Annotated in this window: 56 protein-coding genes and 1 pseudogene (1 of these 57 only partly in view); 41 read left to right on the top strand and 16 right to left on the bottom strand. The window is 74.4% G+C overall.

Annotated features, from left to right (window positions below):
- The 13 genes from dacB to ABD358_RS24505 form a co-directional block, all read left to right on the top strand.
- On the top strand, positions 1-153 hold the 3' end of the coding sequence (dacB, locus tag ABD358_RS24565; RefSeq protein WP_344633312.1) for a D-alanyl-D-alanine carboxypeptidase/D-alanyl-D-alanine endopeptidase. The gene continues 1,290 nt to the left of window position 1, outside the view; only the last 153 of its 1,443 coding nucleotides appear in the window; its start codon lies beyond the left edge, outside the window; the stop codon is at positions 151-153.
- A gap of 122 nt (positions 154-275) precedes the next feature.
- Complete coding sequence (locus ABD358_RS24560; RefSeq protein WP_344633311.1) at positions 276-1,409, top strand: zinc-dependent metalloprotease; 1,134 nt, start codon at positions 276-278, stop codon at positions 1,407-1,409.
- Positions 1,410-1,561: 152 nt separating this feature from the next.
- Positions 1,562-2,647: a tRNA lysidine(34) synthetase TilS gene (gene tilS, locus ABD358_RS24555; RefSeq protein ID WP_344633310.1), complete on the top strand. Its 1,086-nt coding sequence runs from the start codon at positions 1,562-1,564 to the stop codon at positions 2,645-2,647.
- Positions 2,648-2,683: 36 nt separating this feature from the next.
- Positions 2,684-3,223: a hypoxanthine phosphoribosyltransferase gene (gene hpt, locus ABD358_RS24550; protein WP_344633335.1), complete on the top strand. Its 540-nt coding sequence runs from the start codon at positions 2,684-2,686 to the stop codon at positions 3,221-3,223.
- A 282-nt stretch (positions 3,224-3,505) separates the two neighbouring features.
- A complete protein-coding gene (gene ftsH / locus ABD358_RS24545) occupies positions 3,506-5,545 on the top strand; it encodes an ATP-dependent zinc metalloprotease FtsH (protein ID WP_344633334.1) in 2,040 nt (679 codons plus the stop codon).
- 124 nt (positions 5,546-5,669) lie between these two features.
- A complete protein-coding gene (gene folE, locus ABD358_RS24540) occupies positions 5,670-6,275 on the top strand; it encodes a GTP cyclohydrolase I FolE (RefSeq protein ID WP_344633309.1) in 606 nt (201 codons plus the stop codon).
- 91 nt (positions 6,276-6,366) lie between these two features.
- Positions 6,367-7,263: a dihydropteroate synthase gene (folP, locus tag ABD358_RS24535; protein ID WP_344633308.1), complete on the top strand. Its 897-nt coding sequence runs from the start codon at positions 6,367-6,369 to the stop codon at positions 7,261-7,263.
- Positions 7,260-7,763: a nuclear transport factor 2 family protein gene (locus ABD358_RS24530; protein WP_344633307.1), complete on the top strand. Its 504-nt coding sequence runs from the start codon at positions 7,260-7,262 to the stop codon at positions 7,761-7,763. The genes folP and ABD358_RS24530 overlap by 4 nt, the downstream gene beginning before the upstream one ends.
- Before the next feature lie 97 nt (positions 7,764-7,860).
- Positions 7,861-8,220, top strand: a complete 360-nt coding sequence (gene folB / locus ABD358_RS24525; RefSeq protein WP_344633306.1) for a dihydroneopterin aldolase — start codon at positions 7,861-7,863, stop codon at positions 8,218-8,220.
- Entirely contained in the window at positions 8,217-8,813 is a 597-nt protein-coding gene (gene folK / locus ABD358_RS24520; RefSeq protein ID WP_344633305.1) for a 2-amino-4-hydroxy-6-hydroxymethyldihydropteridine diphosphokinase, read from the top strand. The genes folB and folK overlap by 4 nt, the downstream gene beginning before the upstream one ends.
- Before the next feature lie 135 nt (positions 8,814-8,948).
- Entirely contained in the window at positions 8,949-9,434 is a 486-nt protein-coding gene (locus tag ABD358_RS24515; RefSeq protein WP_344633304.1) for a DUF3180 domain-containing protein, read from the top strand.
- Positions 9,435-9,509: 75 nt separating this feature from the next.
- On the top strand, positions 9,510-10,124 hold the full coding sequence (locus ABD358_RS24510) for a class I SAM-dependent methyltransferase (protein ID WP_344633303.1): 615 nt from the start codon (positions 9,510-9,512) through the stop codon (positions 10,122-10,124).
- Between the two features lie 90 nt (positions 10,125-10,214).
- Complete coding sequence (locus tag ABD358_RS24505) at positions 10,215-11,357, top strand: hypothetical protein (protein ID WP_344633302.1); 1,143 nt, start codon at positions 10,215-10,217, stop codon at positions 11,355-11,357.
- A 91-nt stretch (positions 11,358-11,448) separates the two neighbouring features.
- Here ABD358_RS24505 and ABD358_RS24500 read toward each other — a convergent pair whose 3' ends face one another.
- Positions 11,449-11,979, bottom strand: coding sequence for an HD domain-containing protein (locus tag ABD358_RS24500; RefSeq protein WP_344633301.1), 531 nt, complete (start codon positions 11,977-11,979; stop codon positions 11,449-11,451).
- A gap of 181 nt (positions 11,980-12,160) precedes the next feature.
- On the opposite strand from ABD358_RS24500, the gene ABD358_RS24495 reads away from it, so the two are divergent.
- Positions 12,161-13,357, top strand: a complete 1,197-nt coding sequence (locus tag ABD358_RS24495; protein WP_344633300.1) for an amidase — start codon at positions 12,161-12,163, stop codon at positions 13,355-13,357.
- A gap of 132 nt (positions 13,358-13,489) precedes the next feature.
- A complete protein-coding gene (locus ABD358_RS24490) occupies positions 13,490-14,551 on the top strand; it encodes a hypothetical protein (RefSeq protein WP_344633299.1) in 1,062 nt (353 codons plus the stop codon).
- A 37-nt stretch (positions 14,552-14,588) separates the two neighbouring features.
- On the opposite strand, the gene ABD358_RS24485 is transcribed toward ABD358_RS24490, so the two are convergent.
- Positions 14,589-15,905: a PH domain-containing protein gene (locus ABD358_RS24485; RefSeq protein ID WP_344633298.1), complete on the bottom strand. Its 1,317-nt coding sequence runs from the start codon at positions 15,903-15,905 to the stop codon at positions 14,589-14,591.
- The gene (locus ABD358_RS24480) at positions 15,905-16,501 is read right to left on the bottom strand and encodes a PH domain-containing protein (RefSeq protein WP_344633297.1); all 597 of its coding nucleotides are present in this window, start codon (positions 16,499-16,501) and stop codon (positions 15,905-15,907) included. The genes ABD358_RS24485 and ABD358_RS24480 overlap by 1 nt, the downstream gene beginning before the upstream one ends.
- 121 nt (positions 16,502-16,622) lie before the next feature.
- Here ABD358_RS24480 and ABD358_RS24475 point away from each other — a divergent pair, with 121 nt between their 5' ends.
- The 4 genes from ABD358_RS24475 (at position 16,623) to ABD358_RS24460 (ending at position 20,905) form a co-directional block, all read left to right on the top strand.
- Entirely contained in the window at positions 16,623-17,792 is a 1,170-nt protein-coding gene (locus ABD358_RS24475; RefSeq protein ID WP_344633296.1) for an NADH-quinone oxidoreductase subunit D, read from the top strand.
- 22 nt (positions 17,793-17,814) lie between these two features.
- Complete coding sequence (locus ABD358_RS24470; RefSeq protein ID WP_344633295.1) at positions 17,815-18,858, top strand: SAM-dependent methyltransferase; 1,044 nt, start codon at positions 17,815-17,817, stop codon at positions 18,856-18,858.
- A gap of 36 nt (positions 18,859-18,894) precedes the next feature.
- Positions 18,895-20,121 (top strand): sensor histidine kinase, encoded by a 1,227-nt coding sequence (locus tag ABD358_RS24465; RefSeq protein ID WP_344633294.1) that lies wholly within the window; start codon positions 18,895-18,897, stop codon positions 20,119-20,121.
- Positions 20,122-20,224: 103 nt separating this feature from the next.
- Positions 20,225-20,905 (top strand): response regulator, encoded by a 681-nt coding sequence (locus tag ABD358_RS24460; protein WP_344633293.1) that lies wholly within the window; start codon positions 20,225-20,227, stop codon positions 20,903-20,905.
- A gap of 38 nt (positions 20,906-20,943) precedes the next feature.
- Here the strand turns inward: ABD358_RS24460 and ABD358_RS24455 are convergent, their stop codons facing one another.
- Positions 20,944-22,125, bottom strand: coding sequence for a threonine aldolase family protein (locus ABD358_RS24455; RefSeq protein WP_344633292.1), 1,182 nt, complete (start codon positions 22,123-22,125; stop codon positions 20,944-20,946).
- Between the two features lie 49 nt (positions 22,126-22,174).
- Entirely contained in the window at positions 22,175-23,284 is a 1,110-nt protein-coding gene (locus tag ABD358_RS24450) for a DUF5937 family protein (protein WP_344633291.1), read from the bottom strand.
- 99 nt (positions 23,285-23,383) lie between these two features.
- Between ABD358_RS24450 and ABD358_RS24445 the strand changes: the two genes are divergently transcribed.
- The 12 genes from ABD358_RS24445 to ABD358_RS24390 all read left to right on the top strand — a co-directional run bounded on the left by ABD358_RS24445 (position 23,384) and on the right by ABD358_RS24390 (position 33,640).
- On the top strand, positions 23,384-23,614 hold the full coding sequence (locus ABD358_RS24445) for a hypothetical protein (protein ID WP_344633290.1): 231 nt from the start codon (positions 23,384-23,386) through the stop codon (positions 23,612-23,614).
- Positions 23,615-23,792: 178 nt separating this feature from the next.
- A complete protein-coding gene (locus tag ABD358_RS24440; RefSeq protein ID WP_344633289.1) occupies positions 23,793-24,704 on the top strand; it encodes a Rossmann-like and DUF2520 domain-containing protein in 912 nt (303 codons plus the stop codon).
- 113 nt (positions 24,705-24,817) lie between these two features.
- Complete coding sequence (panC, locus tag ABD358_RS24435) at positions 24,818-25,717, top strand: pantoate--beta-alanine ligase (protein ID WP_344633288.1); 900 nt, start codon at positions 24,818-24,820, stop codon at positions 25,715-25,717.
- Positions 25,714-27,441 (top strand): L-aspartate oxidase, encoded by a 1,728-nt coding sequence (locus ABD358_RS24430; protein WP_344633287.1) that lies wholly within the window; start codon positions 25,714-25,716, stop codon positions 27,439-27,441. The genes panC and ABD358_RS24430 overlap by 4 nt, the downstream gene beginning before the upstream one ends.
- A gap of 8 nt (positions 27,442-27,449) precedes the next feature.
- Positions 27,450-28,517, top strand: coding sequence for a carboxylating nicotinate-nucleotide diphosphorylase (nadC, locus tag ABD358_RS24425; protein WP_344633333.1), 1,068 nt, complete (start codon positions 27,450-27,452; stop codon positions 28,515-28,517).
- Positions 28,517-29,314 carry a type III pantothenate kinase gene (locus ABD358_RS24420; RefSeq protein ID WP_344633286.1) on the top strand — a complete coding sequence of 266 codons (798 nt, stop codon included), beginning with the start codon at positions 28,517-28,519 and terminating at the stop codon, positions 29,312-29,314. Before nadC ends, ABD358_RS24420 begins: the two co-directional genes overlap by 1 nt.
- Positions 29,315-29,443: 129 nt before the next feature.
- Positions 29,444-31,108, top strand: coding sequence for a COG1361 family protein (locus tag ABD358_RS24415; RefSeq protein WP_344633285.1), 1,665 nt, complete (start codon positions 29,444-29,446; stop codon positions 31,106-31,108).
- 129 nt (positions 31,109-31,237) lie between these two features.
- Complete coding sequence (locus ABD358_RS24410) at positions 31,238-31,750, top strand: hypothetical protein (RefSeq protein ID WP_344633284.1); 513 nt, start codon at positions 31,238-31,240, stop codon at positions 31,748-31,750.
- Between the two features lie 83 nt (positions 31,751-31,833).
- Positions 31,834-32,022, top strand: a complete 189-nt coding sequence (locus ABD358_RS24405) for a hypothetical protein (protein ID WP_344633283.1) — start codon at positions 31,834-31,836, stop codon at positions 32,020-32,022.
- Positions 32,023-32,185: 163 nt separating this feature from the next.
- On the top strand, positions 32,186-32,596 hold the full coding sequence (locus ABD358_RS24400; RefSeq protein WP_344633282.1) for a BlaI/MecI/CopY family transcriptional regulator: 411 nt from the start codon (positions 32,186-32,188) through the stop codon (positions 32,594-32,596).
- 9 nt (positions 32,597-32,605) lie between these two features.
- Positions 32,606-33,133, top strand: a complete 528-nt coding sequence (locus ABD358_RS24395) for an amino-acid N-acetyltransferase (RefSeq protein WP_344633281.1) — start codon at positions 32,606-32,608, stop codon at positions 33,131-33,133.
- Between the two features lie 171 nt (positions 33,134-33,304).
- Entirely contained in the window at positions 33,305-33,640 is a 336-nt protein-coding gene (locus tag ABD358_RS24390) for a histone-like nucleoid-structuring protein Lsr2 (RefSeq protein WP_344633280.1), read from the top strand.
- Here the strand turns inward: ABD358_RS24390 and ABD358_RS24385 are convergent.
- A complete protein-coding gene (locus ABD358_RS24385; protein ID WP_425576410.1) occupies positions 33,619-33,948 on the bottom strand; it encodes a hypothetical protein in 330 nt (109 codons plus the stop codon). The two genes, ABD358_RS24390 and ABD358_RS24385, sit on opposite strands and share 22 nt — an antisense overlap.
- 648 nt (positions 33,949-34,596) lie before the next feature.
- On the opposite strand from ABD358_RS24385, the gene ABD358_RS24380 reads away from it, so the two are divergent.
- Positions 34,597-37,122: an ATP-dependent Clp protease ATP-binding subunit gene (locus ABD358_RS24380; protein ID WP_344633279.1), complete on the top strand. Its 2,526-nt coding sequence runs from the start codon at positions 34,597-34,599 to the stop codon at positions 37,120-37,122.
- A 233-nt stretch (positions 37,123-37,355) separates the two neighbouring features.
- Positions 37,356-37,805, top strand: a complete 450-nt coding sequence (locus ABD358_RS24375) for a VOC family protein (RefSeq protein WP_344633332.1) — start codon at positions 37,356-37,358, stop codon at positions 37,803-37,805.
- Positions 37,806-37,859: 54 nt separating this feature from the next.
- Here the strand turns inward: ABD358_RS24375 and ABD358_RS24370 are convergent, their stop codons facing one another.
- The 6 genes from ABD358_RS24370 to ABD358_RS24345 form a co-directional block, all read right to left on the bottom strand.
- Positions 37,860-39,128, bottom strand: coding sequence for a sensor histidine kinase (locus ABD358_RS24370; protein WP_344633278.1), 1,269 nt, complete (start codon positions 39,126-39,128; stop codon positions 37,860-37,862).
- Between the two features lie 7 nt (positions 39,129-39,135).
- Positions 39,136-39,828 (bottom strand): two-component system response regulator CseB, encoded by a 693-nt coding sequence (cseB, locus tag ABD358_RS24365; RefSeq protein WP_344633277.1) that lies wholly within the window; start codon positions 39,826-39,828, stop codon positions 39,136-39,138.
- 7 nt (positions 39,829-39,835) lie between these two features.
- The gene (locus ABD358_RS24360) at positions 39,836-40,564 is read right to left on the bottom strand and encodes a hypothetical protein (protein ID WP_344633276.1); all 729 of its coding nucleotides are present in this window, start codon (positions 40,562-40,564) and stop codon (positions 39,836-39,838) included.
- Positions 40,555-41,109 carry a SigE family RNA polymerase sigma factor gene (locus ABD358_RS24355; RefSeq protein WP_344633275.1) on the bottom strand — a complete coding sequence of 185 codons (555 nt, stop codon included), beginning with the start codon at positions 41,107-41,109 and terminating at the stop codon, positions 40,555-40,557. Before ABD358_RS24355 ends, ABD358_RS24360 begins: the two co-directional genes overlap by 10 nt.
- A gap of 218 nt (positions 41,110-41,327) precedes the next feature.
- Entirely contained in the window at positions 41,328-42,290 is a 963-nt protein-coding gene (locus tag ABD358_RS24350) for an HhH-GPD family protein (RefSeq protein WP_344633274.1), read from the bottom strand.
- 255 nt (positions 42,291-42,545) lie between these two features.
- Positions 42,546-43,175, bottom strand: a complete 630-nt coding sequence (locus ABD358_RS24345) for a phosphatase PAP2 family protein (protein ID WP_344633273.1) — start codon at positions 43,173-43,175, stop codon at positions 42,546-42,548.
- Between the two features lie 232 nt (positions 43,176-43,407).
- Between ABD358_RS24345 and ABD358_RS24340 the strand changes: the two genes are divergently transcribed.
- Entirely contained in the window at positions 43,408-44,199 is a 792-nt protein-coding gene (locus tag ABD358_RS24340; RefSeq protein ID WP_344633272.1) for a hypothetical protein, read from the top strand.
- Positions 44,200-44,480: 281 nt separating this feature from the next.
- Here ABD358_RS24340 and disA read toward each other — a convergent pair whose 3' ends face one another.
- The 3 genes from disA to ABD358_RS24325 all read right to left on the bottom strand — a co-directional run bounded on the left by disA (position 44,481) and on the right by ABD358_RS24325 (position 47,965).
- Positions 44,481-45,539 carry a DNA integrity scanning diadenylate cyclase DisA gene (gene disA, locus ABD358_RS24335; RefSeq protein WP_344633331.1) on the bottom strand — a complete coding sequence of 353 codons (1,059 nt, stop codon included), beginning with the start codon at positions 45,537-45,539 and terminating at the stop codon, positions 44,481-44,483.
- A 90-nt stretch (positions 45,540-45,629) separates the two neighbouring features.
- On the bottom strand, positions 45,630-47,042 hold the full coding sequence (gene radA / locus ABD358_RS24330; RefSeq protein ID WP_344633271.1) for a DNA repair protein RadA: 1,413 nt from the start codon (positions 47,040-47,042) through the stop codon (positions 45,630-45,632).
- Positions 47,043-47,242: 200 nt separating this feature from the next.
- Entirely contained in the window at positions 47,243-47,965 is a 723-nt protein-coding gene (locus ABD358_RS24325) for a hypothetical protein (protein WP_344633270.1), read from the bottom strand.
- 132 nt (positions 47,966-48,097) lie between these two features.
- Here ABD358_RS24325 and ABD358_RS24320 point away from each other — a divergent pair.
- A pseudogene (locus ABD358_RS24320) lies at positions 48,098-48,661 on the top strand (BACON domain-containing protein); the annotation flags it as partial.
- Positions 48,662-48,928: 267 nt separating this feature from the next.
- On the opposite strand, the gene ABD358_RS24315 reads toward ABD358_RS24320, so the two are convergent.
- Entirely contained in the window at positions 48,929-49,714 is a 786-nt protein-coding gene (locus ABD358_RS24315) for a DUF3109 family protein (protein ID WP_344633330.1), read from the bottom strand.
- Between the two features lie 164 nt (positions 49,715-49,878).
- On the opposite strand from ABD358_RS24315, the gene ABD358_RS24310 reads away from it, so the two are divergent.
- From ABD358_RS24310 to proC, 6 genes are all read left to right on the top strand, one after another.
- A complete protein-coding gene (locus ABD358_RS24310; RefSeq protein ID WP_344633269.1) occupies positions 49,879-50,820 on the top strand; it encodes a Ppx/GppA family phosphatase in 942 nt (313 codons plus the stop codon).
- Positions 50,821-50,904: 84 nt separating this feature from the next.
- Positions 50,905-51,741 (top strand): sugar phosphate isomerase/epimerase family protein, encoded by an 837-nt coding sequence (locus tag ABD358_RS24305; RefSeq protein WP_344633268.1) that lies wholly within the window; start codon positions 50,905-50,907, stop codon positions 51,739-51,741.
- 174 nt (positions 51,742-51,915) lie between these two features.
- Entirely contained in the window at positions 51,916-53,766 is a 1,851-nt protein-coding gene (gene ilvD / locus ABD358_RS24300; RefSeq protein ID WP_344633267.1) for a dihydroxy-acid dehydratase, read from the top strand.
- A 55-nt stretch (positions 53,767-53,821) separates the two neighbouring features.
- Entirely contained in the window at positions 53,822-54,331 is a 510-nt protein-coding gene (locus ABD358_RS24295) for a hypothetical protein (RefSeq protein WP_344633266.1), read from the top strand.
- A gap of 67 nt (positions 54,332-54,398) precedes the next feature.
- Positions 54,399-54,983 carry a GNAT family N-acetyltransferase gene (locus ABD358_RS24290; RefSeq protein ID WP_344633265.1) on the top strand — a complete coding sequence of 195 codons (585 nt, stop codon included), beginning with the start codon at positions 54,399-54,401 and terminating at the stop codon, positions 54,981-54,983.
- Between the two features lie 201 nt (positions 54,984-55,184).
- Positions 55,185-55,997: a pyrroline-5-carboxylate reductase gene (proC, locus tag ABD358_RS24285; RefSeq protein ID WP_344633264.1), complete on the top strand. Its 813-nt coding sequence runs from the start codon at positions 55,185-55,187 to the stop codon at positions 55,995-55,997.
- Positions 55,998-56,268: the final 271 nt, after the last annotated feature.

The raw sequence follows: 56,268 nt of genomic DNA, 5'->3' as shown, positions 1-56,268 counted from the left end.
ACCGGGATCAACGCCCTGGCCGGCACGGTCGTGGACGCCGACGGCAGGCTCCTGGCCTTCGCCTTCACGGCCTCCGGCACCACGGACCGCCAGGGCGCCCACGCCGCGCTGGACCGCCTCGCCTCGGCCGTCGCCAACTGCGGCTGCCGCTGAGCGCTCCCCGGCGCCGGCCCGCGGGGCTTTACGGACCGGCTCCGGCGGGCACCCGGAACCGGACGCCCGGTCCGTCCGGCGGTCTCCTCCCGCTCGGCGGCATCGGCACGTACGGTGAAGTCATGACGAGCCTCGGTGGTGTGGAGATGGTCGACTGGAAGCTCGCGGCGGCGACCGCGACCCGGCTCGTGAAGCCGGGGCCGGAAGTGAGCCGGGACGAAGCGCGCGAGGCCGTCGCGGAACTGCGCCGGCACGCGGTGGCGTCGGAGGAGCACGTGCGCTCCTTCACCCGGATGGAGCCGTCCGGCGGGTCCGGGGACACCCCCGTCCTCGTCGTGGACCGGCCCGGGTGGATCCGGGCCAACGTGGCCGGTTTCCGCGAACTGCTCTCCCCCCTGCTGGACAGGATGCAGGCGAGGCGCGGCGGCGGCCCGGGCGGCGCGGTGCTCGGCGTGGTCGGCGGCAAGGTGACCGGCGTCGAGGTCGGGATGCTGCTGTCGTTCATGGCCGCGCGCGTCCTGGGCCAGTACGAGACCTTCGCCCCGCCCGCCCCCGACCTGCCGGGCGCCCCGGGCGAGGGCGGCGGGCGGCTGCTGCTGGTCGCGCCGAACATCGTGCACGTGGAGCGCGAGCTGGACGTGGACCCGCACGACTTCCGGCTGTGGGTGTGCCTCCACGAGGAGACGCACCGCACCCAGTTCTCCGCCGTGCCGTGGCTGCGCGACCACATCAGGGGGGAGATCCACTCCTTCCTCGGGGAGACCGACATCGACCCCTCCACCCTGCTGGAGCGGCTGCGCGAGGCCGTCCAGTCGCTGGCCGGAGGCGGCAGGCCGTGGTCCGAGGGGGAGGACGGCGAGGGGCGCAGTTTCGTGGAGCTGGTGCAGACGCCCGCCCAGCGCGAGATCCTCGGCCGCCTCACCGCCGTGATGTCGCTGCTGGAGGGGCACGCGGACTACGTGATGGACGGCGTCGGCCCCGCGGTGGTGCCCTCCGTCGCCGAGATCCGGGAGAAGTTCCAGAAGCGCCGTGCCGCCGGAGCCGGCCGCCTCGACCAGGCGCTGCGCAAACTGCTGGGGCTGGACGCCAAGCTGCGCCAGTACCGCGACGGCGAGCGGTTCGTCCGCGCCGTCGTGGACGAGGTCGGCATGGAGGGCTTCAACAAGGTGTGGACGTCGCCCAACACGCTGCCCACCAAGGCGGAGATCGCCAAACCGGCGGACTGGGTCGCGAGGGTGCACCGGAAAACGGACTGATGAGCCCCGAATGCCCGCACAATCACTCTTCCGAGGGACCGTGAGGGACGAGCGCGCGTGCGATGCTCAGGAAGGCAACTCTTCTCTGTCACCATTGCCGCACTCTGCGTAGTCGCCGTAGTCGGCGCCCTCTCTCAAGGAAGTGAACGGACATGGGTCCCCACCCCGCGGTAGCAGCGATACGCCTGGCGGTCCGCCGCACGCTCCAGGAGGTCCTCCGCGACGCCGGCGCCTCCGGGCACGGCCGCCCCGAGGACGGCCGGCCCCCGCTCGTGCTCGTCGCCTGCTCCGGCGGCGCCGACTCGATGGCGCTCGCCTCCGCCCTCGCCTTCGAAGCCCCCCGCCTCGGCCTGCGGGCCGGAGGCGTCACCGTCGACCACGGCCTGCAGGCCGGCTCCGGTGACCGGGCCCGCGAGGTCGTCTCCCGTCTCGAAGCCCTCTCCCTCGCGCCGGCCGAGGCCGTCGCCGTGACCGTCGGCCGCGCCGGAGGCCCCGAGGCCGCCGCCCGCACCGCTCGCTACGCCGCCCTGGACGAGGCCGCCGAGCGCCACGGCGCGGCCGCGGTCCTCCTCGGCCACACCCGCGACGACCAGGCCGAGACGGTGCTGCTCGGGCTCGCGCGGGGCTCCGGCACCCGCTCGCTGTCCGGCATGGCCGCCGTCTCCGGCTCGCCGGCCGGCCGCTCCGGCGCCGGGCACCGCTACCGCCGGCCGTTCCTCGCGGTGGACCGGCAGACCACCCGCAAGGCGTGCATGGTCCAGTCGCTGCCCGTCTGGGACGACCCGCACAACACCGATCCGGCCTTCACCCGCTCCCGGGTCCGCCACGACGCCCTGCCGGCTCTGGAGAAGGCCCTCGGGAAGGGCGTGGTAGAGGCCCTGGCCCGCACCGCCCAGCTCTCGCGCGACGACGCCGACGCCCTCGACGCCTGGGCGGCCGACGCCGAGAGCTCGGTCCGCGCGGACGGCTCCGCGGCGGGGAGTGTCGCGGATGTCACGGACGACTCCGGGGCGGTGCTCGACGTCGCCCGGCTCCACGCCCTGCCGTCCGCCGTCCGCCGCCGGGTGCTGCGCCGGGTGACGGTCGCGGCGGGCTCCCCGGCGGGCTCCCTGTTCGCCCGCCACATCGAGGAGATCGACCGGCTGGTCACCGACTGGCACGGCCAGCGGGCCATCAACCTGCCCGGTCGCGTGGCCGCCCGGAGGCAGGGTGGCACACTGGTCATCCGGCAAGTGTGAACCACGACCGAGAGCAGCAGGGTGGACGAAAAGGACATGGGCGCCGACCTCAAGTCGGTGCTCATCACCAAGGAAGAGATCGACGCGAAGCTGGCCGAACTGGCGGCGAAGATCGATGAGGAGTACGCCGGCAGGGAACTGCTCCTGGTCGGGGTGCTCAAGGGCGCGGTGATGGTCATGGCCGACCTCGCCCGGGCCCTGTCGTCGCCGGTCACCATGGACTGGATGGCGGTGTCCTCGTACGGCGCGGGCACCCAGTCCTCCGGGGTGGTCCGCATCCTCAAGGACCTGGACACCGACATCCAGGGGAAGCACGTCCTGATCGTCGAGGACATCATCGACTCCGGCCTGACGCTGTCCTGGCTGCTGTCGAACCTCGGCTCCCGCGGACCGGCCTCGCTGAACGTCTGCACCCTCCTGCGCAAGCCGGATGCGGCGAAGGTGGCCATCGACGTCAAGTGGGTCGGCTTCGACATCCCCAACGAGTTCGTCGTCGGCTACGGGCTGGACTACGCGGAGAAGTACCGCAACCTGCCGTTCGTGGGGACGCTCGCGCCGCACGTCTACGGCGGCTGACGGATCCGGCCGAGCGGGCCCGGCGGACCGGGGCTCCCGTCCGGGAACGTTGGACGGGAGCCCGGCGTTGAAGGGAGCGGGGCGGGAATGTTTACCGTCCCGGTGTCGTCGTACGACAGTGCTTCGGACGGCGATGCTGGGGTACCGTCCGAAGGCCGGTCTGTTGAGGCAGTCTGTTCGTAGGCCGAGCAAGCCGAGTAAAACACCGTACGCACAGCGGCTCCCCAGGGGCCGCGGTGCCTCACTGTGGCAGGAGGGACGGGGCGCGCGCGCCCCGTGTGGATGGACGTGAAGCGCTACTTCCGTGGTCCCGTCATGTGGATCGTGCTGGCTGCCCTCGCCGTGGTCGTGTTGATGAACGTCGTCGGCTCGTCCGGCGGCTACAAGACGGTGGACACCGGCCAGGTCGTACAGGCGATCAACCAGAACAAGGTGCAGTCCGCCAAGCTGACGACCGGCGACGAGCAGACCGTCCAGGTCCAGCTCAAGGACGGCGTCAAGATCAAGGGCAGCGACAAGATCAAGGCGAGCTACATCGACGAGCAGGGCGTCGATCTGGCCAAGCAGCTGCAGTCCAAGTACCAGGACGGGCAGATCAAGGGCGGTTACACCGTCTCGCCGCAGAAGCAGAACCCGTTCCTCGGGATGCTGCTCTCCCTGCTGCCGTTCGTGCTGATCGTGATCGTCTTCCTGTTCCTGATGAACCAGATGCAGGGCGGCGGCTCCCGGGTGATGAACTTCGGGAAGTCGAAGGCGAAACTGATCACCAAGGACACCCCCAAGACGACTTTCTCCGACGTCGCGGGAGCGGACGAGGCGGTCGAGGAACTCCAGGAGATCAAGGAGTTCCTCCAGGAGCCCGCCAAGTTCCAGGCCGTCGGCGCGAAGATCCCCAAGGGCGTGCTGCTGTACGGCCCGCCCGGTACCGGCAAGACGCTGCTGGCGCGTGCCGTCGCGGGCGAGGCCGGGGTGCCGTTCTACTCGATCTCCGGCTCCGACTTCGTGGAGATGTTCGTCGGTGTCGGCGCCTCCCGGGTCCGCGACCTGTTCGAGCAGGCCAAGGCGAACGCCCCGGCGATCGTCTTCGTCGACGAGATCGACGCCGTCGGCCGCCACCGCGGCGCCGGCATGGGCGGCGGCCACGACGAGCGCGAGCAGACGCTGAACCAGCTCCTGGTCGAGATGGACGGCTTCGACGTCAAGGGCGGCGTCATCCTGATCGCCGCCACCAACCGGCCGGACATCCTGGACCCGGCGCTGCTGCGCCCGGGCCGCTTCGACCGGCAGATCGCGGTGGACCGCCCCGACATGCAGGGCCGTCTGGAGATCCTCAAGGTGCACGCCAAGGGCAAGCCGATGGAGCCCGACGTGGACCTGTCCGCGGTGGCCCGCCGCACCCCCGGCTTCACGGGCGCGGACCTCTCCAACGTGCTCAACGAGGCGGCGCTGCTCACCGCGCGCAGCGACAAGAAGCTGATCGACAACAAGTTCCTGGACGAGGCGATCGACCGCGTCGTGGCCGGACCGCAGAAGCGGACCCGGATCATGAGCGACAAGGAGAAGAAGATCACCGCGTACCACGAGGGCGGTCACGCCCTGGTCGCGGCGGCCCTGCCGAACTCCGACCCCGTCCACAAGATCACGATCCTGTCGCGCGGCCGGGCGCTGGGCTACACGATGGTGCTGCCGGACGAGGACAAGTACTCCACGACGCGCAACGAGATGCTCGACCAGCTCGCGTACATGCTGGGCGGACGCGCGGCCGAGGAGCTGGTCTTCCACGACCCCACCACGGGCGCCGCCAACGACATCGAGAAGGCGACCGCCACGGCCCGCGCCATGGTCACGCAGTACGGCATGACCGAGCGGCTGGGCGCGATCAAGTTCGGCTCCGACCACTCCGAGCCCTTCCTGGGCAAGGAGATGGGCCACCAGCGCGACTACTCCGAGGAGGTCGCCGGGCTGGTGGACGAGGAGGTCAAGAAGCTGATCGAGGCCGCCCACAACGAGGCGTGGGAGATCCTCGTCGAGAACCGGGACGTGCTGGACAACCTGGTGCTCGCCCTGCTGGAGAAGGAGACCCTCGGCAAGGAGGAGATCGCCGAGATCTTCCGCCCGGTCGTCAAGCGTCCCCCGCGTCCGGCCTGGACGGGCTCCTCGCGCCGGATGCCCTCGACCCGTCCGCCGGTGTCCACTCCCAAGGAGCTGGCCCTGGCCAACGGCTCGCAGGCCGGCCCGGAGAAGGGCAAGGAGATCGGCCCGACCGACACCGCGCTCTCCAAGGAGACCGGGCTGCCGGACGAGCCCCGCACGGACGGCTGACCCGGGGCTCCGCCCCGGGGTTGCCCAGGCCACACCGGCCCCAGGAATGGCCGCCGCGCCCCTCCGGTTCCCCTACCGGAGGGGCGCGGCTCTTTGCTGCACACACTCGAGAAGCGAGGGACACATGATCGACCCGGTGACGCTGGACGGCGAGGGCCCCGTCGGCGAGTTCGACGAGAAGCGCGCCGAGAACGCCATACGGGAGCTGCTGCTGGCGGTCGGCGAGGATCCCGACCGCGAGGGGCTGCGCGACACCCCGGCACGGGTGGCGCGGGCGTACAAGGAGATCTTCGCCGGGCTGCGGCAGCGGCCGGAGGACGTCCTGACCACCACCTTCGACCTCGGCCACGACGAGATGGTGCTGGTGAAGGACATCGAGGTGCTCTCGTCCTGCGAGCACCACCTGCTGCCCTTCCACGGCGTGGCGCACGTCGGCTACATCCCGTCCGAGTCGGGGAAGATCACCGGGCTGTCGAAGCTCGCCCGGCTGGTGGAGGTCTTCGCCCGCCGCCCCCAGGTCCAGGAGCGTCTGACCACCCAGGTCGCGGACTCGCTGATGAGGATCCTCGAACCGCGCGGCGTGATCGTCGTGATCGAGTGCGAGCACATGTGCATGACGGTCCGCGGCGTCCGCAAGCCCGGCGCCAAGACCATCACCTCGGCCGTCCGCGGCCAGCTCCGCGACGCCACCACCCGCGCCGAGGCGATGAGCCTGATCATGGCCCGCTGACGGCCGTCAGCGGCTCCCCGCGGCCCGGCGGCGGGCCCGCCTCCCCGGACGGGGTCCGGGGGGCGCGCGGGGAGCGCCTACGCTGGACCACATGAACAGTTTGCGCGCCCTCCGCGGAGAAGTTGCCGGACTGCCCTTCTGGGACCGGTGTGCCGTCATGGGCGTGGTGAACGTCACGCCGGACTCCTTCTCCGACGGAGGACGCTGGTTCGACACCGAGGCCGCCGTCAAACACGGGCTGGACCTGGTCGCCGAGGGCGCCGATCTGGTCGACGTGGGCGGCGAGTCCACCCGGCCCGGCGCGACCCGCGTGGACGAGGCCGAGGAACTGCGCCGGGTGATCCCGGTCGTCCGGGGCCTGGCCCGGGAGGGCGTCGTCGTCAGTGTGGACACCATGCGGGCCTCCGTCGCCGAACAGGCGGTGGCGGCCGGCGCCCGCCTGGTCAACGACGTCAGCGGCGGACGCGCGGACGCGCGGATGGTGCCCGCGGTGGCCGGCGCCGGGGTGCCCTTCGTGGTGATGCACTGGAGGGGCCAGAGCATCGACATGAACGACCGCGCGGTCTACTCCGACACCGTCACCGAGGTGATCGGCGAGTTGCGCGCCACCATGGACCGGGCCGTGGCCGGCGGCATCGCGCCGGAGCGGATCGTCGTCGACCCGGGGCTGGGCTTCGCCAAGCAGGCCCCGCACGACCTGGCGCTGGTGGACGCCACGGCCCGGCTGGCCCGGGAACTGGGCCGTCCGGTCCTGGTGGCGGCCTCCCGGAAGCGTTTCCTGGGCCGTGTGCTGGCCGGCGACGGCGACACCGTGCCGCCCGCCCGGGAGAGGGACGCGGCCACGGCGGCGGTCTCGGCGATCGCGGCGCGCGAGGGCGCCTGGGCCGTGCGGGTGCACGAGGTGCGCGCGAGCGCGGATGCGGTGCGGGTGGCGCGGGCACTGGAGGGTACGGACAGGGAAACGGACCCCGCGGAAGGAAGCCGGTGACCGGAGAGGCCCGCACGGACGTCGAGGCCGTCGAGGCGGCGAACACCGCGCTGTACGAGGCGGTGGAGCGCGGCGACCTCGACGCCCTGAACGACCAGTGGCTGCACGAGGACGTCAGCGTCGTCCACCCCGGCTGGCCGGTGCTCACCGGCCGCGACGAGGTGCTGCGCTCCTACGCGCTGATCATGGCGAACACCGAGTACGTCCAGTTCTTCCTCACCGACGTCGAGGTCTCCGTGCTGGGCGACACCGCCGTGGTGACCTGCACCGAGAACATCCTCAGCGGCGGGCCCGCCGAGGAGGACGGCTCGACCGGTCCGCTGATCGGCGGGCTGGTGGTCGCCACGAACGTCTTCCGCAGGTCGGAGGACGGACGGTGGAGGATCTGGGCGCACCACGGCTCCCCGGTCCTCGTCGAGGAGGAGGACGAGGACGAGGGCGTGGACAACTTCGACGACTTCGACGACGGCATCGGCGGAGAGGGCGGCACCATCCTCTGAGGACCGGTCTGAGAGAGTGGCCCGGGCGGTGCGCCCGGTACGCCGCGCGTCCCTGTCCGCCGCCGGCCGCCGTCCGAGACGAGGGGAGTGAACGCGCGTGGACCGTGTCGCACTGCGCGGACTCAGGGTCCGCGGGCATCACGGAGTGTTCGCCAGGGAACGCGAAGAGGGACAGACCTTTGTCGTGGACCTGGTGCTGGGCCTGGACACCCGGCCCGCGGCGGCCGACGACGACCTCACCAAGACGGTCCACTACGGCATCGTGGCGGAAGAGGTCGCCGCGATCGTCGCGGGCGAGCCGGTCGACCTGATCGAGACCCTCGCCCAGCGGATCGCCGACCAGTGCCTGACGCACGAGGCGGTGCGGGAGGTGGAGGTGGTGGTCCACAAGCCGGAGGCCCCGATCACCATCCCGTTCGACGATGTGACCATCACCATCAAGCGGAGCCGCGTATGACGCCGAACAGCGACCCGACCGTCCAGCCGGTACCCGCCTCCGTGGTGCACCAGGTCGACGCCGCCGACGTGACCCTGCACAACCCCAAACGCGCCGTCCTCTCCCTCGGAAGCAACCTGGGCAACCGCCGGGAGACCCTGCAGGGGGCGATCGACGCGCTGGAGGAGACCCCGGGGGTGCGGGTCAAGGCGGTCTCGCCGGTGTACGAGACCGAGCCGTGGGGGGTGGAGCCGGGCAGCCAGCCCTCGTACCTCAACGCCGTCGTCCTGGTGAAGACGACGCTGCCGCCCGGTTCGCTGCTGGAACGCGCCCACGCCGTCGAGGAGGCCTTCGCGCGGACGCGCGACGAGCGCTGGGGACCGCGGACGATCGACGTGGACATCATCGCGTACCAGGGCGTCGTCTCCGACGACCCCGTGCTGACGCTGCCCCACCCGCGCGCCCACGAGCGCGCCTTCGTCCTGGCGCCGTGGCACGATGTGGACCCGGACGCCGAGATCCCGGGCCACGGCCCGGTGGCGGAACTGCTCGAGGCCGTCGGCCGGGAGGGCGTGGTGCCCCGGGAGGACCTGGAACTGCGCCTGCCGGAGTGACCGCCCCGGCAGCACGGCCCGGCCGCCCGCGGGCGTCGGCCCCGGGCCGCCCGGCCGGCACACCCGACACAGCCCGAAGATCGCTGTCCGAACGACACCGCCCCGAAGCGGTGCCCGAGTGACGTGGGGAGCCCCGTGAGGGAACTACGCATCAGGACGCTGGCCGGTCTCTTCGCCCTCGCGCTGGTGCTGTCCTGGGCGGTGGCACGGATGTGGGACGCACTGGGCACACTGCCCGCCGTGCCCGTGGCGGCCCCGGTTGTGCTCGCGCTGATCGCCGCCGTCCTGGCCGCCACCGCCCTGTCGATCCGCTCCCGTCTGCGCGCCCAGCGCGAGCGGCGGCCCGGCGCCAAGGGAGTGGAGCCGATCATGGCGGCCCGCGCCGTCGTCTTCGGCCAGGCCAGTGCGCTGGTGGCCTCCCTGGCGGCGGGCGCCTACGGCGGCACCGGCGTCTACCTGCTCCTCACCGCCATGGACGTGGCGGCCCGCCGGGACCAGGCCGTCTACGCCGGCCTGTCGGTGCTGGCGGGCGCCGCGGTGGTCGCCGCGGCCGTCTTCCTGCAGAAGGTGTGCAGGCTGCCGGAGGACGACGACAACCCGCCGGCGGCGGCCGCCGCCTGAGGGGCGCGTACGGCACGGCCCGCCCGTCGGGTGCCGCCTGCCGGCCCCGGCGCGCCCGCCGATATCGTCGCCGCCATGGAGGAGAACCCGCAGCCACCGGACCTGAAGGCCGACGACCACCCCAGCCGCCGCTACCAGGAGCGCCTGCTGCGGGACCCCGGGGACCACGAGGCGTGGCAGGGCCTGCGCCGGTCCTACGACCGGATGGCCGAGGACTGGCGGGAGTGGACCGAGGACCAGCACGGATACGACCTCGCCGTGTGCGAGGGGCTGCGGCGCGTCCGGCCCGCCGAGTGGGCCGTGGAGATCTGCTGCGGCACCGGCGAGGCGACGGCCGCGATCGCGGGGGCCGTGCCGGCGGTGGTCGCCTGCGACCTGAGCCTGGAGATGCTGCGGCGCCGTGTGGACGTGCCCGGGGTGCGCTGGGTGGCGGCCGACGTGCGGTCACTACCCCTGGGAACGGGGCGTGTTCCCTTGGTAGTGTCGCTCAACGGGGTGTTCCACCCCACCGAGATCGTGCGGGTGATCAGGCCCGGGGGGCAGCTCCTGTGGTGCACGTCGTTCCGCTCCGGGACGCCGCTGTACGTCCCGCCGGAACGCATGCACCGGCTGCTCGGCGAGGGGTGGACGGCCGAGGGCGGCCACGCCGGGCACGGTGAGTGGACGCTGTTCACCGCTCCGGGAGCCTGAGCACCCGGCGGCCGTGCGGCCCGGCGGCCCGGGCGGCGGCCTCCAGCGGTCCGGCCGCTGATCGGGGCCGCAGAGGGGGGCTGGTTCACCGTGCAGGTCGTACTCATCGCACCGTTCCTCATGCGCTTCCGGCTGTGCGCGAACACCTTCGGGGGCGCGGTCGGCCGGGCGCTGCGGGAGGCCGTCGCCGAGACCGTGCCGGGGTTCTCGCCCCAGGCCGGCGAGCCGGACTCCCCGCTGCTGTTCGACTACCACATGTCCACCGGCGGCTCCCGGCTCAGCGGCAAGAAGACCGTCGGCACGGTCGACGTGGCGGACGCCGGGCTGCTGTGGTGCCGTTTCGAACCCAGCGGCTACTGCTACGTCATGCAGACGATCGAGGTGCCGGACAAGGAGACGATGCACCGTCGCGAACGCGCACTGGTGGAGCGGATCAACCCGCACATCGCGCGGTGGACGGACGGCGTCTCGGAGCGGATGCTCGCCACCGGCCTGGTCGACCCGGCGGACGAGGCGGCGATGGACCCCGGACGGCTGCTGTGGTGGCACCGGGTGCTGATGGACCCGCCGCAGGGCCAGGAGCCGGGCGCGACCCGGGTCTACGGAGTGGAGCGCAAGATCCACGACGACGCCTGCCTGCGCTTCGGGGACGGCTTCACCACCCTCGTCCGGCTGCCGCGGCACCGGATCAGCGAGGTGCTGGAGGGCGTGATGGCGGCCACCAGCGAATGGATCGCGGTGGACGAGGCCAACCGGCTGGTGTCGGCCCGGATGCTCCGGCTCAACGACGCCCGCTGGGACCGGGTGACGGATGTGGACCGGCAGTTCACCGCCTCCCTCAAGCTCAGCAAGGACCTGGCCCTGCGCGAGATGGTGCGGCTGGAGGAGAGCCGCTACACCGTCAACGCCGGCGCGGTGGTGATGGACGCGGCGATGGAACGGTGGGCGATGGAGCGCGAGCGCGGGGTGCTGGAGGTCCAGCTCCAGTCGCTGCGCGACATCCTGGAGTTCCACCGCACCATGACGCAGTACCGGCGCGACGAGCGCCGCAACCGGCTGCTCTTCGTCTTCACGGCCATCGCCCTCTTCCAGTCCGTCCTGGTCTGGTACGACTTCGCCCATGAGGCCAACAACACCCTCGCCCCGGCGACGCGACTGGCCGTGGTCAGCGTCATCGCCGCGCTCACCGTGGTCGTCGTGGTGTCGTCCCTGGTGACCCGGCGCCGGGAGTGAGGTCCTTCGCCGCCGCCCGCCGCTTCTTCCGGCGGAGCCCGGGCGGGTACGGCACGGCCGCCACCACGGGGTCCCGGTTCGGGGCGTGTGCTCAGGAGCCGCTTCCGCGACCGTGTGCGAGGCGGTCGCGGAGTTCGGGCAGGAGCGACGGGTTGACGACGGCGAGGATCGTCTCGATCCCGGCCGGGTCCGCCGCGGCCCACAGGACGTCGCGGGCCGCGCGGTACTTGGCGGCCAGCCGCTCGCGCCTGTCCCCGGGGAGCCGCGCCGAGCGGTCCGGGCGGCTGTTGTGCGCGTTGTCGGCGATCTTGACGAGGGTGGCCTCGCGGTCGCCGGCGATGCGGCGGATCTTCTCCTCGTAGGGGATCCCGGGCCGGTTGGTGACGGTCTCGACGATGTCGACGACGCGGTCGGGGACGCCGGCCTCGCGGAGCCGTCCGCCGGTCCAGTGGGTGTCCTCGATGACGTCGTGGAGCAGCCCGGCCATGTAGAGGTCGTCGCCGAAGGGGGCCAGCCCCGCGGCGACCGCGCGGACGTGCTCGACGTACGGCACCCCGATCTTGTCGTACTGCCCGGCGTGCGCCTCGTGGACGAGCGCCTCGACCTCGGCGGAAGTGATCACGAATCCCCCGGCTGTGAGTGATCGGCGTCGGCGGCGGTGCGGTCATCATCCCAGAATCCGGCCGGGGACGGCCTTCGTTCCGGTGGGGACACCGGGCCGGTGGGGCCGTCCGCGGGACTGCCGGCCGGAACGCCGGCCCGCCGTACGGTGACGGCGTTGACGGAACAGGGGGAGGCCTGCGATGGACGAGAAGACGTACGCGGGGCTGTCGGCGGTGGCGGTCGCCGGGGCCGTGGCGCGGCGCGAGACGGCCGCGGCCGAGGTGGTGGAGGCGGCGCTGGGCCGGATCGCCCGGCTGGAGCCGTCGCTGCGGGCGTTCCGCGAGGTGTGGGCGGACGAGGCGCGGGCGCGGGCACGGGAGGTGGACCGCCGGGTCGCGGCGGGCGAGCGGCTGCCGCTGGCCGGGGTGCCGATCGGGGTGAAGGGGGTCTCCGGCATCCGGTCGGAGCCGGCCCGGCGGCTGCTGGCGGCCGGATGCGTGGCGGTCGGGGCGACCTCCGTCCCCGGACCCGGCACCGAGTGGCAGACCTGGGGTCTGGGAGCCGGCGGCCGCACGGCCAACCCGTGGCGTCCGGACCGGTCGCCGGGCGGCTCGTCCGCCGGCTCCGCGGTGGCGGTCGCGGCCGGGACGGTGCCGGTGGCCACGGGCACCGACGGCGCCGGATCGGTGCGGATCCCGGCCGCCTGGTGCGGGGTGCTGGGACTGAAGCTCACCAACGGCGCGCTGCCCACGGCCGACCGCTCGGGCCTGGCCGCCCCCGGAGTCCTCGCCCGGTGCGCCGCCGACCTCGCGGCGTACCTGGAGTGCGTCCTCGGCGTGCCCGCGCGGGAGCCCGCCCCGGGGGGACCCGGGGAGCCGGTGGCGGCGGTGTGGTCGCCGGATCTGGGCTTCGCGGAGAGCGAGCCGGAGGTCGTACGGGTGGCGCGGGCGGCGGTGGACCGGCTGGCGGCGGCGGGCGTCCTGCGGCCGGCGCCCTCCGGGACGGGGGGCGGGCTCCTGGACCCCGGGCCGGCCTGGCTCGCCCTGCGCTCGCCCGGGGCCGCCCGGGAGGCCGCCGAGCGGACGCGGGCGGAGAACGACGGGCGCCTCGGCTCCCTCTTCGCCGGGGCGGAACTGCTGGCGACCCCGGCGACCCCCAACCGCCCCCACGGCCACGACGGGCCGGGCGACCGGTACAGCACCGCCCTCACCTGGGCCTTCAACCTCAGCGGCCACCCCGCCCTCAGCCTCCCCGCGGGATTCACCGCCGACGGGTGCCCGGTGGGGCTCCAACTGGTGGCCGGCAGGGGAGAGGAGGCCCTCCTGGTGAGGGTGGCGCGGGCCGCGGAGGACGTCGGCCGGGCGGTCCCGGTGTGGGAGGAACGCCGGGGACGGTGAGCCGCTCCGGAACGCCCCCGGACGGCCGGAAGGGGACCGTCCGCACGGGGCGGGCGTCCGGACGGTAACCACCGGAGAACAGTTCGGTCGGCTCCGTGTCGGCGGCTCCGCCCGCAGGGTAAATTCCAGGCCATGCCCCGAGGACGCCACCGCCACGCACCGCCCCTGCACCGGCTGCTCGCGCCGTCCGCCGTGGCGGCCGTGGCGCTCCTCTGCGCGGGCGGGGCCTGGCTGGTCGGCGAGATCGGCGATCCGGCGGCGCTGCTGCTGCGCGCCCTCACCGCCGTGGCGGCGCTGGCCGCCGTGGCCGGGGCCGTGCTGCTGCGCCGGTGGGACCGGGAAGCCGGCAGGCGGGTCGGCGAGGTGAGGGCGGCCAAGGCCACGGCCGAGTGGCGGGCCGAGGAACGCCAGGCGGAGCTGGAGACCGAACTGGAGGAGGCGGCCGAACTCCGCAGGAGGACGGAGGCCGAGCTCCGGAAGAAGCGCGACGAACTGGAGAGGCTCCGCACCGAGCACGCCGCGCTGCTGCGCCGGTACGCCACCGCCGAGACCGAGCGGGCCAGCGCCCTGGAGGGACGGCGGCTGCTGGCCCTGGAGGCCGCCGGGCCGGCCAGGGAACTCACCACCGGGGCGGCCGACCACCGGCAGGCCTCGGGCGCGCCCACGCCGCTCACCTACCTCCAGGCGGACGAGGCCCTCAGGAGGCTGCGGACGAACGCCGCGCGCCAGCGCGCGCGGGAAGAGCTGGACCGCCGGGAGCGGGAGAGGAAGGAACAGGAGGAGCGGCAGGAGGCCGAACGCGCCGCCGCCGAGGAGCCCGAGCGGGCCGCGGCGCGGAAGCCGTCCCCGGCCCCGCCGTCCGGGGGCCCGGCCCGGGACGGCGCGGGGGAGCCGTACGGACGGGGGGACGCGGCCCCCCGGCGCGGCGGCTTCGACTTCTTCGGCACCCGGGGCGCCCAGCGCCGCCGGGCGGCCGGCGGACCGCACACCTCCGCCGGGACGCCGTCCGATCAGGACGAGGAGGGGCACCGGGCCGCCTCCGCCCCCGGACCCGCCGCCCCCGGACCGCGTCCCGCGCCGCGCGCCGCCGTGGGCAAGGTGATCGATCTGAGGGCGCCCCGCGCCGAGGACCGGGAAGGCCCGGCGGACACCGGCGCCCCCGGCGCCCGGAGGACGCGCCGGAACCGCGGCTGAGAGCCGCGGCCGGCCCGGGGCGCCGGAACCGGCGCCGTCAGGTCAGCCAGCGTTCCGGACGCGCCAGGCGGCGGCCGGTGCGGGAGCGCTCCGCCTGGGCCGCGACCACCGCGCGGGCCTCCTCCGCGTCGCGGAGCCGGGCCGCCACCGTGCCGTTCGCGCCGTGGTCGACGTGGACGTCCGCCAGTCCGCGGGCCCTGGCCCAGGGGCCCTGGGTCAGGCGGACGCTCTGCACCTTCGCGTGCGGCACCAGCGACAGCGTGCGGCACAGCAGCCCGCGGCGGCTCGCGAACACCGACTCCGTCACCCCGTGGCCGTGCCCCCGCCACCACAGGGGGAGCACCCACCGGGCCCGGCGCGGCACCGGCGTCAGGGACGCCTCCGCCCGGGCCGGGTCCACGCCGGGCAGGATCCGGCCCAGCACGCCGAGGGCCGCCTCCCGGCCGGCGACCGGCAGCAGCACCCCGCTCTCGTTGCCGCCGGCCGCGACCTCCAGCTCCACCCGGACCCAGCCGCGCCGCCGCCACAGCCACGGCTCGACGATCCGCACCGCCTGGACGCGGCCCGGGGGGACCGTGGAGTGCGCGCGGTCCAGCAGACCGTGGTCGATCCGCACCCCGTCCGGGGACTCGGCCACCACCCAGTCGAACTCGGTCAGGAAGCGCCCCAGGCCGTTCCGCCAGACACCGCCGAGCAGCGGCACCGCGGCCGCCAGGGCGGGCCAGGGGCTGCCGCTGGCCCACCAGACCAGCACGGGGACGACGGCCGCCGGCACCAGCAGGCCCCAGGTGGTGCCGAGCAGCAGCAGGGAGACGGCCAGCGTCCGCGTGTCCACCCGGAGCAGCTCCCGGGCCGGCGCCTCGCCCGCCTCCGGGGCCGCCTCGGGCGCCATCCCCGCCGCCCGCGCCAGCAGCTCGGCGCGGAGCGCCACCGCCTCGCGCTCGGAGAGGAACGCCAGCTCGTCCTTCTTGTCGGTGCCGACCACGTCCAGTTTGAGCTTGGCGACCCCCACGAGCCGGGCCAGGAGGGGCCGGCCCACGTCGATCGCCTGGAGGCGGTCCAGCCGGATGTGCGCCACCCGCCGGAACAGCAGGCCGGTGCGGACGCGCAGTTCGGTGTCGGTGACCAGGTAGCTCGTCATCCACCACGACAGGAAGCCGTACGCGGCGGCCGCCGGGAGCAGCACCGCCAGACCGGCCAGCAGCCATCCGGGAGACAGGGACTCCGCCCCCTCCCGGGCCCGGTCCGGGTTCTGCACGGCGAAGGCCAGCAGCGCGGCCACCGGCGCCCACGCCCGCCGCCACGGGGTGACCGGGTGCAGCCTCCTGCCCTCCGGGCGCTTCGGCAGCGCCATCACAGCCCCGCCGACCGGGCCTCGCCCAGCTCGGTGAGCCGGTCCCGCAGCCGCTCGGCCTCCTCGGGCGCCAGGCCGGGGATGTGCGCGTCCGTCGTCGCCGCGGCGGTGTGCAGCTGCACGCGGGCCAGTCCGAAGCGGCGCTCCAGCGGTCCGGAGGTCACCTCGACCAGCTGCATCCGGCCGTAGGGGACGACGGTCAGCCCGCGCCAGACCACCCCGCGGGCGATCAGCAGGTCGTCGGCGCGTTCGGCGTACCGCCAGGAGGCCCAGTTGAGGGCGATCGCCCGCCAGCCCCAGACCGCGACCGCCAGCGGCACGGCGGCGAGCGCGGCCCACGCGGGACCGGCCGCCGTGCCCAGGACCAGGGCCGCCGCCAGGGCGAGCGGGACCAGCACGGCGACCAGCAGCGTCCTGCGCATCCGCAGCAGCCCCCGCTCCACACCGCGCCACCGCTCGGCGGTGACGGCGGTCCCCGCGGCGCCCTCCGCGGGACTCCCGGCGGCGGTCCCCGCCGCGGCCTCCGCGGGAATCCCCGCGGAGTTCCCGGCCCCCGGGCGCTCCCCGGGGGTCCCTCCCCCTGCCGGTCGACTCATGGGACAAGCGTATGCGGGGACGGTGACGGTGCGTGTCCGCCGTGGGGAGGAGCCGGGGAGCGGGCCGGTGGGCCCCGGGGAGGAGGCGGGCGGGCGTCCCGCTGCTGCCAGACTGGGAACCATGACCGATCCCGGCACGACCACCGAGACCACCGAGACAGTCGTCGGCGTCGGCGGCGCGGCGGAGAGCACCGACATGGTGCTCAACATCGGGCCGCAGCACCCCTCCACCCACGGGGTGCTGCGGCTGCGGCTCGTCCTGGACGGCGAGCGGATCACCGCCGCCGAGCCGGTGATCGGCTACATGCACCGGGGTGCGGAGAAGCTGTTCGAGGCGCGCGACTACCGGCAGATCATCGTCCTCGCCAACCGCCACGACTGGCTGTCGGCCTTCTCCAACGAACTCGGCGTCGTCCTGGCCGTCGAGCGGATGCTGGGCATGGAGGTCCCGCCGCGGGCGGTGTGGGGGCGGACGCTGCTGGCGGAGCTGAACCGGGTCCTCAACCACCTGATGTTCCTCGGCTCCTACCCGCTGGAGCTGGGCGCCATCACGCCCATGTTCCACGCCTTCACCGAGCGCGAGGAGCTCCAGCGGGCGATGGAGGAGGTCTCCGGCGGACGCATCCACTACATGTTCAACCGGGTCGGCGGCCTCAAGGAGGACTTCCCGGCGGGCTGGCTGGGGCGGGCGCGCCACGCCGTCGCCGCGGTCCGCGCCAAGATGGACACCTACGACCGGCTCGTCCTGGGCAACGAGATCTTCCGCGGCCGCACCCGCGGCGTCGGCGTCCTCACCCCGGACGCCGTCCACGCCTACGGCGTCAGCGGGCCGGTCGCCCGCGCCTCCGGCGTGGACTTCGACCTGCGCCGCGACGAGCCGTACCTGGCGTACGGCGAGCTGGCGGACGTGCTGGAGGTCGTCACCCGCGACGAGGGCGACTGCCTGGCCCGCTTCGAGGTGCTGCTGGAGCAGACCCGCAACTCCCTGGACCTCGCCGACGCCTGCCTGGACCGCCTCGCGGACCTGCCGCCCGGACCGGTCAACCAGCGGCTGCCCAAGGTCCTCAAGGCCCCCGAGGGAGCCACCTACGTCTGGACCGAGAACCCCCTCGGCCTCAACGGCTACTACCTGGTCTCCCGGGGGGACAAGACGCCCCACCGCCTCAAGCTCCGCTCGGCCTCGTTCAACAACGTCCAGGTGCTGACCGAGCTGCTGCCCGGCACGCTGGTCGCCGACATGGTGGCCATCCTCGGCTCGATGTTCTTCGTCGTCGGCGACATCGACAAGTGAACCGGTGGGGGACGGACGCCGGGTGACGGACGGGACGCGGGGGCCGCGGCGCTGGCGCCGGGCCGCCGAGGAGGCGCTCTACGGGCCGGAGGGGTTCTTCGTGCGGCAGGCGCCCGCCGCGCACTTCCGCACCTCCGTGCACGTCTCCCCGCTGTTCGCGGAGGCGGTGGCGGAGCTGCTGCAGCGCGTGGACGCGGTGCTCGGGCACCCCGGCGAACTGGCGCTGGTCGACTACGGGGCCGGCCGCGGCGAGCTGCTGGCCGGCGTCCTGGCCGCGCTGCCGGGGGAGACCGCGGCTCGGGTCCGCGCCCACGCCGTCGAGGTCGCCCCCCGGCCGGACGGGCTGGACCCGGCGATCCGCTGGTCCGGCGCCCCGCCGCGCGGCGCGGCCGGGCTGCTGTTCGCCAACGAGTGGCTGGACAACGTGCCCGTGGACATAGCCGAGACCGACTCCGGCGGCGTCCCGCGCTACGTCCTGGTGGACGACGACGGCACCGAGCACCTGGGCGAGCCGGTGACCGGGGAGGACGCCGACTGGCTGGCCCGCTGGTGGCCGCTGCCGCCCGAGCCCGGCCTGCGCGCCGAGATCGGCCGCCCCCGCGACGCCGCCTGGGCGGGCGCCGTGGCCTGCCTGGACCGGGGCCTGGCCGTCGCCGCGGACTACGCCCACACCCGCGGTGACCGTCCGCCGCTGGGCACCCTCACCGGCTACCGCGACGGCCGCGAGGTGCGGCCCGTCCCCGACGGGGAGCGCGACCTGACCTGCCACGTGGCCCTCGACGCGTGCGCGGCGGCAGCGGCGGACGGCGGGAGCGGGCCCGGCCTGCTGACCACCCAGCGCGAGGCGCTGCACGCCCTGGGCGTCAGCGGCGCCCGCCCGCCGCTGTCCCTGGCCTCCCGGGACCCGGCCGCCTACCTGCGGCGGCTGGGCGGCGCGGGCGAGGCGGCCGAGCTGACCGACCCCGGGGGCCTGGGCGCCTTCACCTGGCTGCTCCAGCCCCGCCGGGCGCCCCTGCCTCCACCCTGGGGAGTAGGAGCGGCGGCCGGGGATCGCCCGTCCGGTTGACTCCCGCACGTACCGGCCCTGCCTACGCTGGGTAGTGTGCACCGGCTGTACGAGTTCATACGCAGACACCCCGCCCTGGTCGACGGGCTGTGGGCCCTCGTCCTGTTCGGGCTGTCCGCCACGTGGCTCCTCACGCTGATGTCGCACCCGCCGTCGGCCAGGAGCCTGGGCCAGGGGGAGGTTCAGCAGGCGGCCTCCGTGCCGGTCATCCTGGCCCTGTGCACCGTGGTGGCCCTGCGGCGCCGGGCGCCGGAGAAGATGCTGGTCCTGGCGGTCGGCACGGGACTGGCCGAGGTGGTGACGGGCGCCTTCCCGGTGCCGGCCAACTTCGCCCTGCTGGTGATCGTCTTCACCAACGCCTCCCGCAACGTCCGCTGGGCCTCCCGCCTCGCGCTGGCCGGCGCCCTGATCGCGCCCGTCGTCCACACGCTGCGCTGGCCCAACAAGGGCCAGGACGTCGCCGGGGCGGTACTGGGCACGGTCTTCATGACCGTCACCTTCGTCCTCGCCTGGGTGCTGGGCGACTCGCTGCGCACCCGGCGCGCCTACTACGCGCAGCTGGAGGAGCGCGCCGCCCGGCTGGAGAAGGAGCGCGAGGCGCAGGCCAAGGTCGCGGTCGCCGCCGAACGCGCCCGGATCGCACGCGAGCTCCACGACGTCGTCGCGCACAACGTGTCGGTGATGGTCGTCCAGGCCGACGGCGCCGCCTACGTCCTCGACACCGCGCCCGAGCAGGCCCGGAAGGCCCTGGAGACCATCTCCGGCACCGGCCGCCAGGCGCTGTCGGAGATGCGGCGGCTGCTGGGCGTGCTGCGCACCGGGGAGCAGGGCGAGGGCGGCGAGTACGTGCCGCAGCCCGGCGTCGAGCAGCTCGCCGACCTCGTCGAGCAGGTGCGGAACACGGGGCTGCCGGTGGACTTCCGCATCGAGGGCACCCCGCGCCCCCTGCCCAGCAGCGTCGAGCTGACCGCGTACCGCATCGTGCAGGAGGCGCTGACCAACACCCGCAAGCACGGCGGCCCCGACGCCGGCGCGACCGTGCGGCTGACCTACGGCCCCGACGACCTGACCCTGCTCGCCGAGGACGACGGCCGCGGCGCCCAGCGCGAGCTGTACGAGGTCGGCGGACTGGACGGGCTGGGGCAGGGACTGATCGGGATGCGCGAGCGCGTCGGCATGGTCGGCGGCAGCCTGGACGCGGGCCCCCGGCCGGGCGGCGGCTTCCGGATCAGCGCGGTCCTGCCGCTGAGGAACACCACGTGAGGAGCCCCGTGGGACGCCGGGCGAACCGAGCCACCACCGCCGAGCCACCACCGCCGGGCCGGCACCGCACCGGACCGGCACCGCACCGACCCGAGGGGAACCCATGACCGTCCGCGTGATGCTCGTCGACGACCAGGCGCTGCTGCGCACCGGCTTCCGCATGGTGCTGGACGCCCAGCCCGACATGGAGGTCGTCGCCGAGGCCGGGGACGGCGCCGAGGCCCTGGAGAAGCTGCGCGCCACCGCCGTGGACGTGGTGCTGATGGACGTGCGGATGCCCCGCATGGACGGCGTCGAGGCCACCCGCCGCATCTGCCAGGGGGGCGAGGGCGGCCCCGGCGGCCCGCGGGTGCTGATCCTGACCACCTTCGACCTCGACGAGTACGCCTTCTCCGCGCTGCGGGCCGGGGCCGGCGGGTTCCTGCTCAAGGACGTCCCGCCGGACGAGCTGCTGGCCGCGATCCGCGCCGTCCACAGCGGCGACGCGGTGGTGGCCCCCTCCACCACCCGCCGCCTCCTGGACCGCTTCGCCACGCTGCTGCCCGCCGCCGGCGAGGAGCCGCAGGCCAAGGAGCTGGAGCGGCTGACCGACCGCGAGCGCGAGGTGCTGCTGCTGGTCGCCCAGGGGCTCTCCAACAGCGAGATCGCCCGGCGGCTGGTGCTCTCGGAGGCCACCGTCAAGACGCATGTGGGCCGCATCCTCGCCAAGCTGGGGTTGCGCGACCGCGTGCAGGCGGTGGTGCTGGCGTACGAGACCGGGCTGGTGCGCGCGGGGGGCGCGTGACGGAACCCGGCGCCCTCCGGGCGGGCCGGTCCGGGCGGTCAGCCCCGCGCCGGGAGCCCCGGCAGACGGGCGAGGAACGCCGACAGCGCCTCGCGGACGTCCTCCGGGCTCCAGAGCAGGCCCGGGGCGGCGACCGTCACCTCGGTCACGGCCAGTCCGGGCGGCCCCGAAGCCTCCCACACGCGGAAGAGCACCGTCCCGTCCTCCTCCGCCTGCCGCACGCCCGCCTCCGTCAGCTCCTCGGGGCCGTACGGCAGCCACACCTGGAACTGGTGGGTGTGCGGAACCTCCGGGTGGATCCGGAACCACGGCACCCCGGCGTCCTCCAGCCCCCGGCGCAGGGCGTCCGCCACCACCTTCGCGTGGTCGACGTACTCCGGCAGCCGGGGCAGCTCCCGCTCCAGCCCCACCAGGGCGGACAGCGCGGCGGGCCACTGCTGGAAGACCTGCCCGCCGTAGCGGTGCCGCCAGGCCCGGGCCTCCTCGACCAGGGAGGACGACCCCGCCAGGGCGGCGCCCGAGAGGCCGCCGAGGGACTTGTAGTAGGAGACGTACACGCTGTCGGCCAGGCCGGCGATCTCCGGGAGCGTCCGCCCGAAGTGCGGCGCGCACTCCCACAGCCGGGCCCCGTCGAAGTGCACCACCGCCTCCCGCTGCCGCGCCGCGTCGACGGTCTCCACCAGTTCGTCCCAGGTGGGCAGCACGAATCCCGCGTCGCGCAGGGGGAGTTCGAGCATCAGGGTGCCGAAGGGCTCGGGCAGCTCCCACACCTCCTCGGCGGTGGGCAGCCGCGGCTCGGTGGTGGGGTGGACGGGCCGCAGGCCGGTGAGCTGCGTCAGCGCGTGGCGTTCGTGGCGCTCGGGATGGGACAGCGGGTGGAGGGCGACGGTGGGGCTGCCGGTGCGGTCCGCCCAGCAGCGCAGGGCCACCTGCTGGGCCATGGTGCCGGTGGGGAAGAACACGGCGGCCTCGGTGCCCAGCAGGTCGGCGGTGCGCTCCTCCAGGTCGGCGACGATCCCGTCGCCGTAGACGTCGGGGCTCCGCGACAGGTCGTGGACGGCGGCGCCCTCCTCCGCCAGCCGGGCCAGCCGCCCGGCGATCGTCCCCTCCGCCGAGGCGTCCCCCAGCCGCCGCCGGGCGGTGTTCCACGCCGCGAGCCTGCGGGCCCTCCGCTCGCCGGCGCCCTCGTGCGCGTCTGCTGCTTCCTCGTCCGCGGTCATGCGCCCGATCATCCCCGACCGCCTCCCGGAACTCCCCGGTATTACGCCGTCAGCGCAGGACCGCCTCCAGGAAGTCGCCGCCCAGCCGCGCCACGACGGTGACGTCGAGGCGGTACTGCACGTACCGTCCGTGCCGCCGCGCGGTCAGCAGTCCCGCCTGCCGCAGCACCTTCAGGTGCCGGGAGACCTCCGGCGCGGTGATGCCCAGGCCGTCCGCCAGCTCGCCGGTGGTGTACGGGGCGCGGGCCAGGCTGCGGCACAGCCGGACGCGGACCGGGTGGGCCAGCGCCTCCAGCCGGCGCTGCATCAGCTCCACCGAGCCCGGCCCGGCGCGCAGGTCGGGCGAGGCGACCGGGTACTGGACCACCGGCCGCCGGTGCGGGGCGTGGAGGACCACCAGGTGCGGCCGGCCGAGCGCGGTGGGCACCAGGACCAGCCCCTCCCCGGCGGCCGGGTCCGTCGCCGTCGTCGCCCCGTCGGTCAGCTTGTCGACGACCACGCGCCGTCCGCGCGCGTCCTCCTCCAGGGCGATCGCGGGGGACGAGGCGGCCAGCGCCCCGGCGAGCCCCCGGTGCCGCAGCAGCTCCGTCTTGTGCCGGGCGTCGGCGGCGAGCGCACCGTGCGTCCGCTGCCAGAGGTCCGCGAAGAACGCCTGGTCGCAGTCCTCCAGCAGCCGCCGTATCCAGGCCCGTACGGCGGGCGGGTCGGCCAGCAGGCTCCGGGCGAACTCCAGCCGGCGCGGGCCCCGGGCGGCGGCCCGGTCCAGGGCCCGCCGGCGGGCGGCGGGGTCCGCCAGCGGGGACGGCCCCTCGCTGTCGTAGTCGCTGGAGCAGTTGATCTCCAGGGCGGCGCGGACGTACCGCTCGTCGTCCAGCCGGTCGAGGATGTCCAGCTCCTCGGCGAGGGTGTCGCCGGGGCGGGGGCCGATCGGCAGCAGGACGTCGGAGCGGGTGGAGCGCCACAGGACGTCGGCCTGGGCGAGCCGGTCGGCCAGGTCCGGCGCGAGACCGGCGAGCGTGGTGGTCGTCCAGCCGTGCAGCCACGGGTGGTGCGCCGGCTCGGAGAGGACGTGGAGGGCCGCGCCCAGCTCGGCCAGCGGGGACGGGGCGAAGACGATGCGCTCGTCCGGCAGGCCGGTGACGTCGATGATCACGCTCATGCGTCCCATCCTGCCCGGCGCCGGACGCGGGCCGTCGCCGTTTGACGGACACCGTCAATCGGCGTGCCCCCGGGCCGGGGCCGGGCACAGCGTGGAGGCATGAGCTTCCACGCCGAGTACGCACTCGCCCAGTACCGCGCCGCACAGCACGGCCGGGATCCGCTGCCCCTGCCGGGGGAGGCCGGCCGGCACGTCCCCCACGAGTTCCGGGACGCCCTCCTGGAGGCGCGGACCCGCTCCCGTTCCGGCCCGCGCCCGCCGCGGCGGCTCCTCCCGCGGTTCCCCCTGTGGGGGCGGCCGCGTCCGCGAGCGGACCGGAAGCCCTGCTGAGGACCGCTCCGGCGCCCGCCGGCGGACACCCGCCGGCCCGCGTCCCGCCGCCCGCCGTCCCACCGCGCGGACCGGCGGTCCACGGCGTCCGCGTAGCATGGCATCAATCGTCCGGTACCGATGCCCCGGCCTCCCGCCCGGGGGAACCCCGCGGACTGGAACGGAAGGCCCAGCTCACGTGAACGAACACCCCTCCGGCGCCGCCGGGGACCGTCCCGCGCGTCTGAACGTCGGAGTCGTCGGCGCGGGACGCGTCGGCCCGGCCCTGGCCGCCGCGCTGAAACTCGCCGGACACCGCCCCGTGGCCGCCTCGGGCGTCTCCGACGCCTCCCGCCGCCGGGCCGCCGCCCTGCTGCCGGGAGTGCCGCTGGTGGAGCCCGCCGAGGTGCTGGCCCGCGCCGACCTCGTACTGCTCACCGTCCCCGACGACGCCCTGCCCGGCCTGGTCGCCGGCCTGGCCGCCACCGGCGCCGTACGGCCCGGGCAGCTCCTGGCGCACGCCTCCGGACGCTACGGGACGGCCGTCCTGGACCCGGCGACGCGGGCCGGAGCCCTGCCGCTGGCCCTCCACCCGGTGATGACGTTCACCGGCACCTCCGTGGACGTGGACCGGCTGGCGGGCTGCTCGTTCGGGGTGACCGCGCCCGAGGAGCTGCGGCTGGCCGCCGAGGCGCTGGTCATCGAGATGGGCGGGGAGCCCGAGTGGGTCGCCGAGGAGGCCCGCCCGCTCTACCACGCGGCGCTGGCCATCGGCGCCAACCACCTGGTCACCCTGGTCGCCCAGGCCATGGACCTGCTGCGCACGGCCGGGGTCGCCGCACCGGACCGGATGCTCGGCCCGCTGCTCGGCGCGGCCCTGGACAACGCCCTGCGCTCCGGCGACGCCGCGCTGACCGGCCCGGTCGCCCGGGGCGACGCCGGCACGGTCGCCGCGCACGTCGCCGAGCTGCGCCGCCACGCGCCCCAGGCGGTGGCGGGCTACCTGGCCATGGCCCGCACCACCGCGGACCGCGCCCTGGCGAACGGCCTGCTCAGGCCCGAGCTGGCCGAGGACCTGCTGGAGGTCCTCTCGGACGGGGGCGCCGCGTGACCGCCCGGGACACGGGGGCCGCCGGGACGACCACCGGGACGCCCGCCCGGACGACCACCGACCCGGTCGCCGGGACCGGGAGCGGTCCGACCGCCGAACGAAGGAGCCGAAACGTGTCCGTGCCCGTGCTGCGCACCGCCGCCGAGCTGCGCGCCCTGCCGCGCGGCGGCCGGCGGGCGGTGGTGATGACCATGGGCGCCCTCCACGAGGGCCACGCCGCCCTGATCCGGGCCGCCCGGGAGAAGGCCGGACCGGACGGCCGGGTGGTGGTCACCGTCTTCGTCAACCCGCTGCAGTTCGGCGCGGGCGAGGACCTGGACCGCTACCCGCGCACCCTGGACGCGGACGTGGCGGTGGCCGCGGAGGCTGGCGCCGACGCCGTCTTCGCGCCTCCGGTGGAGGAGGTCTACCCCGGCGGCGAGCCCGAGGTGCGGGTGACCGCCGGCCCGATGGGCGAGCGGCTGGAGGGCGCCTCGCGGCCCGGCCACTTCGACGGCGTGCTCACCGTCGTCGCCAAGCTCCTCCATCTCACCGCCCCCGACCTGGCGTTCTTCGGGCAGAAGGACGCGCAGCAGCTCGCCGTGATCACACGGATGGTCCGCGACCTGAACTTCCCCGTGGAGATCGTGGGCGTGCCCACCGTGCGCGAGGCCGACGGGCTGGCCCTCTCCTCCCGCAACCGCTACCTGTCGGCGGAGGAGCGCACCACGGCCCTGGCCCTCTCCCGCGCCCTGTTCGCCGGACGGGACGCGGCCGCCCGCGGGGACGGCCCGGCCGGCCCCGGGGCGATCCTCGCCGCGGCCCGCGCCGTCCTGGCGGAGGCGGAGGAGGCGGACCCGCCGCTGTCCGTCGACTACCTGGCGCTGGTGGACCCGGCCGACTTCACCGAGGTCCCCGCGGAGCCCGGCGCCCACCGGGGCGAGGCCGTCCTCGCCGTGGCGGCCCGGGTCGGCACCACCCGGCTGATCGACAACGTCCGCCTGCGCCTCGGCGGGACGGAGGAGGCCCGGTGAACGCGGACGCGAACGGCACGGCGTCCCTGCGCCTGGCGGGGCCGCGCCCCGGCTGGACGGTCGGGGCGGACGTGGTGGTGGTCGGCTCCGGCGTGGCCGGCCTGACGGCCGCCCTGCGCTGCGCCGCCGCCGGCCGGCGGACGGTGATCGTCACCAAGGCCCGGCTGGACGCCGGCTCCACGCGCTGGGCGCAGGGCGGGATCGCCGCCGCGCTCGGCGAGGGCGACACCCCCGAGCAGCACCTGGTCGACACCCTGGTCGCGGGCGCCGACCTGTGCGACGAGACCGCGGTGCGGACGCTGGTCACCGAGGGGCCCGGCGCGGTGCGCCGCCTGATGGGCGTCGGCGCCCGGTTCGACACCTCCCCGGAGACGGGGGAGATCGAGCTGACCCGCGAGGGCGGCCACCACCGCCGCCGCATCGCCCACGCGGGCGGCGACGCGACCGGAGCGGAGATCAGCCGGGCGCTGGTGGCGGCCGTACGGGACGCCGGCATCGAGACCGTGGAGAACGCGCTCGTCCTGGACCTGCTCAAGGACGCCGAGGGGCGCGCCGCGGGCGTCACCCTCCATGTGATGGGGGAGGGGCGGCACGACGGCGTGGGCGCGGTCCACGCCCCGGCGGTGGTGCTGGCCACTGGCGGCATGGGGCAGGTGTTCTCCGCGACCACCAATCCGGCCGTCTCCACCGGCGACGGCGTCGCGCTGGCGCTGCGGGCCGGCGCGGAGGTCTCCGACCTGGAGTTCGTCCAGTTCCACCCGACCGTCCTCTACCTGGGCCCGGGCAGCGAGGGCCAGCAGCCGCTGGTGTCGGAGGCCGTGCGGGGCGAGGGCGCCCACCTCGTCGACGCCGACGGCACCCGCTTCATGCTCGGGCAGCACGAGCTGGCCGAGCTGGCGCCGCGCGACATCGTCGCCAAGGCCATCACGCGGCGGATGCGGGAGCGGGGCGCGGACCACATGTACCTGGACGCGCGGCACTTCGGGGCGCGGATGTGGGAGGAACGGTTCCCCACCATCCTCGCCGCCTGCCGCTCCCACGGCATCGACCCGGTCACCGAGCCGGTCCCGGTGGCGCCCGCCGCGCACTACGCGTCCGGCGGCGTCCGCACGGACCTGGCGGGCCGCACCACCGTGCCGGGCCTGTACGCCTGCGGCGAGGTCGCCTGCACCGGCGTCCACGGCGCCAACCGGCTGGCCTCCAACTCCCTGCTGGAGGGCCTGGTCTTCGCCGAGCGGATCGCCGAGCGGATCGCCCGCACCCCCGTGCGGACCGCCGTCCCCGCCGTGCCCGCCGGCGAGCGGACCGTCCCGCCGCTGCCGCCCGAGGCGCGGTACGCGATCCAGCGGACCATGACCGCGGGGGCCGGGGTGCTGCGGTCCGCCGGGAGCCTGGCGCGGGCCGCGGAGGAGCTGGAGGCGCTCTCGCCCGGGACCTCCTCCGGCACGTCCCCCGGCGCCCCGGGCAAGCCCGCCGAACCCGGCGTCGAGAGCTGGGAGACGGCCAACCTCCACCTCGTCGCCCGCGTCCTGGTCGCCGCCGCCCTGCGCCGGACGGAGACCCGCGGCTGCCACTGGCGCGAGGACCACCCCGACCGCGACGACGCCTCGTGGCGGCGCCATTCGGTCATCGCCCTGCGCCCCACCGACGAGGGCTCTACCCTCGTCGTCCGTACGACCGACTCGACCGCCTTCCCGCCGGTCGCCCCCGAGGAGACACCGTGACCAGCCCCATGTCCAACGAACTTCCGCTGCTCCAGATCGGTTTCGGCCGCCCCGGCGAGGCGGTGAGCGGCGCCGCGGGAGGCTGCGGGGACTCCTGCGGCTGCGGCGGCGCGGACGACGACTTCGAACTGGACCCGCTGGAGTGCGGGCTGGACCCGGACCTGGCGGAACTGCTGGCGGACGCCGGCCTGGACCCGGTGCGGGTCGAGGACATCGCCCACCTGGCGATCGAGGAGGACCTCGACCACGGCGTGGACGTCACCACCGTCGCGACCATCCCCGAGGACGCCGTCGCCACCGGCGACTTCACCGCCCGCGAGGCGGGCACCGTCGCCGGGCTGCGGATCGCCGAGGCGGTGCTGTCGGTGGTCTGCACCGAGGAGTTCGAGGTCGAGCGGCACGTCGAGGACGGCGACCGGGTGAGCGCGGGCCAGAGGCTGCTGTCGGTGCGCACCCGCACCCGCGACCTGCTCACCGCCGAGCGCAGCGCCCTCAACCTGCTGTGCCGGCTGTCCGGCATCGCCACCGCCACCCGGGCCTGGGCCGACGCGCTGGAGGGCACGGGCGCCAAGGTCCGCGACACCCGCAAGACGACCCCGGGCCTGCGGGCCCTGGAGAAGTACGCGGTCCGCTGCGGCGGCGGCGTCAACCACCGGATGTCCCTGTCGGACGCCGCGCTGATCAAGGACAACCACGTGATCGCGGCGGGCGGCGTGGCCGAGGCGTTCCGGGCGGTCCGCGAGGAGTTCCCCGGCGTGCCGATCGAGGTGGAGGTGGACCGGCTGGACCAGATCGAGCCCGTCCTCGCCGAGGGCGCCGACCTGATCCTGCTGGACAACTTCACCCCCGAGGAGACCGCCGAGGCGGTGCGGCTGGTGGCGGGCCGGGCCCGGCTGGAGTCCTCCGGCCGGCTCACCCTCGACAACGCCCGCGCCTACGCGGCCACCGGCGTCGACTACCTGGCGGTGGGCGCCCTCACCCACTCCTCGCCGATCCTCGACATCGGCCTGGACCTGCGCGACGGGACACGGGACGGGAACGGGGACGGGGACGGAGCCCGGGGGGAGGGGGCCTGATGCTGCTCACGATCGACGTCGGCAACACGCACACCGTGCTGGGCCTGTTCGACGGCGAGGAGATCGTCGAGCACTGGCGGATCTCCACCGACGCGCGCCGCACCGCCGACGAGTGGGCCGTCCTCCTCCAGGGCCTGATGGGCATGCACCCGCTGCTCGGCGAGGAGCTGGGCGACGGCGTCGACGGCGTCGCCGTCTGCTCCACCGTCCCCGCCGTCCTGCACGAGCTGCGGGAGGTGACGCGCCGCCACTACGGCGACATCCCGTCCGTCCTCGTCGAGCCGGGCGTGAAGACCGGGGTGCCCGTGCTGGTGGACAACCCCAAGGAGGTCGGCGCGGACCGGATCATCAACGCGGCGGCGGCGATCGAGCTGTACGGCGGCCCGAGCATCGTCGTGGATTTCGGCACGGCCACCACGTTCGACGCGGTCTCCGCCCGCGGCGAGTACGTCGGCGGCGCCATCGCCCCGGGCATCGAGATCTCCGTCGAGGCCCTCGGCGTGCGCGGGGCGCAGCTCCGCAAGATCGAGCTGGCCCGTCCGCGCAGCGTCGTCGGCAAGAACACCATCGAGGCGATGCAGTCCGGCATCCTCTACGGCTTCGCCGGACAGGTGGACGGCGTGGTGGAGCGGATGGCCCGCGAACTGGCGGACGACCCGGACGACGTGACCGTCATCGCGACCGGCGGCCTGGCCCCCATGGTGCTGGGCGAGGCGTCGGCCATCGACGAGCACGAGCCGTGGCTGACCCTGATCGGTCTGCGGCTGGTCTACGAACGGAACGTGTCGCGGAGCTGAGGGCGAGGCTGCGTCCCGCCCAACGGTCCGTACAACCTTTCGGCCGGCCCGGCGGTCCTGTGTGGATGACGGATGGTCAGGACGCGCGGAGCGCGCGGTGACGCACGGGAGGCGGCCGGGGTGCGAGGAGTGCCTGAGCGCGGACGGAGCGGACGTGCCGGAGCGGTGAGGGGCCTGGCGGCGGCCGCGGCGATCGGATTGGCCGCGGCCGCCGCGGGCCCGGTGCCGGCGGCGTCGGCGGACGAGCCGACCCGGGCGTGGGCGGTGATCGACGCCCCGGACCGGATAGCCCTCCCCGTCCCCTCCGCGGGCGGCGGCCCGGTCGCCCCGCACGCGGGCTACGGCTTCTACGACGGCGGGGAGACCTTCCCCGCGCCGGAGAACGTCCGGTTCGTCATCGACGCCACCGGCCTGGAGGGCGTGGCGACGATCGCGGCCAACCACGAGAGCTGCACCGCCGAGGGCGCGGTCGTCACCTGCGTGGACGACGGGAGTCTCCACGCCCCCTGGGAGCCGTTCACGCTCACCGCCGTGCCCGGCGCCGGGCTCGGCGCCAAGGGCACCCTCACCTACGAGGTGACGGCCGACCGGGCGACCGGCGACACCGCCTCCTCCGAGGTCGTCGTCGGCGCCCCCGAACTCGTCGTCGGCACCCTCCCCGACCGCAAGGGGCTCAAGCCCGGCGACACCGTCGAACTGCCGCTGACCGTGCGGAACACCGGCACGCTGCCCACCGAGCGGATCGATCTGCGGCTGCGGGGCGTGCCCGGCCTGACGTTCACCTCCCGGCCGGAGAACTGCCGCTTCATGCCGGACGACTCCTACGACGGCCCCGGCGTCCACTGCGCCGTCGAGCACGAGCTGGCCCCCGGCGGGACGGCGGTGCTGGACGAGCCGCTGGAGGTGAGGGTGACCGAGAAGGCGCTGGCCACCTGGATCGACTACTCCGCCACGGCCGTTCCCGCCGGCAGCCCCGGGGACCCGAACGGCACCCCCGGCACCGGCGCGCCCCTGGGGATGGAGCCCGCCGGGGGCGGCGACTTCGAGGACGACGGCTCGGGCACCGTCGAGCTCCTGGCCGACAACCACGCCGACTTCGCGGCGCGCGGCGGCGGGATCACCCGCGCCAAGGGCGACCCCGGCAGCGGCACGGTCTCCTTCGGCGTGGTCAACAACGGTCCCGCCGCGGCGTACCGCCGGGACCGGAAGCCGCTGCTCTACGTCGACGTCACCCTGCCCGAGGGCGTCACCGCGGTGGGCAACCCGGTCGACGAGGAGCCGGACGAGGACGCCTCCGGCGAGTGCCTGGTGTACGGGGACGGGGACGGGACCGGGCGGTTCGAGCCGGGCCACCGGCGCTACCTGTGCCCCCAGGCGCCGACCGAGGAACCGGGCCGCGGCCAGACGTACACGCTGGAGGTGAGGATCGCCGAGGGAGCGGAGAAGGCCGGGAACGAGGGCACCGTACGGCTGGTGCCGGGCCCGGAGGGCTTCTCCGCCGACGACCCCGACGCGGCGAACGACACCGCGAGGATCACGTTCGCCCGCACCCCGGGCGAAGGCCCGGAGCCCTCGCCCTCCCCGTCGGAGCCGGCCGGCGGCGCGGACGGCGGGAAGGACGGGAACGGCGGCCCGGAGGGCGGCAGCGGGAGCAGCGGGGGGAACGGCGCCGAGGGCCCCGGCGGCTCCCTGGCCTCCACGGGCACGTCCGGCACGGTGACGGCCGCCGCGGCGGCCGCCCTGCTGGCGGCGGGCGGCGCGGCGGTTCTCCTCGCGGTGCGACGCCGCTCCTGAGCGCGTCCCCGGCCGGCGCGCGGGACGGTGCGGGGACCGGTGCGGGGACACGGCCGACAGGTGGGACGGTTACTCCATTACGTACCGTAGTGTCCGTATATGCCCATTCCCTACGGTCCCCAAGGAGGCATGGCCTTCAGCGCCGACGAGCTGCGCGTGCTCAGACGCGCCCTCGCCACCGCCCTCCAGTCGGCCCTCGCCCCGTCCCCGCCGTCCCTGCCGTCTCCGCTGCCCGCCAGGAGGCGCCGGGCGGAGGAGGCGCAGGAGTACCGGTGGCTGGCCGAGGCCCTGGACGAGGCCCGCCGTGAGGCGGAGCGGCTGCGGGCGTTCCTGGCGGCCGACCTCGCGCGGTACCGCGCGGCGCTGCCCGGCGCCGAGTCCGGTTACCTCACGCGGCTGGAGGAGGCGCTGGCGGCGGGCTGCCGGCCCTCCCGGGAGGACGTGGCGGCCCTGCGCGGACTGTGCGCCCGGCCGGTCCCCGGGGCGGAGGCCCGGCGCCGCGCCGGGCTGCTGCGGCGCTGCGAGCGGTCGGCCGGAGCGCCGGAGGCGCGTGACGGCTCCCGCAGCCCGGTTCCCGCCCCGGCGGACGTCCTCCCGTCCCGCCGTCCCGCACCGCCGCCCCGGCGGGCCCTGCCGGCCTGACCCGGTCCCGCGGGCGGGCCGCGCGGGAGCCGCCCGGGGGGCCGGTTACGCTGGGAGGCCCGGCATGGAGGAGGCTGACCGGCATGGAGTACATCGCCGCACTCACCCCGTCCGTGGTGATGGCCGTGGCCTTCACCGCGGTCATCGTGACGATCGTCAAGAACCAGGGCGGCGCCAACAAGGCCAAGGAGGACGCCGCGGCGGACGCGCTCGCGGTGCGGGCCGAGGCCGTCGGCGGTCCGTCGCGGACGGAGGGCGGGGAGCGCGCGTAGCGGCGGCGGAGACGCCGAGGACGCCGAGGCCCCGAGAGAGCCGAAGGGCGTGGGGTACGGGAGGTTCGCCTCCCGTACCCCACGCCCTTCGCGCGTTCTCCCTGAGGCCTGACGCCTTCAACAAAACGCCCAATACGGTACATATGCGACTATTGTTCTTGTTGTGCCTCGGCCACTGGGAGAGCTGGAAGACGCGGTGATGACACGGGTATGGCGGTGGAACCGCCCGGTCACCGTGAGAGAAGTCCTCGACGACCTTCGGCGGGAACGGCCGATCGCATACACCACCGTCATGACGGTAATGGACAACCTGCGGGAGAAGGGCTGGGTGCGCCGCCGGCGAGAAGGCCGGGCCTATCGATATGAGGCGGTCTCCACCCGGGCCGCCTACTCCGCCGCCCTGATGAACGACGCGTGGGCGGCGAGCGACAACCCGGCCGCGGCACTCGTGGCCTTCTTCGGCATGATGTCCCCGGAACAGGAGGAGGCCTTGCGCGACGCCTTGCGCGTCGTGCAACCCGAAGGCGTCCATCTCGATGCCCCCGAGGAGAGCCACGGGGCTTCGGAGCGATAGCGTCCGGACATGCCAGAAGCGCTAAGTCCCGTAAGCGAGGTCACCGTCCGCCGGGCGAGAACCGGTGATGTGCGCGCCATCCGCCGCCTCATCGACATCTATGCGCGGGATCGCATCCTGCTCGACAAAGCGATGGTGACGCTTTACGAGGACATCCAGGAGTTCTGGGTGGCGGAGCGCGACCACGACGCCCGGGTGGTCGCCTGCGGAGCGCTCCACGTGATGTGGGAGGACCTGGCGGAGGTCCGCACCCTCGCGGTGGACCCCGCGGTCAGGGGCGCCGGCGTGGGCCACCTGGTGCTGGAGAAGTTGCTGCAGACCGCCCGGTGGCTCGGTGTACGGCGCATTTTCTGCCTCACCTTCGAAGTGGACTTCTTCGCCCGCCACGGCTTCGCCGAGATCGGCGAGACCCCGGTCGACGGGGATGTCTACAGCGAGCTGCTGCGTTCCTATGACGAGGGCGTGGCGGAGTTCCTGGGGCTCGAACGAGTGAAACCCAACACCTTGGGCAACACGCGGATGCTGCTGCACCTATGAACCCCGGCGACCGTGAGCCCTATGTCCGAAAGATCCCTCCAATCCGGCCGCCCTCTCCCGGGGAAGTTCCCGGAGGGTTTGTGTTTTCCCGGGAAAAGCGGTTTGCTTTCGTCGTCAGTATCGGTAATCGGTTTTCGAAGACCGACCGCACACGACGAATGGGAGTAACCGGTGGCGCAGAAGGTTCAGGTCCTTCTTGTCGACGACATCGACGGCGGTGAGGCGGACGAGACCGTGACGTTCGCACTCGACGGCAAGACCTACGAGATCGACCTCACCACCGCCAACGCGGACAAGCTCCGCAGCCTGCTGGAGCCGTACGTCAAGCACGGCCGCCGCACCGGTGGCCGTTCGGCCCGCGGCAAGTCGGCCCGTCCGTCCTCCGGCGGCGGAGCCCAGGACACCGCGAAGATCCGCGCCTGGGCGAAGGAGAACGGCTACGAGGTCAACGACCGTGGCCGGGTGCCCGCCACCATCCGCGAGGCCTACGAGAAGGCGAACGGCTGAGCGGCGCCGAGGAGCCGCGCGCGGTGGCACTCCGTCGCCGCCGCGCTCACCAGACCGACGAGATCCGCCTCACGGCCCCGTTCGGGAGGCCGCAGCCACACGGCGGCCTCCCGGGGGTCGTAGGCGGCCAGGACGGTCAGGTCCAGTTCGATCCCGCGCCACTCCAGCCACTCCAGCAGTCCCGGCACCTCCTCCGCGCCGCCCGGGGGGAGGAGGAACCGCGTGCGCCGCGCGGCGGGGTCCAGGGCGACCGCGCCCGTGCGGAGTCCGCGCCGCCGCAGCAGGGCCCGTCCCGCGGTCTCCGGCACCTCCAGGGCGCCCGGGACGTCGTCCGCGCGGCCCCGGGGACCGGCGAGGTCCGGAGGGGCGGCGGGGCCGCACGGGGACCCGGCGCCGGGACCCCGTCGCCGCACAAGGAACAAACCGGGCACCGCTTCCGTTGAAGGCTCCATGTAGGAAGCAACTGCCGAGCCCCGTGCCGGTCACGTCCCGTCGTGCCCCACTACTCCGAGTGCCGCGAAAACGGTGTGGAGCGGTGCGGCGCGCCACGCAAGAGTGTTCGCCCGTAGCGGATGCACCCGCCCTGCCCCGCATGGACTGTCAGTCTCCCGGGGTAAGAAGTCCGTGGAGAAATCCCACGTGGAACGGGGGTGCGGCACCGGCGATGGAGCGGTGGACGGACGTGTGGGCCTGACAGGCGTTCGCCGTCGGCGTAGTGGATGCAGGCGGATATGTCTGGCCTGCGGGAACATCGTCTCGCACCATCGGGTTGGAACTGTTGTCGGCTGTTCGGGACGAGGGCGGGAGGTCACAGCACTCCTTCCCGCCGGCGCGGGGGCGATCCGGACGGGTGTCGGCAGTTGGAATGAGCGGTCCCCGCTTGCGGGACTAAGCTGCGGAAGGACAGGGAGGGGAACGCCCCCTTACTGCCTGACCGCTCTGAGGAGCGATTAACGATGTTCGAGAGGTTCACCGACCGCGCGCGGCGGGTTGTCGTCCTGGCTCAGGAAGAAGCCCGGATGCTCAACCACAACTACATCGGCACCGAGCACATCCTTCTGGGGCTGATCCACGAGGGTGAGGGTGTCGCCGCTAAGGCCCTGGAGAGCCTCGGGATTTCGCTCGAGGCGGTCCGCCAGCAGGTGGAGGAGATCATCGGCCAGGGGCAGCAGGCCCCGTCCGGCCACATCCCCTTCACCCCCCGTGCCAAGAAGGTGCTGGAGCTGTCGCTCCGCGAGGCACTCCAGCTCGGCCACAACTACATCGGCACCGAGCACATCCTGCTCGGCCTGATCCGCGAGGGCGAGGGCGTCGCCGCCCAGGTCCTCGTGAAGCTCGGCGCCGACCTGAACCGGGTGCGGCAGCAGGTCATCCAGCTGCTGTCCGGCTACTCCGGGGGCAAGGAGGCCGCCACCGCCGGCGGTCCCGCCGAGGGCACCCCCTCGACCTCCCTGGTGCTGGACCAGTTCGGCCGCAACCTGACCCAGGCCGCCCGCGAATCCAAGCTCGACCCGGTCATCGGGCGCGAGAAGGAGATCGAGCGGGTCATGCAGGTGCTGTCCCGCCGCACCAAGAACAACCCGGTGCTCATCGGCGAGCCCGGCGTCGGCAAGACGGCCGTCGTCGAGGGCCTGGCCCAGGCCATCGTCAAGGGCGAGGTGCCCGAGACCCTCAAGGACAAGCACCTCTACACCCTCGACCTGGGCGCCCTGGTCGCCGGCTCCCGCTACCGCGGTGACTTCGAGGAGCGCCTGAAGAAGGTCCTCAAGGAGATCCGCACCCGCGGCGACATCATCCTGTTCATCGACGAGCTCCACACCCTGGTGGGCGCGGGCGCCGCCGAGGGCGCGATCGACGCCGCCAGCATCCTCAAGCCGATGCTGGCCCGCGGTGAGCTCCAGACCATCGGCGCGACGACGCTGGACGAGTACCGCAAGCACCTGGAGAAGGACGCGGCCCTGGAGCGCCGCTTCCAGCCCATCCAGGTGGCCGAGCCGTCGCTGCCGCACACCATCGAGATCCTCAAGGGCCTGCGGGACCGCTACGAGGCGCACCACCGCGTGTCCATCACGGACGCCGCCCTGGTCGCCGCCGCGACCCTGGCCGACCGCTACATCTCGGACCGCTTCCTGCCGGACAAGGCGATCGACCTGATCGACGAGGCCGGATCGAGGATGCGCATCCGCCGGATGACCGCCCCGCCGGACCTGCGCGAGTTCGACGAGAAGATCGCCTCCGTCCGCCGGGACAAGGAGTCCGCGATCGACGCGCAGGACTTCGAGAAGGCGGCCTCCCTCCGCGACACCGAGAAGCAGCTCCTGGCCGCCAAGGCCAAGCGGGAGAAGGAGTGGAAGGCCGGCGACATGGACGTCGTCGCCGAGGTGGACGAGGAGCTGATCGCCGAGGTCCTGGCCACGGCCACGGGCATCCCGGTGTTCAAGCTCACCGAGGAGGAGTCCTCGCGCCTGCTCCGCATGGAGGACGAGCTGCACAAGCGCGTCATCGGGCAGGAGGACGCCATCAAGGCGCTGTCCCAGGCCATCCGCCGTACGCGGGCCGGCCTGAAGGACCCCAAGCGCCCCGGTGGCTCGTTCATCTTCGCCGGCCCGTCGGGCGTCGGTAAGACGGAGCTGTCCAAGACCCTGGCGGAGTTCCTCTTCGGGGACGAGGACGCGCTGATCTCCCTCGACATGTCGGAGTTCAGCGAGAAGCACACCGTCTCGCGGCTGTTCGGCTCGCCCCCCGGCTACGTCGGGTACGAGGAGGGCGGCCAGCTCACCGAGAAGGTGCGCCGCAAGCCGTTCTCGGTCGTCCTGTTCGACGAGGTCGAGAAGGCCCACCCGGACATCTTCAACTCGCTGCTGCAGATCCTGGAGGACGGTCGCCTGACCGACTCCCAGGGCCGGGTCGTGGACTTCAAGAACACCGTCATCATCATGACGACCAACCTCGGCACCCGGGACATCTCCAAGGGCTTCAACCTGGGCTTCGCCGCCCAGGGCGACGTCCGGACCGGCTACGAGCGGATGAAGGCGAAGGTCAACGAGGAGCTCAAGCAGCACTTCCGGCCCGAGTTCCTCAACCGCGTCGACGACACCGTGGTCTTCCACCAGCTGTCCGAGGGCGACATCATCCAGATCGTCGACCTGATGATCGCCAAGGTGGACGAGCGGCTGAAGGACCGTGACATGGGCATCGAGCTCAGCACGGACGCCAAGAAGCTGCTCGCCAAGAAGGGCTACGACCCGGTCCTGGGCGCCCGGCCGCTGCGCCGGACGATCCAGCGGGAGATCGAGGACGTGCTGTCGGAGAAGATCCTCTTCGGCGAGCTGCGCCCCGGCCACATCGTGGTCGTCGACACCGAGGGCGAGGGCGAGGAGAAGAAGTTCACCTTCCGGGGTGAGGAGAAGTCGGCCCTGCCGGACGCTCCTCCGGTGGAGTCGGCGGCGGGCGGCGGCCCCAACCTCTCCAAGGACGTGTGACGCTTCTCCGCCGACAGGCGAGAGCCGAGCCATGTGACGCGGCCCGGGACCGTTTCGGACGGTCCCGGGCCGCGCCCGTGTCCGCGGGGGGAACGCACGCGGGCGGGGACGGGCGGGCGGCGGGGCTCACAGGGGCTCACAGGGGCCCGCAGGGGAGCGCGCCGCCCGGGAGGAGCGGGCGGCGGAGGTGCTGCCTACGGTGGAACCACACCCTCACGACCGTGGGAGGAACCATGATCAAGGGCCTGGCCGCAGCCACTGTCTGGTCCACCGACCAGGAACGGGACCTGAGGTTCTTCACCGAGAAGCTCGGGTTCGAGGTGCGCGGCGACGTCACCGAGGGCGGCACGCGCCGGATCACCGTCGGCGCCAGGAACCAGCCCGACGTCGAGCTGACGCTGGTGGGAACGGACGGTTCCGGGCTCGACCCGGAGTCGGCCGAGGCGCTGACGAAGCTGGTCGCCGGGGGAGTGCTGGGCGTGGGCGTGCTGCGGACGGACGACTGCCGCGCCGCCTACGAGGAGCTGAGGGGGCGGGGGGTGCGGTTCCTCCAGGAACCCCGGGAGCGCCCGTACGGCACCGAGGCGGTCTTCCGGGACGAGTCCGGCAACCGGTACGCGCTGGTCGAGCACCGCGGAAGCGCGCCGGACCCGGGCAGGGAGTGGTCGGAGGTCTGCGACTGACCGGCACCGGCGCGGGCCGGCGGCGAGCCCGCCCCGCGCCTCCCGTGCGCGGGCCTACGCGCGGGCGGCGTCCCGCGGCTTCGGGGGCAGCCACAGGACGGCCACGGCGCCGGTCGGCCTGGCGTTGCGCAGAGTGAGGCGGGCGCCGAGCACCCGGGCCTGGCCCGCCGCGATCGTCAGCCCCAGCCCGTGGCCGCTCGACCGGTCGGTGCTGCCCGTGCGGAAGCGGCTCGGCCCTTCGGCCAGCAGCTCCTCCGGGAAACCGGGGCCGTGGTCGCGCACCCGCAGGCGGCGGCCGTCGACCACCACCTCGACGGGGGCGCGGCCGTGACGGGCGGCGTTGGCCAGGAGGTTGCCGAGTATGCGCTCCAGACGGCGGGGGTCGGTGGTCACCACGGAGTCCTCCACGACGGTCAGCCGGGCCTCGGGGGCCAGCGCGCGCACCCGGCGCGCGACGAACTCGCCCAGCGCCACCTCCTGGAGTTCGGCGCGCTCGGCGGCGCCGTCCAGCCGGGCGACCTCCAGCACGTCCTCGACCAGGGTGCGCAGCGCCTGGGCCCGGTCGCGGACCAGTTCGGTGGGGCGGCCCGGCGGCAGCAGTTCGGCGGCCGTGAGCAGCCCGGTCACCGGGGTGCGCAGCTCGTGCGCGATGTCGGCGGTGACCCGGCGTTCGGCCTCCAGCCGCCGCTGGAGGGCGTCGGCCATCCGGTCGACGGCGTGCGCCAGTTCGTCGGTCTCGTCCCGCGAGCGGCCGTCGATCGCGTCCCGCACGCGCACCCGGGTGTCGCCTTCCGCGACCCGGCCCGCCGCCGCGGCGGCCCGGCGCAGCCGGCGGGAGAGCCGTCCGCCGATCAGCACCCCCAGCGCCGTGCCGCCCAGCACCACCGCCGCCGAACCGAGCACCAGCACCCGGTCGAGGTCGGCGAGGACGGCGTAGCGGTCGGTGAAGCGGGTGCGGAGGGAGAGCACCCGTCCGTCGGGCAGCGGCGCGGCGGCCCAGACGTCCAGGGCCCGGCCGGGCACCTCCGCCACGTATGTGGCGCGCTCGCCCCCGGCGACGGCCTCCCGCAGCGGGTCGGGCAGCGCGGGATCGTCCAGCTCGGCGCCGAAGGGGAGACGGCCGAGCGACTCGTAGACCCGCAGGGCGGCCACCACCCGCTCGTCCTGCACGTCGCGGCTGTTGTCGAGCATCGAGGCGCGGGCGGCGTTGTGGACGACCAGGCTGAGCACCAGCGCCACCAGCGCTCCGACGGCGGCGATGCCCGCGCTGAACTTCCAGCGCAGGCCGATGCGCGGCGTCCATCCCCGCAGACGCGAGACCACCGGGCGGTCAGCCCCTCAGCTTGTAGCCGAAGCCGCGGACCGTCTCGATCCGCTGCTGGCCGATCTTTCCGCGCAGCCGCTGCACGTGGACGTCCACCACCCGGGTGTCGCCGCCCCAGTCGTAGTCCCACACCCGCTCCAGCAGCCGGTCGCGGCTGAGCACCGTGCCGGGTGCGGTGGAGAACTCCAGCAGCAGACGCATCTCCGTCGGCGTCAGCGGCACCGGGTCGCCGCCGCGCCGCACCTCCATGCCGTCGGTGTCGATCTCCAGGTCGCCGAACCGCAGCGTTCCGGTGTCCCGGCCGCCGTCCGCGTCCCCGGCGTCCCGGGCCCGTGTGAAGCGGCGCAGCACCGCGCGGATGCGGGCGACCAGCACCGCGCTGTCGAAGGGCTTGGTCACGTAGTCGTCGGCCCCGGCCTCCAGGCCGAGCACCACGTCGATGGGGTCCGCCCGGGCCGAGAGCATGATCACCGGGGTCAGCGACTCGTCGCGGATGCGGCGGCACAGGCTCACCCCGTCCAGGCCCGGCACCATCACGTCCAGCAGCGCGATGTCGGGCCGCCGCCCGCGGAACGCCGTCAGCCCCTCCAGCCCGTCCGCGGCGGCGGTCACCATGAAGCCGTCGCGTTCCAGGGTGAGCTGGGTGGCCTCCCTGATGACGTCGTCGTCCTCCACGAAGAGCACGTGTGTGCCGGCCATCCGCCGCTCAACCTTCCTCGTCCGTTCCGGAACCCCCGCCTCCGCCGGGTTCCGGGGGTTCGTGTTCCACCGGGGTGAACCGGCCGTCCCGCCACACGTAGGTGACCACGTCCCGGCCGGACGGGCAGCACACGGGGTCGCCGTCCAGGTAGACCCGCTGCACCACCCGCAGCCTGCCCCGCACCGCCTCGACGTGCACGGGCGGCTCCTCGGCGGCGAACACGCCGACGTACTGCCCGTTGGTGCTCTGCCGGTAGACGTAACTGCCGACGCCCATGCCCCCGTCGCAGTCCGAGACGTTGACCAGGACGTCCGAGACGTGGCCGTCCGTCAGCCGCCCGTACGCCACGTCCACCGGCCACACCTCGGCCGAGCAAGGCCGCAGCACCTTCTTGACGCTCTCGCCGACCATGGGATCCGCGCGCAGCAGCGCCAGGACGTCCAGCTCGCCCTGGGTGTCGGGCGGATAGACGGGCAGGGCCTGGCTGGGCAGCGGCGTCCGGGGCGCCGGCCGGTCCCACGGGAGATCGGGGGAGACGCCAGGGGAGGACGGCGGGGACGTGCGGGGGGACGGCGGGGACAGCGGGGACGCGCTGGGCGAGGGGACGGCTGCGGTGGGCGCGGCGGAGTCCTCGATCCGCACGCCGCCGTCGTCGCAGCCGGCCAGCCCTGACGCCAGCAGCACGACGGCTGCGGCCGTCGCCGCCGCCGTCCGCGCGCCGGACGTCACGGACACCGTCTGCCTCCCTCCCCCGCGCAGCCGTCGCCGCGCTCCTGGCGGGCGCGCCTGTCCAGCTCCTCGCGCAGCCGCGCCAGCGCGCGGTGCAGAGTGCTCTTGACCGTACCGGGCGACATGCCCAGCGCCGACGCCGTCTCCTCCGTGCTCAGCTGCTCCCAGTGGCGCAGGACGACCACGCTGCGCTGCTTGGGGGCCAGCACGCCCAGTATGTCGAGGAGCAGGGAGCGGTCGGCGAGCTGCTCGGTGCCGTCGTCCACGCCGGCCACGTCCGGCGGCAGCTCGGTGGGGATCTCGTCCAGCCGCCGGGACCGCCACCACTGGGTGCGGGTGTTGATCATCACGCGGCGGAGGTAGGCGTCCGCCAGGGACTTGTCCGCGATGCCGTCCCAGTGGCCGAACATGCGGGTCAGCGCGGTCTGCAGCAGGTCCTGGGCGTCCAGGGGGTCGGAGACGAGGCGCCGGGCGCTGCGCAGCAGGGCGTCCTGCCGGGTGCGGACGTACTCCTCGAAGTCCAGTGCCTGCGGTGCCGTCGCCGTGGTCATGTCCGCATCCCCCTCTTCACGCGGTCCCCCCGCGATCACCTCGGTGCCTGCCGTGCCTGCCGTGACCGGTCAGGACCAGGACGCTACGGAGGTGGTGTTGCGGCTCACCGCACGGGAAGGGCACGGGCACCGCACGGCTGCCCGGCGATCGTGTAACGACCGGAACGGAGGATTTCCGGAGGGCGGGCGGGGTGCGGCGCCGGACGCCGCACCCCGGATCACAGGCCCTGGGGCCGGCTCTGGGGCAGCCGGTAGACGCCGCCCTCCAGGGGTTCGACCAGCCCGTCCGCGACCAGCCCGTCCAGCGCGCGGGCCCGCTGCACCGGCTCGTCCCACACCCGGTCCAGAACGGCCTGGGGCACCGGCTCCACCGCCTCGCGCAGGACGGCCAGCAGCCTGCCGCGCACCTGGCGGTCGGTGCCCGCGTAGCTCTGGCCGCGGCGCGGCGGACCGTCGTGCGCGGGCGACCCCGCCCGGCGCCAGGCGCACAGGTCCGCGATCGGACAGCGCGCGCAGTCCGGCCGCCGGGCCGTGCACACCAGGGCGCCCAGTTCCATCGTCGCCGCGGCCCAGCGCGCGGCCGTGGCGTCGTCCTCCGGCAGGACGGCCCGGGCGAGCCTGCGCTCGGCGGCGGTGGTGGCGGTCGGCGGGAACTCCCGTCCGCCGAAGGCACGGGCGAAGACGCGCCGGACGTTGGTGTCCAGCACCGCGTGCCGCTGCCCGTACGCGAAGGAGGCCACGGCCGCGGCCGTGTACTCGCCCACCCCCGGCAGCGCGAGGAGCTGGGCGTGCTCGCGGGGCACGTCGCCGCCGTGCCGTTCCGTTATGGCGGCGGCGGCACCGTGGAGGCGCAGGGCGCGGCGCGGGTAGCCCAGCCGCCCCCAGGCGCGCACGGCCTCGCCGGGCGGCTCGGCGGCCAGGTCGGCGGGACGGGGCCAGCGGGCGAGCCACTGCTCGTAGACGGGCAGCACCCGGCTGACGGGCGTCTGCTGGAGCATGAACTCGCTGACCATGACGCCCCAGGCACCGGCTTCGGGGCGGCGCCAGGGCAGGTCACGGGCGTGTCGGTCGAACCACTCGATGACGGGGGCGTGGAGATCGGCGGGTGCGGGGGACTCGGGGGGACGGAGGTCGGTCGCATGGAGACCGGCGGCGCTGTGCTCGGATGTGGTCGCAGTCATGGCGCTTCCGATCCTGACACGGCGGAGCGCGGCAACGCAGCGGTCCGCGCCGTTCGGGCCCATGGGACCACCCGTCGTACCGCATCCCGTGCCCTGCCGCTCCCGTCTTCCCCCCGTCCCACCTGCGCCTCCGGCACCCGGCGGGGCGTGGGGCGCGTACGGACGGCGGCGTCGGGCGGGTGACGGCGCGTACCGCCGTACGCGCCGTCCCGGGGCGGGCGGCGGCAGGCGTAGCCCCGGGACGGTGGTCACCGCCTACGGGGCCGGGCTGGTGCGGACCAGCCGCGCACGCGCCCGGTCCGCCAGCACGGCGGCCGGTCCCACCGCCGTCCGCGTCACCAGCAGCGCCACGGCCGTGCCCAGCACCGCGCCCGCCGCCACGTCGTGCGGGTAGTGCGCGCCGACGAACACCCGGGAGAACGCCGTCAGCGCCGCCAGCGGCAGCACCAGCCAGGCCGCCGTCCGCCAGACGACCGCGACGGCCACCGCCGAGGCGAGGGCGATGGTGGCGTGGTTGCTCGGGAAGGACCAGTCGCCCGGCCCGGGGCAGGGCGCGACGGGGGCCGCCGCGCCCGCCACGGCCCGGCACGGCCGGTCCTCCCGCACGACCAGCTTGACGGTCTCGCTGGCGCCGTACGCCACGGCCACCGCGACCGGGCCCAGCAGAGCCCGGGCGAGTGTCCGCGGCTCGGCGCGGCGCACCCGCCAGCACGCCGCCGCGAGCACGGCCAGGAGGACCAGCAGCCCGCCCTCGGTGCCGTACTCGGCGAGGGCGTGGACCCAGCCGGGGGTGTCGTGGGCGAAGTCGGTGACCTCTCGGTACAGGTCGTCGGAGAGGCCGCCGCGAGGGGCGCCGGGGAGGCCGCTGTGGGGATCACTGCTCATACGTGAACGGTACGGACGGCGCCGGCCGGGTCACGTGCTGTGACTGAAGGGTGTCGTCGCCGGCGATCGCCGGGCCTGCAAGCTCGTTCGTCATAAAAGTTGACCAACTGTGCGGCGAGTAAGGCCATGTGGGGCACTTGATGTCTCGTAAGGTTTGTGCGTGGGATCTCTGCGCCATCCGGTTGGACCCCTTCCCTCCTCCATCTACTGGCGGCGAAGGGCGGTTGTGCTTGTGCTCCTGTTGGTCCTGGTGCTGCTCGTCTTCTGGGCGCTCGGGTACGGGGGTTCCGGCGGCGACGGCGGAAACGACCAGGGCAGGGGGCGGGACGGCGGCCGCGTCCCCGGCACCATCACGCCCGGACCGTCCTCCTCCGAATCCCTGATCAGCGAGCATCCCGGCGGGCGCGACGAGGTGGGCGGCGGCTCCTCGGGAAGCTCCTCGGGCGGTGCGGACGGCGGTACGGGCGGCTCCGGCGGCGCGAACGGCTCCGGGGGCGCGGTCGGCGGCGGCTCCGGTGGTGCGGACGGCGGCGCGGGCGGCGCGGACACCGGCGTGAACGGCGGTGCGGACACCGGTGTTCCGGGCGGTGCCGAGGCCGTGCCCGCCGGCTCCGGACTCCCGGACTGCCGCCCCGGTTCGGTCGAGGTGAAGCTGCGCAGCACCGAGAACCGGTACGCCCCCGGGGAGAAGCCCGTCTTCCACCTGACCGTGCGGAACGAGGACGACGGCGCCTGCAAGGTCGACTTCGGCAGCGAGGCCACCGTCTTCACCATCATCGAGGCCGGGGACGACGACAAGAAGGTCTGGAAGTCCGAGGACTGCCCGAGGGGCAAGCGCTCGGCCCTCTACCGCGTCCCGGCGGGCGGCGAGGCCGTCCACACCCTGGAGTGGGACCGCCGCCACAGCACCCCCGAGTGCGGTACTCCGGGCGACTCCGCGAAGGCGGGCACGTATCTGGTCGAGGCCGGGATCGAGGGACTGGTGGAGAAGGTGCGCACCTCGTTCGTCCTCACCAAGGACTGAGCCGGCCCCGCCCCGGATACCTGCCCTTCGGATACCTGCCCTTCGGATACCTGCTCTCCGGATACCCGGCCTCCGGTGAGGGACCGTCAGGGAGCGGACCCCCGGGCCGCGGTGCGAACGGCCGCGGCCCCGGCGCCCCGGCGGGACCGGCGAACACCAAGGGACCGTCCGGCACTCGCGCGTGAGCAGAGGCCCCGGCCGTTCGCACCGCGGCCACGGGCGGAACGGGTTCATCCCGCCCCGGAGCGCACCCGCACCGGCGGCGTCCGTGCCCGCGACGGCTAGACGTACCGCTCCAGGATCGAGGACTCCGCCAGCCGCGACAGCCCCTCGCGGACCGACCTGGCCCGCGCCTCGCCCACACCGTCGACGGTCTGCAGGTCGTCCACGCTCGCGGCCAGCAGCTTCTGCAGCCCGCCGAAGTGCTCGACCAGCCGCTCGATCACGGCGTTCGGCAGCCGCGGCACCTTCGCCAGCAGACGGTAACCGCGCGGCGAGACCGCCGAGTCCAGCGTCTCGGGCGAGCCGCTGTACCCCAACGCCCGTGCCACGGTGGGCAGGTCGAGCAGCTCGGTGTGGGTGAGCCGGTCCAGTTCGGCCAGCGCCTCGTCGACCGTGCGGGACCGCTTGGCGGTCGGCTCGGGCACGTAGTCGCGGGCGACCAGTTCACGCTCCGGCTCCACGCCCGCGATCAGCTCGTCGAGTTGGAGGGAGAGCAGCCGCCCGTCCGTGCCCAGCTCCACCACGTACTCGGCGATCTCCGTGGCGATCCGGCGGACCATCTCCAGCCGCTGCGAGACCGCGGAGACGTCGCGGACGGTCACCAGGTCCTCGATCTCCAGAGCCGAGAGGGTGCCGGCCACCTCGTCCAGGCGCAGCTTGTACCGCTCCAGCGTCGCCAGCGCCTGGTTGGCCCGGGACAGGATCGCCGCCGAGTCCTCCAGCACCCGCCGCTGACCGTCGACGTACAGGGCGATCAGCCGCATGGACTGGCTCACCGACACGACGGGGAAACCGGTCTGGATCGACACCCGCTGCGCGGTGCGGTGCCGGGTGCCGGTCTCCTCCGTGGGGATCGAGGCGTCCGGGACGAGCTGCACCCCCGCCCGCACGATCTTGGTGATGTCCTTGTCGAGGATCAGCGCGCCGTCCAGCTTGCACAGTTCGCGCAGCCGCGTCGCGCTGAACTCCACGTCCAGCACGAAACCGCCGGTGCACAGCGACTCGACGGTCTTGTCCATGCCCAGGACGATGAGCCCGCCGGTGTTCCCCCGCAGGACGCGCTCCAGCCCGTCGCGCAGGGCGGTCCCCGGCGCGACGGCGCTCAGCGAGGCGCGCATCAGGCCGTCGGAGCCGGCTGCTGCCCGGTCATTGGCTGCCACGGCACTCCTTCGGGTCATGCGTACGTACGGGCGAGACCTGGGCAAAGTCTACCGGCGGCCGTCGGCGTCGTGTGGCGCGCTCCGGCGGGGCCGGGCGGGGAGCACCCGCAGCGCCTCGCCTATGTCCGAGACCTCCGTCACCCGCATCCCCTGCGGAACCTTCCCCGGATCGACCGGGACCAGGGCGTGGGAGAAGCCCAGCCGCGCCGCCTCGGCCAGCCGCCGCTGCACGCCCGTGACCCGCCTGACCTCGCCCGCCAGGCCGACCTCGCCGATGGCCACCAGGTTCTTCGGCAGCGGAGTGTCGCTGACGGCACTGGCGAGCGCGAGCGCCATCGCCAGGTCGGCGGCGGGCTCCGACAGCCGCACCCCGCCGACCGTCGCGGTGTAGACGTCCCGCTTGCCCAGGGCGTTGATCTTCCCCCGCTGTTCGAGCACGGCCAGCATCATCGACACCCGCGAGGTCTCCAGGCCGGACGTCGTGCGCCGGGGGGAGGGGATCTGCGAGTCCACCGTCAGCGCCTGCACCTCGGCCACCAGCGGCCGGCGGCCCTCCAGGGTGACGGTCAGGCAGGTGCCGGGCACGGGCTCGTCGCGGCGGGTGAGGAACAGCCCCGACGGGTCGGCCAGGCCCGTGATGCCCTCGTCGTGCAGCTCGAAGCAGCCGACCTCGTCGGTCGCCCCGTAGCGGTTCTTCACCCCGCGCACCAGCCGCAGCCGGGCGTGCCGGTCGCCCTCGAACTGGAGCACCACGTCCACCAGGTGCTCCAGCAGGCGGGGGCCGGCGATGGCGCCGTCCTTGGTGACGTGGCCCACCAGCAGCGTGGACATCCCGCGCTCCTTGGAGGCCCGGATGAGCGCCCCGGCGACCTCCCGCACCTGGGCCATGCCGCCCGGCGCCCCGTCGATCTCGGGGGAGGCCACCGTCTGGACCGAGTCCAGCACGAGCAGGGAGGGCTTCACCTCGTCCAGGTGGCCCAGGACGGCGGAGAGGTCCGTCTCGGCGGCCAGGTACAGGTGGTCGTCGATCGCCCCGATGCGGTCCGCCCGCAGCCGCACCTGCCCGGCGGACTCCTCGCCGGTGACGTACAGGGTGCGGTGGTCGGGACCGGCGGCCTTGGCGGCCACGTCCAGCAGCAGCGTCGACTTGCCCACGCCCGGCTCGCCCGCCAGCAGCACCACCGCGCCGGGCACCAGCCCGCCGCCCAGCACCCGGTCCAGCTCGGGCACGCCCGTGCTGCGCGCGGTGGCCACCTGCCCGTCCACCTGGCCGATGGGCAGCGCGGGAGCCGAGACCCGGCCGGGCGCGGTGGTGCGGACGGCCGGTGTGCCGCCCACCTCCTCGACGGTGCCCCAGGCGTGGCACTCCGGGCAGCGGCCGAGCCACTTGACCGTGGTGTAGCCGCACTCGGTGCAGCGGTAGGCGGGGCGGTCCTTGGCGGACGACTTGCGGGCAGCCATGCGCCTCACGGTAGCCGGAGCCTCTGACACAGGGGCCGGCCCGGCACGGCGGCGGGGGGTGCGCCGGTACGGCGGGCGGGCCCGGCGAGCCTCCCGCCCGCTCTCCCGTCCCCCCATCCGCTGCCCGTCTGCTCCCCGTCCGCTCCCGTCTGCCTTTCCCCCTGCCTTCACTGTGCGTTTGCGCACTTTCCCGCCACTCGTCACCCGTAAGGGTTAAACCCGCGCAAGCGTCGTCGGTGATCCCCGGCCTTCCGCCTACGGTCGACCGGGTGATGAGCACTCGGCGCGAGCACCCCGCGCATCCCACCGGCGCACACCGGGCGCACCGTGGCACGCGCCGCGCTGCGGCGCAGCCGCCGGTGTGCTTCGACCCCTACCTGGACCACCTGGACGGGCTGTTCACGTACTGCCTGTCCGTCATGTGCGAGCACGAGGCGGCCACCGCCGCCCTCGGCGAAGCCCTGGCCGTCGCCGACCGGCAGCGCCGCCGCGGCCGCACCCCCGGCGACACGGCGCTGCACCGGGCCTGGCTGTACGCGCTGGCCCGCTGGGCCTGCCTGCGGCGCCTCGCCGAGCGGCAGGGCCGTCCCGAACCCCCCGAACTCCCCGGACCCGTGGCGACCGCGCGCCGCCGCGAGCTGGCCGCGCTCGCCTGGCCCGAGGCCGCCGGCACGAACCCCGAGCAGCGCGAGGCCCTGGAACTGGCCGTGCGCCACCACCTGCCGGTCCACGAGGTGGCCGCCGTGCTCGGGCTGGACGGCGACGGCACCGAGCTGCTGCTGTCCAGCGGCGCCTGCGAGGTGGAGCGCACCCGCACCGCGCTCGCCGTCCTCGACCGGGGCGGCTGCGCGTCCGTGTCCCGGCTCGCCGGGAACCGGGAGGTGCTGCTGGGCAGCGCGCTGCGCCGGGAACTGGTCCGGCACGTGGACGAGTGCCCCGAGTGCCGACGCACCGCCGAACGGGTACTGGCGGGCGGCCCGTGGCCGGGGACCGCGCCCGCCGACACGGGGACGCTCACCGTGCTGAAGGCGCCGCGCGACGAGGTGTACGCCGCCATGCTCACCGCACTGCGCGCACGGGCGCAGCACACCCCGCGCTTCGACCGGCGCGGCTTCCCCGCCGGGGCCGGGGACCGCGCCGAACGCTTCGACCGGCTGCGCAGCCGCGCGGTGACCACCACGGTCGTGGCGACGGTCATCGCCGCGCCGGTGCTGGCGCTGTGGGCGGCGTACCGGGGGGCGCCGCTGGCGGACGCCGGCCCGGGCAGCGCCCCGGTCTCGGCGGCGGAGCGGGAGGAGGCCGGCGGCTCGTACGACGCGCCCCACCCGGAACGGGGCCCCGCCGGGGGCGCCGGCGCGTCCCGCGACGGGGGCGGCGTCCGCGTCGACGTGGGCGCCGCCGGGGGCGGCGAGGCGTCCCCCCGCGGATCGGACCGGCCGGAGCGGGCGGGCGGCGACGGCGCGCGGAAGGAGGACGGCCGTACGGGTCCGGGGCGGCTGACGGTCGAGGCGCGGCCCGCCGGGGACGCCACGCTCGTCACGCTCACCGCCTCCGGAGGGCGGCCGGTCCGGTGGTCGGCCTCCGCGGACGCCCCCTGGCTGCGGCTGAGCCGTACGCACGGGACGCTGCGGCCCGGCGAGTCGGCCACGATCACCGTCACCGTGGACCGGGCAGGAGCCCGCCGGCACGTGGACGGCACGCGTCTCGGTCCACCCGGCCAAGGCGGTGATCACCCTCCAGGGGCGCGGCAGCGCGCCGGCGCCCGCCGAGCCGCGGCCGTCCGCCCCTCCGCAGCAGGAACCGTCCGGTCCGCCCCCCACCGGGACCCCGGACGAGCCGTCCGGACCGTCGCCGGCCCAGCCGGACCCGTCCCCGCCGCAGCCGGACTAGACGTCCCCGGGCCGGACGCCGTCCGCCTCCGTGTCCGCCTCCGTGTCCACGGGACGCGGGAGCGCCGGCGCGTCCGCCGGGTGGGGGACGGGCAGCAGCGGTCCGGCCGCCAGCCGCTCCTCGCACAGCCGGGCCAGCCGCTCGTACCCCGCCGGGCCCATCAGCTCCGTCAGCTCCGGCCGGTACGACACGTACACCGGCTCGCCGGCCTGGTGGGCGGACGGCGCGCCGGTGCACCACCAGTGGAGGTCGTGTCCGCCCGGCCCCCAGCCGCGGCGGTCGTACTCGCCGATCGAGACGTACAGCTTCTGCTCGCCGTCCGGCAGCTCCACCCACTCGAACGTCCGCCGGATCGGCAGCTGCCAGCACACGTCCGGCTTGGTCTCCAGCGGCTCGCGGCCCTCCCGCAGCGCCATCGTGTGCAGCGCGCAGCCCGCGCCGGCCGGGAAGCCGGGACGGTTGAGGAAGATGCACGCACCCTGGTGGAGCCGCGTCTGCCGCTCGCCGTCCTCGTTCACCTCGACCCAGCCGCGCTCGGAGGTCCCCTCCGCGTGGAACTGCCAGAGCTCGGGCGTGAGACGCGCAGCGTGCGCCGCCACGCGCTGCTCGTCCTCCTCGTCGGAGAAGTGCGCCCCCAGCGTGCAGCAGCCGTCGCTCGCCCGTCCCGCGCGGATGCCCTGGCACCCCCGGCCGAAGACGCAGCCCCAGCGCGAGGTCAGCCACGTCAGGTCGCAGCGGAACACCTGCTCGTCGTCCGCCGGGTCCGGGAACTCCACCCACATCCGGGGGTGGTCCAGGCCCACCTCCTCGTCCCTGGCGCGCCGCGGCTCACCCTCCGCGTTCCGGCCTTTGCCCTGGTTCGCCGTTTTCGTCTTCGTCACGCCCCCAGGGTATGCACCCCCGTTCCGTCGATGAGCCTCACCCGGCCGCAGTAGCGTGGCTCCTCATGAGACTCGGTGTCCTTGACGTGGGTTCGAACACGGTGCACCTGCTGGTGGTGGACGCGCACCCCGGCGCCCGCCCGCTGCCCGCCTACTCCCACAAGGCGGAGCTGCGCCTGGCCGAACTCCTCGACTCCGACGGCGCCATAGGGCCCGACGGGGTGGAGAGGCTCGCCGCCACCGTCCGGGAGGCCCTGGACGTCGCCGAGGACAAGGGCGTGGAGGACCTGCTGCCGTTCGCCACCTCCGCCGTGCGGGACGCCGCCAACGCCGACCGGGTGCTGGCCCGCGTGGCCGCCGGGACGGGCGTGGAACTCCGGGTGCTGTCCGGCGAGGACGAGGCGCGGCTGACGTTCCTCGCCGCCCGCCGCTGGTTCGGCTGGTCCGCCGGAAAGCTGCTGGTCATCGACATCGGCGGCGGCTCGCTGGAGATCGCGTACGGCATCGACGAGGAACCCGACGCCGCCGCCTCCCTCCCCCTGGGGGCCGGCCGCCTCACCTCGGCCTGGCTGCCCGGCGACCCGCCCGACCCGGCCGACGTCCGCGCTCTGCGCCGCCACGTGCGGCACGAGATCGCCCGGGTGGTCGGCGACTTCAGCAGGCTGAGCGCGCCCGACCACGTGGTGGCCACCTCCAAGACCTTCAAGCAGCTCGCCCGGCTGGCGGGCGCCCCCCGCTCCGGCGAGGGTCCGTACGCGCAGCGCGAACTGCGCCGCTCCTCGCTGGAGGAGTGGGTGCCCAAGCTGGCCGGCATGTCCGCCGCCGAACGGGCGAAGCTGCCCGGCGTCTCCGAGGGCCGTGCCCGGCAACTGCTGGCGGGAGCGCTGGTGGCGGAGGGCGCCATGGACCTCTTCGGGGTGGCGAGGCTGGAGATCTGCCCCTGGGCCCTGCGCGAGGGCGTCATCCTGCGCCGGCTGGACACCCTGGCCGCGGCGTCGGCGTCGTGAGCTTCCCCACACTCCCGTCCCGCAGGGGGCGGAAAAGCCGCCGTACCACCGGGCCTTTCCGCGTCGCGCCGTAGGCTGTTCCCCGTGGTCGATCCAGCGGTGCACTGCCCGGAACCCAAGCCGGAACCGAAGGTCGCCCTCTCCACGGCCTCCGTCTACCCGGAGTCCACGGCGACGGCCTTCGAGATAGCCGCACGCCTCGGCTACGACGGGGTCGAGGTCATGGTGTGGACGGACCCGGTCAGCCAGGACATCGAGGCGCTGCGCAGACTCTCCGACTTCCACGGCGTCCCGGTCCTGGCCGTGCACGCCCCCTGCCTGCTGATCACCCAGCGGGTCTGGTCCAAGGACCCCTGGGCCAAGCTCCAGCGCTCCCGGGAGGCGGCCGAGAAGCTCGGCGCGAACACCGTGGTGGTGCACCCGCCGTTCCGCTGGCAGCGCTCCTACGCGCGGGAGTTCGTCCGGGGCGTGTGGCGGATGGCGAACGAGACCGACGTGCGCTTCGCCGTCGAGAACATGTACCCCTGGCGCTACCGCGACCGCGAGATGCTCGCCTACGCCCCCGCCTGGGACCCCACCGAGGACGACTACCGCCACTTCACCCTCGACCTGTCCCACACGGCCACGGCCCGCAACGACACCCTCGCCATGGTGGACCGCATGGGCGACCGGCTGGCCCACGTGCACATGGCCGACGGCCGGGGCTCCGCCAAGGACGAGCACCTCGTCCCCGGGCGGGGCAACCAGCCGTGCGCCGAGGTGCTGGGACGCCTGGCCGCGTCGGGCTTCGACGGCAACGTGGTGCTGGAGATCAACACCCGCCGTGCGATGTCCTCGGCCGAACGGGAGGCCGACCTCGCCGAGGCGCTGGCCTACACCCGCCTCCACCTGAGCTCCGCCGCTCCGGCGTCCGGTCGGTGAACGGCGCCGGAACGTCCGCGCCGCGGGCGACCCGCACGTCTTACGATCCGGACTTTTCGTCCGGAAGCTGAGCGGGGCGCGTACGCTCGAAGGCTACGGCCCCCCGGCCGGCACGTCCCACGGGCCCGTCCGCAGACCGACGCGTCCACCGGCTCACGAAGGAGTGGAGCAGCCATGCCCGAGCTGAGGTCCCGCACCGTCACCCACGGCCGCAACATGGCGGGCGCCCGTGCCCTCCTGAGGGCCGCGGGCGTAGCGCGCGAGGACTTCGGCAAGCCGATCGTCGCGGTGGCCAACAGCTTCACCGAGTTCGTCCCCGGGCACACCCACCTCCAGCCGGTCGGCCGGATCGTCAGCGAGGCGGTCAAGGCGGCGGGCGGCGTCCCCCGCGAGTTCAACACCATCGCCGTGGACGACGGCATCGCCATGGGCCACGGCGGCATGCTCTACTCCCTGCCGTCCCGCGACCTGATCGCGGACTCCGTGGAGTACATGGTCGAGGCCCACTGCGCCGACGCGCTGATCTGCATCTCCAACTGCGACAAGATCACCCCGGGCATGCTGATGGCCGCCCTGCGGCTGAACATCCCCACCGTCTTCGTCTCCGGCGGCCCGATGGAGTCCGGCCGCGCCACCCTCGTCGACGGCACCGTCCGCAAGCTCGACCTGGTCAGCGCCATCGCCGACTCGGCCAACGACGCCGTCTCGGACGAGGACATGGCCCTCATCGAGGAGAACGCCTGCCCGACCTGCGGCTCCTGCTCGGGCATGTTCACCGCCAACTCGATGAACTGCCTCACCGAGGCCATCGGCCTCTCCCTGCCCGGCAACGGCTCGGTCCTGGCCACCCACACCGCCCGCAGGGCGCTGTACGAGAACGCCGGCCGCACCGTCGTGGAGATCACCCGGCGCCACTACGAGCAGGACGACGCCGGCGTCCTGCCGCGCGCCATCGCCTCCCGCGCCGCCTTCGAGAACGCCATGGCCCTCGACATCGCCATGGGCGGCTCCACCAACACCATCCTCCACCTGCTCGCCGCCGCCCAGGAGGCCGAGCTGGACTTCGGGCTGGCCGACATCGACGCCATCTCACGCCGCGTGCCGTGTCTGTCCAAGGTCGCGCCCAACGTCGCACCGGGCGGCACGTACTACATGGAGGACGTCCACCGGGCCGGCGGCATCCCCGCCATCCTGGGCGAGCTGTACCGCGCGGGCCTGCTCAACGAGGACGTCCGCACCGTCCACAGCGACTCCCTGGCCGAGTGGCTCAAGACCTGGGACATCCGCGGCGGCTCCCCCTCCCCCGAGGCCGTCGAGCTGTTCCACGCGGCCCCCGGCTGCGTCCGCTCCGCCAGCGCCTTCTCCCAGTCCGAGCGCTGGGAGTCCCTCGACACCGACGCCGCGAACGGCTGCATCCGCGACGTGGAGCACGCCTACTCCGCCGACGGCGGCCTGGCCGTCCTCCACGGCAACCTGGCCGAGGACGGCTGCGTGGTGAAGACGGCCGGCGTCGACGAGTCGATCCTGACCTTCACGGGTCCGGCCGTGGTCTGCGAGTCGCAGGAGGAGGCCGTCGAGAAGATCCTCGGCAAGCAGGTCAAGGAGGGCGACGTCGTCGTCATCCGCTACGAGGGTCCCAAGGGCGGTCCGGGCATGCAGGAGATGCTCTACCCGACCTCGTTCCTCAAGGGACGCGGCCTGGGCGCCAAGTGCGCGCTGGTCACCGACGGCCGCTTCTCCGGCGGCACCTCGGGCCTGTCCATCGGCCACGTCTCCCCGGAGGCGGCCGCGGGCGGCACCATCGCCCTGGTCGAGGACGGCGACCTGATCTCCATCGACATCCCCGGCCGCACCATCGAGCTGAAGGTGGACGAGGCCACCCTCGCCGCCCGCCGCGAGGCCCTGGGCGGCCGGTACGCGCCGAAGAACCGCGACCGCAAGGTCTCCGCCGCCCTGCGCGCGTACGCCGCCATGGCCACCAGCGCCGACAAGGGCGCGGTGCGGGACGTCACCAAGCTCGGCTGACGCCCCCGGCACCCGCGCGGCCCGCGCACACGGCCCCGTCCGCATAATCGACACCATGAGCGAGCAGCAGCGCCCCGAGCCCGGGCCGATCCGGTTCTACGGCACCACCTGGGTGGACCACTCCGGTGGCTACCCCCTGCGCCGGACCGCGCTCGCGCTCGGGGCGCTGCTGCTCGCCGCGGCGGGGGCGTACGTGCTGCGCCTGGCGTACGAGGGGATGGAACTCGCCCGGACCGGCGATCTGGTGAGCACACTGCTGGTGGTGGCCTTCGCGCTGTGCAGCTCCATGGCCTTCGCCCGCACCCTGGGCGACTACACCCGCGACCCCGACGACGTCCGCGCGCCCGATCCGTCGTTGCGCGCCGTCAAGACGATCGGTTTCATCGGCGTCCTGCTCGCCTACGCCCTGCGCAGCACGGTCGAGGCCCCGGGGGAGAAGCGGCGGCGCGCCGAGTACGACCGTGCCGTCGAGCGGTACGAGCGCCGCGCCGCCGTCCGAGCCTCCCGGCGCGGCAACCCGGCGGCCCGCGGGGGCGCGAGGCCCCGGCCCGGCCGGAAGCGCTGACCGGGCCCGCCCCGGCGGACGCGAGCACCGCGGGGCCATGGAGTCCCCAAGGGGAGGAGCCGCGCCCATGACACACCCGGACACGCCCGCGGCGGACGGGCGCAACGTCCTGACCACTCCACGGCTGACACTGCGCGAGGTGCGGCCCGACGAGATCGGCGGCCTCCTCAAGGGCCGTCCGGCGGCGGGCGCCCGCTGGGCCGGGGGCTACCCGTCCGAGGAGACGTTCGGCAGTCTCGCGCGAGTGAGCCGGATGCTCCTCACCGACACCTACCGGCCGGGATTCGGCCTCTACCAGATCGTCGTGAGGGACGGCGGGGAGACCGTCGGCGACATCGTCTTCCACACCGCCCCGGACGAGAACGGCTCGGTGGAGATCGGCTACGCGCTGGTGGAGGCGTACCGGGGCAGGGGCATCGCCACCGAGGCGACACGCGCCCTGACCGCCTGGGCCCTGGGCCGTCCGGACGTCACGGAGGTGCGCGCGGAGACGGACCCGGACCACCTGTCCTCGCAGCGGGTCCTGCTCAGGTCCGGTTTCCGGGAGGCCGGCGGCGACGCAGGGACGCGCCGCTTCGTGCTGCGGCACGTCCCTGCGCCGGCGCCCCGGAGCGCACCGGGAACACCGGGGAGCCCGGCCGCGGAACGCTGACCTGTCCGGCGTGCGCGCAGGTCGTCGAGGTGGAAGCCGCCGCCGGCGGCGGTGCCGCCCTCGCCGGTGGGGCAGGGCTGCCCGATCGGTTCCGGAAGCGGCCGTGACCGCCTGTCGGACGCTCCGGCGGCAGCACCGCTCCGGGTGCGAGGATGGCGGTGCAGCCCGTACGCATCACACCCGGACAAGGTGAGCCCTTCCATGACCCAGAAGATCGCCGTCCTCGGAGCAGGCAAGATCGGCGAGGCCCTGCTGTCGGGCATGATCCGCGCAGGCTGGTCGCCGTCCGACCTCCTGGTCACCGCCCGCCGTCCGGAACGCGCCGGGGAACTGCACGCACGCCACGGGGTCACCGCGGTCACCAACGCCGAAGCCGCCAAGACCGCCGACACGCTCATCCTGGCGGTCAAGCCCCAGGACATGGCGGTCCTCCTCGAGGAACTGGCCCCCCACGTCCCCGCCGACCGCCTGGTGATCAGCGCCGCGGCCGGCATTCCGACGACCTTCCTGGAGGAGCGCCTCCCCGAGGGCACCCCGGTCGTCCGCGTCATGCCCAACACCCCGGTCCTGGTGGACGAGGGCATGTCCGTGATCTCCGCCGGCACGCACGCGGAGGAGGCCCACCTCGTCCGCACCGAGGAGATCTTCAAGCCGGTGGGCAAGACGCTGCGCGTCCCGGAGTCCCAGCAGGACGCGGCCACGGCCCTCTCCGGCTCGGGGCCGGCGTACTTCTACTACCTGGTGGAGGCCATGACGGACGCCGGCATCCTGCTCGGCCTTCCGCGGGACAAGGCACACGACCTGATCGTCCAGGCCGCGGTCGGCGCGTCGGTGATGCTCCGGGACAGCGGTGAGCACCCGGTCAAGCTCCGCGAGGCGGTCACCTCTCCCGCGGGCACCACGATCAGCGCCATCCGGGAGCTGGAGAAGCACGGTGTCCGCGCCGCCCTCATCGCGGCCCTGGAGGCGGCCCGCGACCGCAGCCGGGAGCTGGCCTCGGGCGGCAAGAGCTAGCGATTTGGCGCACGCCGATCCGTCATGTAACGTTCTCCGAGCTTCCACGGCATCGCTCTGATGCCCTGGTAGCCCTTCTGCCACGTCCGGTGGCGACCACTCATACAGCGTGAACCCCCTTTTCCGGGGGTGAAATGCGGCCTGCCGCATTTCTTTTCCGGACCGGCCCGATTAGGCGCCGGACAGGAAATCCGCTACGGTGGGGAAAGCGCCGGAAACGGCGCGGCAGAAAAAGGCAGGAACCCGCCGGCCGGGGATCGGAGACCGAAAA

Origin of the sequence: Streptomyces glaucosporus (assembly GCF_039533345.1) — a bacterium.
Classification (GTDB): Bacteria; Actinomycetota; Actinomycetes; order Streptomycetales; family Streptomycetaceae; genus Streptomyces; species Streptomyces glaucosporus.
Note: the sequence above shows the minus strand (reverse complement) of the source record. Positions and strands in the feature narration are given on the sequence as shown.

Bases quoted from the DNA above. Each gene is read 5' to 3' on its own strand.
- ABD358_RS24560 (WP_344633311.1), top strand. From the start codon at position 276: ATGACGAGCCTCGGTGGTGTGGAGATGGTCGACTGGAAGCTCGCGGCG.
- tilS (WP_344633310.1), top strand. From the start codon at position 1,562: ATGGGTCCCCACCCCGCGGTAGCAGCGATACGCCTGGCGGTCCGCCGC.
- hpt (WP_344633335.1), top strand. From the start codon at position 2,684: ATGGGCGCCGACCTCAAGTCGGTGCTCATCACCAAGGAAGAGATCGAC.
- ftsH (WP_344633334.1), top strand. From the start codon at position 3,506: ATGGACGTGAAGCGCTACTTCCGTGGTCCCGTCATGTGGATCGTGCTG.
- folE (WP_344633309.1), top strand. From the start codon at position 5,670: ATGATCGACCCGGTGACGCTGGACGGCGAGGGCCCCGTCGGCGAGTTC.
- folP (WP_344633308.1), top strand. From the start codon at position 6,367: ATGAACAGTTTGCGCGCCCTCCGCGGAGAAGTTGCCGGACTGCCCTTC.
- folK (WP_344633305.1), top strand. From the start codon at position 8,217: ATGACGCCGAACAGCGACCCGACCGTCCAGCCGGTACCCGCCTCCGTG.
- ABD358_RS24510 (WP_344633303.1), top strand. From the start codon at position 9,510: ATGGAGGAGAACCCGCAGCCACCGGACCTGAAGGCCGACGACCACCCC.
- ABD358_RS24495 (WP_344633300.1), top strand. From the start codon at position 12,161: ATGGACGAGAAGACGTACGCGGGGCTGTCGGCGGTGGCGGTCGCCGGG.
- ABD358_RS24490 (WP_344633299.1), top strand. From the start codon at position 13,490: ATGCCCCGAGGACGCCACCGCCACGCACCGCCCCTGCACCGGCTGCTC.
- ABD358_RS24485 (WP_344633298.1), bottom strand. From the start codon at position 15,905: ATGGCGCTGCCGAAGCGCCCGGAGGGCAGGAGGCTGCACCCGGTCACC.
- ABD358_RS24480 (WP_344633297.1), bottom strand. From the start codon at position 16,501: ATGAGTCGACCGGCAGGGGGAGGGACCCCCGGGGAGCGCCCGGGGGCC.
- ABD358_RS24475 (WP_344633296.1), top strand. From the start codon at position 16,623: ATGACCGATCCCGGCACGACCACCGAGACCACCGAGACAGTCGTCGGC.
- ABD358_RS24460 (WP_344633293.1), top strand. From the start codon at position 20,225: ATGACCGTCCGCGTGATGCTCGTCGACGACCAGGCGCTGCTGCGCACC.
- ABD358_RS24455 (WP_344633292.1), bottom strand. From the start codon at position 22,125: ATGACCGCGGACGAGGAAGCAGCAGACGCGCACGAGGGCGCCGGCGAG.
- ABD358_RS24450 (WP_344633291.1), bottom strand. From the start codon at position 23,284: ATGAGCGTGATCATCGACGTCACCGGCCTGCCGGACGAGCGCATCGTC.
- ABD358_RS24445 (WP_344633290.1), top strand. From the start codon at position 23,384: ATGAGCTTCCACGCCGAGTACGCACTCGCCCAGTACCGCGCCGCACAG.
- nadC (WP_344633333.1), top strand. From the start codon at position 27,450: ATGTCCAACGAACTTCCGCTGCTCCAGATCGGTTTCGGCCGCCCCGGC.
- ABD358_RS24420 (WP_344633286.1), top strand. From the start codon at position 28,517: ATGCTGCTCACGATCGACGTCGGCAACACGCACACCGTGCTGGGCCTG.
- ABD358_RS24410 (WP_344633284.1), top strand. From the start codon at position 31,238: ATGGCCTTCAGCGCCGACGAGCTGCGCGTGCTCAGACGCGCCCTCGCC.
- ABD358_RS24405 (WP_344633283.1), top strand. From the start codon at position 31,834: ATGGAGTACATCGCCGCACTCACCCCGTCCGTGGTGATGGCCGTGGCC.
- ABD358_RS24395 (WP_344633281.1), top strand. From the start codon at position 32,606: ATGCCAGAAGCGCTAAGTCCCGTAAGCGAGGTCACCGTCCGCCGGGCG.
- ABD358_RS24380 (WP_344633279.1), top strand. From the start codon at position 34,597: ATGTTCGAGAGGTTCACCGACCGCGCGCGGCGGGTTGTCGTCCTGGCT.
- ABD358_RS24375 (WP_344633332.1), top strand. From the start codon at position 37,356: ATGATCAAGGGCCTGGCCGCAGCCACTGTCTGGTCCACCGACCAGGAA.
- cseB (WP_344633277.1), bottom strand. From the start codon at position 39,828: ATGGCCGGCACACACGTGCTCTTCGTGGAGGACGACGACGTCATCAGG.
- ABD358_RS24355 (WP_344633275.1), bottom strand. From the start codon at position 41,109: ATGACCACGGCGACGGCACCGCAGGCACTGGACTTCGAGGAGTACGTC.
- ABD358_RS24350 (WP_344633274.1), bottom strand. From the start codon at position 42,290: ATGACTGCGACCACATCCGAGCACAGCGCCGCCGGTCTCCATGCGACC.
- ABD358_RS24345 (WP_344633273.1), bottom strand. From the start codon at position 43,175: ATGAGCAGTGATCCCCACAGCGGCCTCCCCGGCGCCCCTCGCGGCGGC.
- disA (WP_344633331.1), bottom strand. From the start codon at position 45,539: ATGCGCGCCTCGCTGAGCGCCGTCGCGCCGGGGACCGCCCTGCGCGAC.
- radA (WP_344633271.1), bottom strand. From the start codon at position 47,042: ATGGCTGCCCGCAAGTCGTCCGCCAAGGACCGCCCCGCCTACCGCTGC.
- ABD358_RS24315 (WP_344633330.1), bottom strand. From the start codon at position 49,714: ATGTGGGTGGAGTTCCCGGACCCGGCGGACGACGAGCAGGTGTTCCGC.
- ABD358_RS24310 (WP_344633269.1), top strand. From the start codon at position 49,879: ATGAGACTCGGTGTCCTTGACGTGGGTTCGAACACGGTGCACCTGCTG.
- ilvD (WP_344633267.1), top strand. From the start codon at position 51,916: ATGCCCGAGCTGAGGTCCCGCACCGTCACCCACGGCCGCAACATGGCG.
- ABD358_RS24295 (WP_344633266.1), top strand. From the start codon at position 53,822: ATGAGCGAGCAGCAGCGCCCCGAGCCCGGGCCGATCCGGTTCTACGGC.
- ABD358_RS24290 (WP_344633265.1), top strand. From the start codon at position 54,399: ATGACACACCCGGACACGCCCGCGGCGGACGGGCGCAACGTCCTGACC.
- proC (WP_344633264.1), top strand. From the start codon at position 55,185: ATGACCCAGAAGATCGCCGTCCTCGGAGCAGGCAAGATCGGCGAGGCC.